Here is a 57671-nt window from a genome sequence, read left to right on the forward strand (position 1 = left end):
GCCGAGCAGGATCGGCCCGACGCTGATTCCCTGCCCAGCGACGATCTTGAGAGCGTTGAAGGTGGCATTTGCCGCATCCAGGTTCGGCATGATCAGGAGGTTCGCCTCGGCCGAAAGCCGTGCGTCCGGGAAGATGCGGTTGAGCAACGGCCGGCTGAGCGCCGCATCGGCATGCATCTCGCCTTCGACTTCAAGATCCGGGGTGCGGCGATTGATCAGTTCGAGCGCGTCCCGCATCTTGCGTGCCGACGGATCGCTGGCGGTCCCGAAGTTGGAGTGCGACACGAGGGCAATGCGTGGCGTCTGGCCAAACCGCCTCAGCTCGGCCGCGGCCAGGATAGCCATCTCGGCGATCTCCTCTGCCGTGGGGTCTAGGTGGATGTAAGGATCGCATATAAACAGTGTATGCCGCGGCAGCTGGAGCAGGCTCATTGCGGCGAAGCTGTGGGCTCCCTCGGCCAGTCCGATCACCTCCTCAACGTAGCGCAGATGATTGGTGTAGGCTCCGAATGTGCCGCACAGGAGCCCGTCCGCTTGGCCGCCACAGAGCAGCATTGCCCCGATCAGGGTGCTGTTGCGCCGCATCTCGGCCGCGGCGACATCACGGGACAGGCCGTGCCGCTTGCGGCGCTGATAATAGGCCTCTGCGGCGTCAGCCACAGCGTCATGATCATCGAAGCTGGCGATCTCGATGTCGCGGCCGGGTTGCAGGCGAAGTCCCAGTGCTGAGATTTTCTGGGCGATCACGTCCGGCCGACCCACCAGGATTGGCGTTGCAAGGCTTTCATCGACCGCCACTTGCGCTGCGCGAAGAACACGGTCGTCCTCGCCTTCCGCATATACGATACGCTTGCGGCCGGACTCGGCCGCCGCGGCAAAGACAGGCTGCATCACCGTTCCGGAGGTGTAGACAAACCGCTGGAGGGACCGCCGATACTCCTCAACGTTTGGCAATGGCCGGGTCGCCACGCCGCTGTCCATCGCCGCCTGGGCGACGGCCGGCGCGACCTTCGTGATCAGCCGTGGGTCGAACGGGCGCGGGATGAGATAATCAGGGCCGAAGCTGATGTCCTGAATGCCGTAGGCGGCCGTCACGACGTCCGACTGCTCGGCCTGCGCGAGCTCGGCGATCGCCCGGACTGCCGCGAGCTTCATCTCCTCATTGATCGTGCTGGCGCCAACGTCGAGGGCGCCACGGAAGATGAACGGGAAGCAGAGGACGTTGTTGACCTGGTTGGGATAGTCCGAGCGCCCGGTCGCGATGATGGCATCGGGCCGGACCTCTTTCGCAAGCTCCGGCCGGATCTCAGGGTCGGGATTGGCGAGTGCCAGGATCAGCGGCCTATCCGCCATGGTTTTCACCATTTCGGGCTTGAGGACACCGGCAGCCGAGAGACCGAGGAAAATATCGGCACCCTCAACGATCTCTCCGAGGGTCCGGGCCGACGTCGGACGGGCATACTGCGCCTTCTGCTCGTCCATGGCCTCGGTGCGACCTTGGTACACGACGCCCTTGGAGTCGGTGACGAGGATGTTCTCCTTCCGCACGCCCAGGCCGACCAAGATATTGAGACAAGCAATGGCGGCAGCGCCGGCTCCTGAGCAGACGAGCTTGACGTCGTCGATGCGCTTGTCGACCACCTTCAGGCCGTTCAGAACGGCGGCTGCGGCAACGATCGCAGTCCCGTGCTGATCGTCGTGGAAGACCGGGATCTTCATGCGCGCGCGCAGCTTCGTCTCGATCACGAAGCACTCTGGCGCTTTGATGTCCTCCAGGTTGATGCCGCCGAAGGTCGGCTCGAGCGAGGCGATAATGTCGACGAGTTTATCCGGGTCGGTCTCGTCGATCTCGATATCGAACACATCGATGCCGGCAAACTTGCGGAACAGGCAGCCCTTGCCTTCCATGACCGGCTTACCGGCCAGCGCCCCGATATTGCCCAATCCCAGCACAGCCGTGCCATTAGAGATCACGGCGACCAGGTTCCCGCGCGATGTCAGGTTTGCGGCCTCGAGCGGATCATCCTTGATGGCCAGGCATGCGGCCGCCACGCCAGGAGAGTAGGCCAGTGCAAGGTCCCGCTGGGTGGTCATGTCCTTGGTCGGCAGAACCATAATTTTCCCAGGGGTCGGGAAACGATGATAGTCGAGCGCTGCCTTGACGAGGAGCTCATCTGCGTTCGGCTCCGCTTGACTAACCTCGCCACCTGCTGCCTTGACGTTCACTTCCTGCTTCATGATCGCCTCTCTAAGTGCGAGATATCAAGGGGGGTGGCTGCGGTTTCAGGCCCGCAGGCCGCATCGGGCCGCCCTCGGCAGGCTAGCCCTTTGGACGTGCTCCAGCGCCCATGTCGGCTGCTGTGCGCGCGGCGGCGCCACCGACCTCCTGCATCTGGGTCTTCACTCGCTCGAACTGCTGTTGAAGAAACGTCTGCTGCAGAGCGGCCATCTCCTGCGGATCCTTGGCGCGCACGAGTTGCTGGGCAAACTCGAAGGTGGCATTGATGTTGGCCTCGGCCGCAGCCAGCACATTCCGGTTCATATCACGTGCGCCTGCCTGCGCCGCCTGCACGGAGGACTCGACCTTCTCCTGAAGGTTCGTGGCCTGCTGCAGGTACTGGTCTACCGCCTGCTTAGCTTGGGCGAGGGTGGTCTCAGCCGCCTGTCTCACTTGTTCAGGCACGCCGGCGGCATTGGTGTTTCCCGTCGTTGAACCCTGCTTTCCGGCCATGACTATCTCCTTCCGTTGGCATGTCGTTCTGTGTGCGTCCCCACGTTGGCTCAGTGCGCCGTCTTTGGCTGCTTCTTCGGCATGTAGAGGTCGGTGATCGTGCCCTCGAAGGCTTCGGCCGCCATGCCGATCGTTTCCGACAGGGTCGGGTGCGGGTGAATGGTTAGCCCAATATCCTGCGCATCCGCCCCCATCTCGATGGCAAGCGCCGCCTCGGCGATCAGGTCGCCCGCGGACGGCCCGACGATGCTGCAGCCGATGATCTGCTCGGTGGCCTCGTCGAACAGAACCTTGGTGAGACCCTCGTCACGACCGAGCGAGAGGGAGCGGCCGCTCGCGGCCCAAGGGAAAACCCCTTTGCCGTACTTGAGCCCCTTCGCCCTGGCCTCGTTCTCGGTCATCCCGACCCAAGCCACTTCCGGATCGGTGTAGGCCACCGATGGGATCACCTTGGCGTCGAAGAACGCGTTCTTGCCAGCTGTCGTCTCGGCCGCAACCTTGCCCTCGTGCACCGCCTTGTGGGCCAGCATCGGCTGGCCGACGATGTCGCCGACGGCAAAGATGTGCGGAACGTTGGTGCGCATCTGCCGGTCGACCGGGATGAAGCCGTGCGCGTCGACTGCAATGCCGGCGTTCTCCGCGCCAATGAGTTTGCCGTTCGGCTTGCGGCCGACCGCCACGAGGATCCTGTCGAACGTGTCGGTGGCCGGGGCGCTGCCGCCCTCGAAGTGCACGGTTAGTCCCTGCCCGTTGGCATCGACTTTGGTGACCTTGGCCTTCAGGTGAATGGCCTCATACTGCTTCGAGATCCGCTTCATCAGCGGCGTGACGATGTCCTTGTCGGCCCCTGGGATAATCTGGTCCATCAGCTCGACCACCGTCACCTTGGCGCCGAGCGCGTGATAGACGGTCGCCATTTCCAGACCGATGATACCGCCGCCAATGACCAGGAGCCGCTGCGGGATCCCGTCCAGCTCGAGCGCTCCCGTCGAGTCGATCACGCGCGGATCATCATGCGGAATGAAGGGAAGTATCACCGGCTCCGATCCGGCCGCGATGATCGCCTGTTCGAAGCTCACGATCTTTGTTGACCCCTCGTCCGACCTGACCTCCAACTGGTTCATGGACAAGAACTGCCCGACGCCTGGCACGACCGTCACCTTGCGCTGTTTGGCGAGACCGGCCAGGCCTCCCGTGAGCCGCTTCACCACGCCGTCCTTCCAGTCACGCAGCTTCTCGATGTCGATAGAAGGCTCAGCAAAGCTGATGCCGTGGGCGCCCATGCTCCTTGTCTCGTCAATGACCTTGGCGGCGTGCAGGAGCGCCTTGGAGGGAATGCAGCCCACGTTTAGGCAGACACCCCCAAGGCTCGGCCAGCGGTCCACCAGCACGACGTTCTTGCCCAGATCCGCAGCCCGGAAGGCAGCGGTATAGCCGCCCGGCCCGGCCCCGAGCACCACCACCTCCGCATGGAAGTCTCCTGCCGCTGCGACCGGTGGCTTTGGAGCGGGCGCGGGTGCCCGATGCCCGTCCCCTTGCGGTCCAACCCGGGCCTCAAGCGCTGACGATCCGTAGCCTGCCTGACCTTGCCCGGGGGCGTGATCGGCGAGCGGTGCAACGGACGCCCCTGCACTGGTCTCGATAATGGCGATCACGTCGTCCTGAGAGACGCGGTCCCCCACTTTGACCTTGACCTCCCTGATCGTGCCGCTCTGGGCCGCGGGCACTTCCATGGTCGCCTTGTCGGATTCCAGTGTAATCAACGGGTCGTCGACCTTGATCGTGGCTCCCGGCTGCACATGGACTTCAATGATCGGCACGTTCGTGTAGTCGCCGATATCCGGGATCCTGACCTCAATCGCCTCATACACCCCGCTGGGACTGCCGTAGCCGGCTTGGCCTGGGCCGGGGGACGGAGCGGCCTCCTCCTTGATCCGCTCCTTGGGCGGAATGGCGGAGGCTCCCTCCGCGTCCAGAGTGATGATCAGATCGCCTTGCGAGATCCGGTCGCCGGCCTTAACCCTGACCTCACGGACAGTCCCGGCCACCGTTGCCGGAATGTCCATGGTCGCCTTGTCGGACTCCAGCGTGATCAGGGTATCATCGACGTTGATCTTGCTGCCGGGCTGAACGTGCACCTCGATGATCGGGACCTGTTGGAAGTCGCCGATGTCGGGCAGGTGGATCTCGGTCGTCGTGCTCATCACATTGTCTCCCGTAGCGGTCAGGCATTGGGGCGATTTGGGTCACAGAACCAGCCGGCGCACGTCCTCCAGCACTTGAGCGAGATGGCGCGTGAACCGGGCCGCCAGCGCTCCATCAATCACGCGGTGATCGTACGACACCGAGAGCGGCAACATCAGCCGCGGCTGGAAGGTCTCGCCATTCCAGACCGGCGCCATCCGGGAGCGCACAACCCCAAGGATCGCGACCTCAGGAGCGTTGACGAGCGGCGTGAACGCCGTGCCGCCGATGCCTCCGAGGCTTGAGATCGTGAAGGAGGCGCCCTGCATGTCGGCTGCTCCGAGCTTACCGTCGCGGGCCTTCTTCGACACCGCCCCCAGTTCCTGGCTGATGGCGCCGATACCCCTGCGATCAACATCACGGATCACCGGCACGACCAAGCCTTCCGGCGTGTCAACCGCCACCCCGATATGATAGTACTGCTTCAGGATCAGGGCGTCCTTCTCGGGGCTCAGCGAAGCATTAAACTCCGGGAACTCCTTAAGCGCCGACACAGAGGCTTTCATCAGGAAGGCGAGCAGGGTGACGCGATAACCCTTGTCCTTGGCCGCAGCGTCGAGCTCCTTACGGTAGACGTCCGTCTCGGTGATATCCGCCTCGTCCTGATGCGTGACAAGGGGCACATTGAGCCAGGCGCGATGGAGGTGCGGGCCTGAGATCTTCTTGATGCGCGGCAGCGGGCGCGTCTCGGTTGGGCCGAATTTGGAGAAATCGACTGCTGGAATTTCCGGAATGCCCATCCCGCTCACCGGACCAGGCGCCGAGATCGGCGCAGCCGGGCCTCGGAGGGCAGCCTTCACATCGTCCTTGGTGATCCGGCCCTTCTCGCCGGTCCCGCGCATGGTTGTAAGATCGATGTCGAGCTCACGCGCCAGGCGCCGCACGCTTGGACTGGCATGCACCTGCCCGAAATGCGCCTGGGCTCCTGGACCGTTCGGCTTCGCGGGGGCTGTGGCCGGCGGCGATGGCGCACGGTCGGGCGGCGGGGCTGGCTCCTGCTGCTCGATCAGCGACGGTGGCTCGGGCATGGTGGCGTCGCCATCCTTCAGCAGCACGATGGCGTGGCCCTCGCTGACCTTGTCCCCCAGCTTGATTAGCAGTTTCTCGACAATCCCGGCGGAGGGCGCCGGCACCTCCATGGTGGCTTTGTCGGACTCAAGTGAGATGAGAGGGTCATCCGTATTGACGGGATCCCCCTCTTTGACGTGCACCTCGACGATCGGCACATCCTTGTAGTCGCCGATGTCAGGGATCTTCACCTCAGTTGCCACGGCGTTCCTCCTTCGATCAGGCGACCTCATTGGGCGGGTCTCCGTTTCGATGACTTCGCTACGCGATGCTCAGACTGTCCAAGGCGCGGGTTTCTCCGGATCGATGCCGAACCGGGCGATGGCCTCGGCCACGACGGTGGGCTTCACCGTCCCCTCGTCTGCAAGGGTTTTGAGCGCCGCCACCGCAATCCAATGCCGGTCGACCTCAAAGAAATCGCGCAGCCGCTTGCGATAGTCGGAGCGGCCGAAGCCATCTGTGCCGAGCACGCGGTAGCGGCGCGGCACGAACGGCCGGATCTGGTCGGCGAACAGGCGCATGTAATCAGTCGCGGCGACAACGGGTCCGTCGCGGCCCTCCAGGCAAGTCCCGACATGGGACTTGCGCGGCTCCTCTGTCGGATGAAGCAGGTTCCAGCGCTCGACCGCCATCGCCTCGCGGGCGAGTTCGGTAAAGCTCGGGCAACTCCACACATCCGCTGCAACGTTGAAGTCCTGAGCCAGCAGATCAGCAGCTGCGATCACCTCGCGCAGGATCGTGCCGCTGCCGAGGAGTTGCACCCGCGGGGCTTTCTTCGTCCCCTGCCCTTCCCGGAACAGGTACATGCCCTTCAGGATGCCGCCTTGAGCGCCCTCCGGCATCCCGGGATGCTCGTAGTTCTCGTTCATCACTGTGATGTAGTAGAAGACGTCCTCCTGCTCGGCATACATCCGGCGCAGGCCGTCTTGGACAATGACGGCAACCTCATACGAGAAGGTCGGGTCATAGGAGATGCAGTTGGGGATCGTGGCCGAGAACAGATGGCTGTGACCGTCCTCGTGCTGCAGGCCTTCCCCGTTGAGCGTGGTCCGCCCTGCCGTGCCGCCGATCAGGAAGCCGCGTGCCCTCAGGTCGCCGGCCGCCCAGGCGAGATCACCGACCCGTTGGAAGCCGAACATGGAGTAGTAGACGTAGAACGGGATCATTGGCGTGTTCGACGTGGAATACGCCGTCGCAGCTGCGATCCACGACGACATGGCACCAGCCTCATTGATGCCCTCCTGGAGCATCTGGCCGGACCTGTCCTCCTTGTAGTACATGAGCTGGTTGGCGTCCTCAGGCCGATAGAGCTGGCCTACCTGGGAGAAGATGCCGAACTGGCGGAACATCCCTTCCATGCCGAAGGTGCGGCTTTCGTCCGGCACGATCGGCACCACGTGCCTGCCGATGGTCTTGTCGCGCAGCAGCGTGTTGAGGACTCGCACGAACGCCATGGTGGTCGAGATCTCGCGTCCCTCCGTTGCCTTGAGCTGTGCTTCGAAGGCGGAGAGTGGGGGAACATTCAAAGGATCGGACTTGCGCCGGCGCAACGGCAGATAGCCGCCGAGTGCTTCGCGACGCGCATTTAGATAGCGCATCTCGGGGCTATCGTCGGCAAAGCGGATGAACGGCATCTCTTGGAGCTGCTCGTCCGTCAGGTCGATCTGGAAACGGTCGCGGAACTGGCGCAGCACTGCCTCGCCCATCTTCTTCTGCTGATGGGTGATGTTCTGGCCCTCGCCAGCCTCGCCCATGCCGTAGCCCTTGACAGTCTTGGCGAGGATGAGGGTGGGCTGGCCCTTGTGCTTTACGGCGGCTGCATAAGCCGCGTAGACTTTGCTCGGATCATGCCCGCCGCGGGTGAGCTTCCAGATCTCGTCGTCCGACATATTGGCGACCAGCGCTAGGGTCTCGGGATAGCGGCCAAAGAAATGCTCGCGGATGTAAGCGCCGTCCTTGGACTTGAAGTCCTGGTACTCGCCGTCGACACATTCCTCCATCAGCTTGACGAGCATGCCGCTCGTGTCCTTCGCAAACAGCGCATCCCAGCCCGAGCCCCACAGCACCTTGATGACGTTCCAGCCGGCCCCGCGGAAGTTGGCCTCGAGTTCCTGGACGATCTTGCCGTTGCCCCGCACTGGTCCGTCGAGGCGCTGCAGATTGCAGTTGATGACGAAGATGAGGTTGTCGAGCTTCTCGCGTCCGGCGAGCGAGATCGCGCCGAGGCTCTCCGGTTCGTCCATCTCGCCGTCGCCCATGAAGGCCCAGACGTTGCGTCCCTCGGTCTGGGCGAGGCCCCGGAAATGCAGGTACTTGAGGAAGCGGGCCTGGTAGATCGCCATCAGTGGGCCCAACCCCATTGAGACAGTCGGGAACTGCCAGAAGTCGGGCATCAGCCACGGATGCGGATACGACGATAGGCCCTTGCCGTCGACCTCCTGACGGAAGCTGAGGAGTTGCTCCTCCGTAAGGCGGCCTTCGAGGAAGGCACGAGCATAGACCCCCGGCGAGGAGTGGCCCTGTACGTAAACGAGATCACCGCCATGCTCATCGGAGGTTGCCCGCCAGAAATGCATGAAGCCGGTGTCGTAAAGGGTTGCAGCCGACTGGAAGCTCGCAATGTGGCCTCCGAGTTCGGAGGATTCCTTGTTGGCCTTGAGCACGATGGCCATAGCATTCCAGCGGATGGCCGACCGGATCCGGTGCTCGATGGCCCGGTCGCCGGGATGGGGCTCCTGCCGCTCGACGGGAATTGTGTTGATGTAGGGTGTCGTCGCCGAGTATGGGACAGGAGCGCCCTTCCGCCTTGCTCCGTCGATCACCTGCTCGAGGAGAAAGTGAGCTCTCTCAGGCCCCTCGACATCAAGAACACCATGCAACGAGTCGAGCCACTCCTGGGTCTCGACCGGGTCAAGGTCGCGATTGCGGTCCACCGTCACCTCCCGAGCGCCTCCCGTCAGATGCGGATGCGCTAATCGATAAGACGCGGGTACGCTGATTATTCGGATTCGACCGGAAAAATGTTCTGATTAACAGAGGTTACGCTGCTGGAGGGGGGAACTCAGCAGTAGAGCATTCGGTTCCGGTTGCGAAATCCCAAACGGGTAAGTTTCTCCAATCATTCAAGTCGTCCCTGAATATTTTCGTATCGTAGCCATTCAGGACGGTAAGCAGAGCCACCCAACAATATCCCCAGTCACGCATAAGCTAGGCTTTATAGCCACAGCGTGCCATGATGAACAGGCTGTCCGATACGAAGTCCGTGCTATTACCGCACAATGTCGCTTCACAATACCTATCGTTTCGGAGAGACTGTCTTCTGGTAATGCGAATTAACTTTGAACCGGTACTGCGTCATCGAAAGTGAGGAAAGTTCTCATGCTTCGCTTCGCTGCGAAAATCTTCGCGATGTTTCTGGTGCTGGTTGCGGTCCATCAGCCCGCGTCAGCAGTAGAGCCGCATTGGCCCCCATCGCTCACGATCGGCACAGCCTCACCGGGAGGCACATATCACTCCTATGGCGAAGGGCTCGCGCGCATTCTGACTCGTGCCCTCAGCCTTCCAGTCACAGCCCGAGCAACGGAAGGGCCAGGGCAGAACATCCTCTTACTGGAGACAGGCGAGATCCAGATAGGGTTCGTTACACTTGGTGTCGCTCTGCAAGGCTGGAACGGATCAGCTCCTTGGACCGGAGGCAAACAGCTGAGAACGATGCGTGCTCTGTTCCCCATGTACGACACGCCATTCCAGTTCATGGTCCGCGAGGAATCTGGGATCCGCTCAGTGGGCGAACTCAATGGCAAGCGCGTCGGGATCGGCCCGCAGGGGGGCACATCGGGAGCCTACATCCCCGAATTCTTCAAGGTTTTGAAAGTGGACGCCTCACTTGCTCATGGCGACTGGGCTGACGTGGCGAACCAGGTACAGGCTGGAACCCTTGATGCACTCGCAGTGGCAGCTGGCGTTCCATTCCCCTCCTTTATTGATCTCGAACGAGAGGGAAAGGTTCGTTACGTTTCGCTTACTCAGCAACAGATCCTCGATTTGCGCCTCGCCATGCCGGAACTCGGAGCTTCAGTGGTCGGAGCGGGCACCTACCCGTCACTGAGGAACAACTACGGGACGGTCGGGCTTTACAACTTCGCGGTCGCTCATCGTGATGTTCCGGTCGACCTCGTCGACGCGATCTTAGAGGCGGTCTTCGCGAACCATGACGAGTTGGTTGAAGTCCACTCGGCCGCGGCTGAGACGGTGCCGGGGAACTTCACCCGCAATACCTTTCTCCCGTTTCACGACGGAGCGAGCCGCTGGTATCAGAACAAAGGTGTTCTCGGCGTCATCCGAGGTGATTGAGCAGATTTGTGAGGAAGTGAAAGTACACTATGCGTCATGTGATAGCGCAAAGGCGTGTTCTATCGACTAGATTGATGCTGCTCTGTCCATCTCGAAAAAGATCCCGTGACGGGGCCTCCAGCCTGCAATCGGATTATTATTTGGTGAGTCAGAGCAACTTTTGCGAAAGCTCTTCGTGAGTGGCCCGCATTCTTTAGTACCTGTTGGCCCCAGCAGCTCAGGATATTCTACCCGCCGCCAATCCCCTCAGTCACCTTGCCCGTGCCTCCGCAGGTGGCGCAGGGCGCGGAGCCGATTTGGCCCGAGCCTTTGCATTCAGGGCAGACATCCTCACCCGTCCCTGGGGTACCGGGTTCAGCCACATCTCCGGGGCTCAGTTTTGGCTTATCTTGCGTGGTCGGCTGATCCTGAGGCTTGGCCATCACTGTGCTCCCGTTTGCTGTGAACTGTCGGACTAACGCGTCAGTATTGCACGAGTTCATCAACCTGAGGCCCTGCAGGAGCGGCACAAGGTGGCTTTTTCGCGTGAACTTAATAGGCTCAGCTCACATGAACCTGTCCAGCGCGCTGGTGCGTTGTCTAATAGTCGCGCATCCGTTGTTGATGCAGGGGAAACATCAATCGCGGAGTTCTCTTTCACCCACCTCGCTCTGTAACTGCGGGATGGCAGAGCAGGAATGGGCACCTCGAGGCCACCGCGGGAAAGACTGTTTCAAGACACAAAGACACTTTGGAGGAAGCTGATGGCCGGCGACGACACTCACGAGACACAAACGCAGATGAACAGCAACGTGCCCGGGCCCGATGTGATGCTGAGACTTTGGGCCTCGTGGATGGACCAGATGTCCACCTCGGTGCAGGCGCCTGCAGAGAAGGATCGGTCGTGGTGGGAGATGACGGTCGGCAACCCCGCTTCAGGAATCCTCACCGGTGCGGCCAAGCAGTTCCAGGAGAGTCTGTCGAAGAATCCGACACTGCGTTCCATCGATCAGGTGTGGAACGCCAATCCATTGCGAGAGGTCGTCCCTGTCGATTGGGCTGAAATTACCCGGGCGTTGCGGATTGTCTGGCTCCGCTCTCTCGGGAAACCCAGGGCGGCCCAGGCCGTGGTGGACTTCAACCAGGACCTGTGGCGCTCGGCGTTGCAGATCTGGCAGGAGGCCGGACAGCGCTGGCTGGGCCTGGCAGGCCTTTCGTCGGACGATGGGCAGTCTGCTCGCTCGCCGGACAAGCGATTCGCCGCACCCGAGTGGCACACGAACCCCGCTTATCGCACCCTCAAGGAGGTCTACCTTCTCGCGTCGGACTGGCTGCTGAAGCAGTCCGACGCGGACGACGACCTGGATGAGGCCGAGCGGCAGCGCATCAACTTCCATCTGCGCCAGTTCGTGGACGCCATGAGCCCGACCCTGATGCTGATGTCGAACCCGACCGCCCTTCACAAGGCGATTGAAACGGGCGGGGCCAGCGTGGTCGCCGGCGCCCGCAATCTGATGACCGACCTCAATGCGGGCCGTCTGACCATGGTCGACGCGGAGGCTTTCGCTCCCGGGCGCAACCTTGCCCTCACGCCCGGGAACGTGGTCTACCGCAATCGCCTGATCGAGCTGATCCAGTACGCGCCCACAACGGAGGAGGTTCACACGACCCCGCTGCTGATCCTGGGGCCCTGGATCAACAAGTACTACATCCTCGACATGCAACCCAAGAACAGCATGATGCGGTACCTGGTTGAGCAAGGATTCACCGTGTTCGTGGTGTCCTGGAAGAACCCGGATGCGTCGATGGATGAGATTGGCATCGAGGATTACATGGACCTCGGCCCCCTCGCGGCCAGCGACGTCATTCGCGAGATCACCGGAAGCCCCACCGTCAACGTGATGGGGTATTGCATCGGCGGAACTCTGCTGACCATGACGCTGGCCGCCCTCGCGGCCAAGGGTGACAAGCGCTTCAACGCGGCCAGCTTCATGGTCTCGCTGCAGGACTTCTCGCGGGTGGGTGACACGGCGGTCTTCATGGATGAGCCGGCGATCGACCTGATCGAGCAGCAGATGATGGAGCGCGGCTATCTCGATAGCCGCGAGATGTCCAACATGTTCAACCTGCTGCGCTCGAACGACCTGATCTGGGCCAACGTAGTCAACAACTACCTCTTGGGCAACAAGCCGCCCGCGTTTGATCTCCTGTACTGGAACAGCGACGGCACCCGCATGACCCGGGCGGCCCATGGCTGGTATCTGCGCAACACATATGTTGAAAACAATCTGATCGAGCCGGGTAAGATCACGCTCAAGGGCGAAGCGATCGATCTCGGCCGCATTCGTCAGGACACTTACGCGGTGGGCGCGGAGAAGGATCACATCGTGCCCTGGGACGCCGCCTGGCGCGTCACACAACTGTTTGGCGGTGACGTGCGGTTCGTGCGTGCCTCCAGCGGTCATATCGCAGGGATCGTCAATCCTCCCGGTGGTAAAGGCGCCTACTGGACCAACGAGGCCGGTGATGCGCCGACCACCACCCCCGAGCAGTGGCTGCAGAGTGCAACGCGCCACGAGGGCAGCTGGTGGCCGGATTGGGCGGCGTGGCTTTCGGCGCGCTCGGGCCCGAAAGGTGCGCCGCCCCGGATCGGCAGCTCAAAACATCCGCCATTGGAGGATGCACCTGGTACTTATGTCCTGGAAAAATAGGTTGGCTGAGATCAATCGGAATGTCGATCGCGCAGCGTGATCCTGCCCGATTGACTTCACTCGGGATCGGCAGCCAATCGGTCGATGCTGGAGCAAGATGTCAGATGAAGATCACTATGGATGTTGAGTGCACGCCGGAAGAGGCGCGGGCTTTTCTGGGGCTCCCGGACGTGAAGCCCATGCAAGAGCAGCTCATGCGAGAGGTGCAGGACCGCATGACCGCGAACATTCGAGCTATGGAGCCTGAAGCCATGTTGAGAACCTGGCTGCCGGCCACCCTCAAAGGGTTTGAGCAGATGCAGGAGATTTTTATGTCGCAAATGACCGGGACAAAGCGCGAGTAAGTGGAAGAGGATTGATCAACTGCTTACAGTCGACGCCTTCATTGGCTGACGATTCCATGATGGGACGAGACCGAAATGCCGCATGCAACCGCCCGGTGACTAGGATCTTAGCATAAAGGCTAGCGTAGCACCACATGAGGCCGGACTGCTCTCATGAGATGGTCGTGGCGCTCTCAGCCGCCACCGCGAGATCGCATGTCGCGACCAGCTGACAGCCTACCGCCATGCCATGCCATGCCATGCACACGGGCGATGACCGGCACCGGCAGATTGACGATGCTTTGCATGGCTCGGCTGCATCTCGAGAATAGGGCTTCATAGTAATCCTGGCGAGGATTGGCGCGCATCTGCTTGAGATCATGGCCAGCACAAAAGGCTTTGCCGGCCGTAGCGAGAACGACGCAGCGGACGCTTTCGTCGCTGGTGATGTTATCGAACGCCGATTGCAGCGCCGCCAGCATCTCCTCAGACGACGCATTGAAGTGGACTGGACGGTTAAGAGTCAGAGTACTCCGTCCAGATCTTCCTGCAACAGGATGTCCTCGTTGGCGGCGGCAGGGATCAAGCTCATAACAATCTCCTCCGGTTAGCCTGAGATGGATATTCGAGGCATTCGGTATCTGTCTCAAGAGAATGTCCGATAATCCCTACATACTTGTCCGACATTGGCAGGATGTTGACTTTCAAATCCCCCGACGAGAGCCGTCAGTAGCGGACGGCTTAAGCGGTTGCACATTCAGACGAGGCAACAGGAAGGTCCGCTGCTGGCGCCAATCCTCAGCCAAATCAGCAATGAGGTGAACGATGCGGAGCGATAGGGCGTCAGAGTACGAACCTAGGATGCCTGGCAAGGCCTGCCGCAAGGGCGCGAGCCCCTGCCGCACGGTGATGCCGCGCTCGAGAAGGAAGCCGCGGATCTGGTTGGTCACGCCCGTGCGCTGGCTGACCAGACGCGAGCGCACCCGATGCAAGGCCAAGAGGTCCATCTGCTCGGGCGTCTTGATCGCCAAGAACGACATGGTGGGCCGCTGCACCGCCTCCGCAATGGCTTCCGCGTCGCGATAATCGTTCTTGTGGCCCTTGAGGAAAGGCTTGACGTACTGAGCCGGGATCAGGCGAACGTCATGACCCAGCGCTTGCAGTTGTCGGCCGATATGGTGGGCGCCGGCGCAGGCCTCCATGCCGATCAGGCACGGCGGGATGTTGGCCAGCCGCTGGGTGAGCTGGGCGCGGGAGAGCTTGATCCGCAGCACGATGGCGCCGCGCTCGTCCTGCCCGATGAGATGAAACGTGTTCTTGCCCAGATCGATGCCCAGGGTGGCGATCGCAGCGAAAGAAGAAGACCGTGACATGAGACGTGCTCCTTGCGTGGCTCGAAGCCCCACAGCTTACGAACAAGCGGGGCAGGAGCACGGCCGGACCATCCCATTAGCAGACCTTCCGCATAGAGAGCACGGGGCCTTTGGGACCCAAACCCGCCACAGGACTTTCATCGGCCGGCAGAGACACCTAAGGAATGAGCCACAGGATAGAGAAGAGGATCGAGAGCCCGGCCGTCACCCACCCAATCCTAAGCCAGTACCTGAAGTCCCATTCCCTCAAGTAGGGCACGTCACCATTGTCGGGAGCCAGCGGGGTCTTCAGCGCGTCCTGGAACTGCCTCCATGCGTGCCACGCGATTGTCGTGGCCACAACGGACAACCCGCCAAAGGCAAGAGCAAGGTACCAGAGCCGATCATCGAGAGCGCTGAATGTCACGCGAAACTCCGTGGAAGCAAACTGAGTCATCAACCTATCAGATCGGGCTTAGGTGCGGCCTCGCCAGTGTCCAGTCGCGGCATTGGAAGAGGCCATATGGCTGATCGGTCCCGACGGTCCATCTGCGGCGAGAGCCTCGTGCAGAGGCCATCCGTTTCGCACCTGCTTGGGTGCGACCCTCGCGCTGCGGCACATCACTCATTTTCGTTGGGGATGTTCAGCACGTGGCCGCAGGCCTTGCAGTGGACGGCGTCAAGCTCGTGGCGTTGCAGCCCGCATTGGGGGCACGGGAAGAGCACCTTGCCGCCGGGACGGAACACAGCCTGCGCCAAGCGGAGAAACAGTGTGATCCCGACGAGCATCATGAGGATCGAGAGCACTTCACCGCTGGTGCTGCCCATCAGCGTGACATCCCCAAAGCCCGTGGTGGAGAGCGTCGCCATCGTGAAGTAGAGCGCATCAATATAGTCTTCGATCTTCGGATTGATCTCACGCTGGCTGACGTAGACCAGCGCGGAGATCATGAACACGAAGACAGCGAGGTTCAGGGCAGCGTGGATCACTTCCTCGTTCCGGCGCACGGCGGCAAAGCGCCTCTTGAGCTGGCCGAGCACGTTGTAGGACCGCACGAGCCGGACCGTACGGAGAATCCGCAGAAAGCCGAGGTTGACCCCAAGCGCCGAGACGAACAGTGAGGCGATCACCACAAGGTCGACCAGCGCAGCGCCATTGTCGAGGTAGGCCATGGGGTGGCGGTGAGCGAGCATCCGACCGAGAAACTCGAGGCCGAGAAGGACCCCGAGCAGCAGATCCACCACCCGCAGCCACGTCGCGTCGGCGACAAAGGTGGTGGCCACAAAGTAGGTGATCGCGGCGAGGTCAATGGCAAGGAGACCCGCTTGGAAGGCAACTGCCGCCGGACGGTGGCCATAGAACAGGCGCCGCAGTTGCACACGAAGCCGCCCCAGCGTACTCGACCGCGCCTGCATTGGCGCTAACGCTTGGCTGACCGTGCTGCGGGCGCGGAGCGCCTGGCATGAGTTGTAATGGAGATTGTCCCTACCAGCTTGGCCATGTCCTCCCCGTCTGCCGTGGCGGCTGTTCCCTGAACTGAGAAATCATAGAAGCGCCGACGGTCAAAGGGAATGGCGGTGTAACGGTTCCACGAAGGCTTCCACCTGTGTAGAGCATTATCGGTGAAACCGGGAATTCTCCGGCCCGTTAGGAATGTCTGGTGTTCCTGCCTTTCGCGGACATTTGGTCTACTTCCGCCTCGTGCCAGAGAACGAACCCGCTCGCGCGGGAGGGCGCGCGTTTGAAGGTTGAAGCTGAGCCTCTAGCGTCATTGAGGCTGTGATCGATCAGAGGTGACGGACGCTGCTCCGCCTCCGAGCATGAAGGGTCAACCTTCAGCTTGAGAGGAGCCTCCCATGACCGTCCACCCGTCGTCTCCGGCCGGCAGCGCCTTGCGCCAGCGCATGATCGAGGACATGACCGTGCGCGGCTTCACCGAGAAGACGCAGCACGACTACATCCGACATGTGAAGACCTTCGCCGCCTTCCTCGGTCGCTCTCCCGACAGGGCCACCGCCGAGGACCTGCGCCGGTTCCAGTTGCACCAGACCTGGGCGGGCATGCAGCCTCCAGCCATCAACAGCGCCGTCTCGGCGCTGCGCTTCCTCTTCACCGTGACGCTGGACCGACCCGATCTCGCCCGCCGTCTCACGCTCGTCCGCCAGCCGCGCACGCTGCCGCTGGTGCTGAGGATCGAGGAGGTCACGCGACTGCTCGAAGCGGCGCCGGGTCCGAAGTACAAGGCTGCGCTCGGCACAGCCTATGGCGCCGGACTGCGCGTCTCCGAGATCGTGTCGCTCAAGGTGAGCGACATCGACAGCACCCGCATGCTGATCCGGGTCGAGCAGGGCAAGGGCCGCAAGGACCGCCATGCCATGCTGTCGCCGCACCTGCTCGAGCTCCTGCGCGCCTGGTGGCGGGAGGGAAGCCGCCGCGGCCTGATGCTGCCGCAGGGCTGGCTGTTCCCGGGCCGCAATCCGGTCACGCCGCTGTCGACCCGCCAGATGAACCGCGCCGTCCACGCCGCGGCCCAAGCCGCCGGGATCCGCAAGCGGGTGACGCCGCACACGCTGCGCCACAGCTTCGCCACGCATCTGCTGGAGCAGGACATCGACATCCGCGTCATCCAGGTCCTGCTCGGCCATGCCAAGCTCGAGACCACCGCGCTCTATGCCCGCGTCGCCATCACGACGATCCGCACTGTCATGAGCCCCCTCGACCGGATCTGGTTTCACCACCGACGAGATGCCGTCACCGTTCCGGAACGGTCGAAGCGGCGCGATATTGCGGAGGAACACGTGATCGCTCGGGCAGGTCGAAGGGCGGCACGCGAGGTAGGCGGCGATCGCATCCCCAACGTCTTGCGGAAGCGGCAGTCGCACCTCGTAGCGCGACTTGCCCGAGACCCTCAGCGAGCCCGTTTCCCACTCGATGTCGTCGAGGCGGAGTTGCGCCACGTCGCCGGCCCGCAGCCCGAGGCGCACCAAGAGCAGGACGATCGCGCGATCACGCCGGCGCGCAACGACTTCGCCATCACATGCGGCGATCAACCGGTTCACCTGCTCCGCCGCCAGATATCGCGGCAAGTTAGCAAGCCGCCAATGGGCATAGCCAGGAATGACATCGGCGAGACCTGCTCGGCAGCGGCCTTCGACAGCAAGATACCGCAAGAACGCGCGCAGGCTGGTCGTCAACTTCGCGATGGTTCCATTGCCGCAATGGCTCGCGCGGTTCAGGACAAAGCTGCGAAGAGCGGCTGGTTCCCACCTTTCTGGATCGTCCCCGAGCGCCGCCATCAAGTGGGCGGCGTCGCGGGCGTAGAGCTTGATGGTGGGATCGGACGCCCCGCGGTGCTTGCGCAGCCAGACTTTGAAGTGAGCCACCGGGCGCGGCTCGACACGCCGCCCTGCGGCAGCAGCGGACTGGCAGATGCCAATTTCGACAAGGTGCTGGCGAAAGAGCCTGGCGCCAAAAATGGTGTGGTGGTTGTGGCGCCCTCCCATGGCACGCGGGCATCGACAAGTGCGCAAGTGCTCGCTGAACAGCGCCAGATCAATGTCGCTGGGCATTTGCCGAGCCACGACATGGCCGAGGTGAGCTGCCGCCCGCAAATATCGCACGGCCGTGCAGGCGCTATAGCCCTGCCGCACGAGCGCGGCTGCGAAACCGTCAAGGTGTGGTCCGCTTGGGCCGCTCCGCAGATGCCCCAGCAGCTTCGAGCCTGAGAAGTACGTCTCCAACATGGTCGTCTCCGTTTGTGACCGGCAATCGGTGGCCGAGCCGACGGAGGCGCAGGACTGCGCTGTTATGGAGACAAAAAGCGCTGCAATTCACCGACAAATGTCGATCTCGGCACGCCAGCTCCCCATTACTGGATCTGCCCATAAGGCAGGTAATGGGTGACGCCCATTACCTGCCGCAACCGGCACTGCCCCAAGATCCTATGGGCTGGTGGATAGCAACCTGCCGTCAGGCAGAATGGCGGTGCTAAACCCACCCATTCTGGAGACGACAATGCAACAGCTTGCAAATCAGCCGGAACAGGCCGCTATCCGCATTGATCTTGGCGCGATCTTTGTTTCGCTGGAGCTGTCTCGATCAAATTGGCTGATTACTTCACTGTCGCCGGGTGCCGGGGAGAAGATGTCCAAGCATTCTCTGCGAGGCGGGGACGTTGCAGGCCTCCTGAGGCTGTTTGCGACGCTCCAGGAAAAGACGCGAGCCCGAACCGGTGAGTGGTTCCGGATTATTGTCATCCAGGAAGCTGGATTAGACGGCTTTTGGATCCATCGGGTGCTTCAGGCCGAAGCAATCGAGAGCCACGTGGTCGACGCCGCCTCGATCCTGGTGTCACGGCGCCGCCGGCGGGCAAAGACCGATAAGATCGACGGCGAGACCCTGGTGCGGACCTTGCTGGCCTACAAGCGCGGCGAGCCGCGGGTCTGCTCCATGGTCAAGCCACCGAGCCCTGAGGAAGAGGATCGCCGCCGAATCTGTCGGGAGCGCAAAACGCTGATCGCCGAGCGGGTGGAGCACGTCAATCGGATCAAAGGGCTGCTGTTCGCCCAGGGTGTCGGTGACTACGAGCCGCTGCGTCGCGACCGACGCGCCAGCCTCGAGGATCTGCGGACGGGTGATGGTCGCGCCTTACCTTTCCACCTGAAGGCACAGATTGTGCGTGAGCTCGACCGGCTTGAGCTGATCTTGGAGCAGTTGCAAAAGGTCGAGGCGGCGCGCGACCAACTGCTGTTGGATCGGGCCGAGATGAACGACTTGGCGCCGGTGGTGCGATTACTGCAACTGAAAGGAGTGGGCGCGGAGTTCGCCAACGTACTCTGGTCTGAAGGTCTTTATCGTCACTTCGATAATCGAAGGCAGCTTGCGGCGTACGCCGGGCTTGCGCCGACGCCCTGGAAGAGCGGGTCTATCGATTCCGAGCAGGGCGTCTCAAAAGCGGGCAATCCGCGGCTGAGAGGAACGATGGTGCAGATGGCCTGGCTTCGGCTGCGGCACCAACCAAACTCGGCCCTCAGCCAGTGGTTCAAACAGCGGGTCGAGTGCAACGGCGGGCGCCTGCGGAAATCGCTGATCGTTGCCTTGGCCCGTAAACTGCTGGTCGCCCTGTGGCAGTATGCGACGGCCGGCGTGGTGATGGAGGGTGCCGCCCTGAAGCCAGCCTGACCTGAAGCTCACCAAACGTCTTTCGTCATCTGACGGGGCCTGATCAGCCCCGGCGGATCCAGGTGGACGAACCGGCCTGGCATATGGTCTCAACAACCGCCCCCAAGAATGGTCACGTCCTCCTGAGCCTAGCCGCCGTATGCGGGATAAGGGTGCAGCCGCCCCGGAGCGGCGACCGTATGTGAGTTTGAATCGAGCCAGAAAGGCTCGAATTGGAAATAGGCTCAGCCTCGGATCCATAACAACACGAGGAGATAATCCATGAACCCGTAAGCCGCACAATCCGGTTGACGCGAGTTCGCCCATGTGAGTGTCAGGGCGCCGCGGCCCGGGACTGGCTTGCCGCGCGCCAAGCCGATCTGCTGCCGGTCGGCTACTTCCACGTCGTGTTCACGCTGCCAGCCAGGATGGCCGACATCGCCTGGCAGAACAAGGCCGTGATCTATGATCTGCTCTTCCGCGCCGCCTCCGAGACGATGCTGACCATCGCCGCCGATCCAAGGCATCTTGGTGCCCGCATCGGCCTCACCGCCGTGCTCCATACGTGGGGCTCGGCCATGACCCACCACCCGCATGTCCACATGATCGTGCCCGGCGGCGGCATCTCGCTCGATGGCAAGCGGTGGGTGGCGTGCCGGCCCGGCTTCCTCCTGCCCGTGCGCGTTCTCTCGCGGCTGTTTCGGCGGCTGTTCCTGTCAAAGCTCGCCGACGCCCATGCGGCCGGGCATCTCCAGTTCTTCGGTGATCATGAGGGCCTCAGCGACCGCCGCGCCTTTGCCACCTTCCTGGCGCCCCTGCGCCGGAAGAACTGGTTCGTCTACGCCAAGCCTCCCTTCGCAGGACCTGAGGCTGTGCTGGCCTATCTGTCGCGCTACACCCACCGCGTCGCCATCTCCAACTCTCGGCTGATCTCGCTCGACGAGAGAGGTGTCACCTTCCGCTGCAAGGACTATCGCCGCAACGGCACTGAGCGCTACCAGGTCATGACGCTCGATGCGGGCGAGTTCATCCGGCGTTTTCTGCTCCACGTGCTGCCCAAGGGCTTCCATCGCATTCGCCATTACGGCCTTCTCGCCAGCGCCGGCCGCAAAGCGAATATCCTGCGCGCCCGCGCCTTGCTCGCCGCGCCGGAGCCTGAGGCGGACTGCGGTGGCACAGATAATGCGGGCACTGCTGCGCCGACGGACCCGAAGCCGCGATGCCCCTGCTGCGGCAGCCGCATGATCGTCCTTGAGACATTCGCGCGTGGCCCCCATGCCCGTGCGCCGCCTGGGACGCAAACGCCATGAGCTCGAACCCCTCACCGGATTGCACCGCTGCCGAGCAAGCTCACCATCGGCGGCCGGAGCGCTTCGTGCCGTTGAGGTCGCGGGCCTCAGCCGCACGACCCACAACACTGCAATCATCCGCTCTTCGACGGCCGCCTCGCACCCTCTGCAGGCCTCACGTGCCCTGTCCACCGGCCGAAGACTTGCGTCCACCTCGCCAAACGCGTTTATCCGGTCACAGCGGGCCAAGCGGAATCGTCAAATCCCCATAGACCCGGAACCTGCGATCGTCATCCCGCGGGTTCGTTCCCTGGAGGCTTTCGGACGCCGGCCCCGGTGCATCTGGCTGCGCCTGTGATGGCCGGCATCCGAAACCCTACACAAAAGGCGACATACGCGGTTCGGCACTAGGTACCTACGAGGTCAATGCCAGCTTAATCTTGTGAGCCGACGATCCGTGCACAATTGATGCCAAGTCAGTATCTTTAATTGCGAGGCTTACCACTATTCGGTCTCCTCAGACCAGCATCCCAGACTGGCTCACTCTCGAAGTCCCCGACAGGGGCGCCGATCAACACCGGTATCTTGCGCGGGCTATAGGAGCCCAGAGACCACACAACGTGAATACCGGTTCAGGCATCCCGTGGTTGTCTCACGCAGCATCGCGGAACGCGGCATTCGGGTGCTCGTGCAGGAAGTGCCGCAGCGTCGAGACAAGCTGCCGAGCATGAGGAACATCGTGCTGCCGAACGGCCGCGCGAATCTCATCCATCACCATGTCGCGGATCTGTTCGCACCCGCTCTGGCTCTGGAGCAGGAAATTGCCAAGCACAGCAGCCGCGGCCTGTGAGACATGCTCGTGCTCGGCCACGACCTGGACCTCCTCGGGCGTGAGATCACAGAAGCCGATCAAATCTTCAAGGGAGATCATGTGCGCCTCCGCTACCACCGAAGGATCACTCAGTTGTACCTGATTATCCGTGGTCTTCAATCTCTGGCCTGCGGCACAGCTGCATGTTTTGTGGCCTTCCTGCTGGTTCTCCAAGCCTCCGTCTGGCGTCCATCCGCGCGCAAAGTCGCAGACCAGCCCTCCGGCCGTGATGGGTTGCGCACCTGTGAGTCAGCCGCGGTTTGAGGCTCATCGCGGGTATCTGGGAGGCTGCTTGCGGCGGATGGCACTTTCACAAGTGCCTCGCCATCGAAGACGATCTCCTCATCCACGTGGCGCGTACCAGCATGGCGAGTGCGAAGCCGCTCAGGGATAATGCCGATGCCCTCCACCTGAACGTGCACCGGATCCCCTATCGTCACCGGAGCGCGGAAGGTCAGCGTCTGAAACGGGTCAACATAGGCGGTCATGCCTCATAGCCGTGGAGCGGTGCGCCAGGGGCACAAAGCTTGGCGGCATGGCCAAGCCCAAAGCAATTGATCATTGGGCCGGGATGAACTCGCTCGGACACGGTCCGTTAAGTCAAGTTTAATATTTTACAGCAGGACTCGTGGTATGATTGACTGGGATCTCGTCCTGCGGTGGGCAGTGACAGCCTGTACTTGAGGCTTCAGAATGGGCCAGGAACAATTTGAGGCAGCACGAACCCTCGGCTTCGAAATCAGGAACCCGCAGCGTTTTGCGCACAACATGGCACGGCTGAGTGAGGAAGCAGGCAAGGCCGCCGCAGTTTTTCTGCACCCCCATGCGATCAATCTGACGCATTTCACCCTGCACGATGATCTCGCTCCAGCTCTCAAGACACTGTCTCAACTCCAACAAGCCTGGCTGCAACAGCCCCACAAGGTATTGGAAGCCCAAGTTGTACTCTGGAATAACTGTTTGGAGTTGTGGCATTCCTCGATGTGCCGGCTCATGGGACTGGAGAACGGCGACGTAAGGCCCCTTGCCGTCTCGCTGCCCGAAGATCCCCGGTTCAAGCATCCGGCTTGGTCAGAAAACCCCTATTTCGATCTGCTGCGGCAATCGTACCTGATCACCTCGCACTGGGCCGAATCCCTGGTCGATACGGCCGAAGATCTCGAACCCCACACCCGGAACAAGGCTCGCTTCTACCTGACGCAGATCATTAATGCGATTGCGCCCTCAAACTGGGTGTTCACGAACCCGGAGCTGCTGCACGAGACCTTCGCGTCCGATGGTGAGAACCTGGTGCGGGGCATGCAGCTCCTGGCCGAAGACATCGAGCGCGGGAGCGGCCACCTCAAGATTCGGCAGACCGACACGACTAAGTTCGAAATCGGCAAGAACCTGGCGATCACCCCCGGCAAGGTCATTTTCCGTAACGAATTGATGGAGCTGATCCAGTACGCTCCGACGACCGAGAAAGTCCTGAAACGGCCCCTTCTGGTCGTGCCACCGTGGATTAACAAGTTCTACATCCTCGACCTCAGCCCGGAGAAGTCGTTTGTCAAATGGGCGGTGGACCAGGGCCAGACGGTGTTCATGATCTCCTGGGTCAACCCCACCAAGGAACTCGCCCACAAGTCCTTTGAGGACTACATGCATGATGGCATTCTGGAGGCGCTGGGCGCGGTCGAGCAGGCCACCGGCGAGCGGGCGATCCATGCGCTCGGCTACTGCGTCGGTGGAACCCTGCTTGCCGCCACGTTGGCCTATCTGGCAGCGACACGGGACACCCGCGTCCAGAGTGCCACCTTCCTCACCACTCAGGTCGACTTCAGCCAGGCCGGCGATTTAAGGATCTTCATGGACGAAGAACAGGTCGCCGCGATCGAGAGGGACATGGCCCGGCACGGGTATCTAGACGGTCACAAGATGGCGGCAGCCTTCAACCTGTTGCGCTCCAACGATCTGATCTGGCCCTACGTCGTCGACGTGTACCTGAAGGGTCAGACGCCGCTGCCTTTGGACCTGCTGTACTGGAACTCCGATTCGACCCGCATTCCCGCAGCGAACCACCGCTTTTATCTGCGGCGTTGCTACATCAACAATGATCTCTCGCAGGGACGCATGAAGATCGGCGGCGTCACCCTCGCCCTCTCGAAGGTGAAGATCCCGATCTTCCACTTGGCGGCGCGGGAGGACCATATCGCACCGGCGCGGTCGGTGTTCTTAGGGGCACGGTTCCTTGGTGGTTCCGTCCGATTTGTCGTTACCGGCTCGGGCCATATTGCCGGGGTTGTGAACCCGCCGACACGGAACCGGTACCAATACTGGACCGACGGGCCGCCCGTGGGAGAGCTCGAGACTTGGCTCGAAGCCGCAGAGGAGCATCCGGGCTCGTGGTGGCCGGACTGGCAGGCCTGGAGCGAGGCACAGGACAGGAGGCAGGTCCTGGCCCGGGAGATCGGCGGCGGTAAGCTCACGCCCATCGAGGATGCGCCCGGCAGTTATGTTCGGGTGAAGAGCTGAGCACCGAGGCACCTGCCGTTGCCACTCATACGATCAGCTTCGTCGTTCAGACGGCTGTCGGCCCGTCTCGATCGCCACAGCTTCCTTCAAACACTCGATCCGCATGCCCCTGGGGCGTCGTCCAAGAGCTTCAAATGGGCGATGCCATAGGGTCGAACGCCCGTGAAGAAGCGAAACGACGACCAGAGAATGTCGTATGGCCAACCCAGCCGCTCCATCACCGGGTGGGTGTCGATCACACGCCAGTGCGGCTCGCCGAGCGACAGCTCCTCCGGGCCCGCCAGACCCCATTTGAACTCGGCCCCGAGCCGGCGCATGGACGAGTTCAGCCACGCCTGTCCCACCATCTGGGCACAGTAGTAGTCGTAGGCGAACTCCACCGGGCCGCCATTTTGTACCTCGGCGAGGTCTCGCGCCAACTGAAAAACCTGCGCGCGCTCAAGATACATCAAGAGACCTTCGGCCACCACGAAAGTCGGGCCTTGCAGATCTCCGAGGATGGAGGTCCAGCCTGCCTCTGCGACTGAGGCGCTCACGAGGCGCCTGCGCGGGTGGGGCGGGAACAGGGTGCGTCGCAACTCCGCGACCGCGGGGAGATCGACATCCAGCCACTGGAGCTGGCCGTTATCAAGGCGCTCGAACTGGGTCGATAGGCCGGACCCGAGGCTGAGCACTTGAGCGTCAGGGTGGTGGTTGAGGAAGTCGCGTAAGAGCTGATCCAAGATCAGACTGCGCTCGACCAAGCCCCGCAGCATCTCGCGATCGGCTTCGAACGGGGTGAGGTCGCAAGCAAGGCGCGCGGCGATCGCTTCGGCAGCCGGGTCAGCAAAGCCCTGGTTGGGAAAAAGGCGGCGAGCGAGCACGCGTGCGGCCAGGGGAATGAGTAAGGTCTGCTCGACGCAGTCCAGATCCGCAGTAGAGCGGCCGGTTTTCGGGCGGATGGTCAACGCCGTGCTCGCTCTCTCGATGGCGGTAGGGGCCGCCTCGGAGAGAACCTTGCTGCCCTGGCGAGCTGCCGCCGGGCATTCGCGCGATCCTGGATATTTAGATCCTGCACTGGCATAGCTTTAGCCTCTGCGGAGGCGAGGCGGGCACGCGTATCGTCCTGTCCCCTTGAAGGTGAGTTCCTGGACCATCAGGGACGAGGGCCACCAGGCTGAGAGTGCGGCCCGCCCGGTTCGGAGATGCCTCTCAGAGCAGTCTCGGCATAATGGCCGTCCTATATCACCGCGACGTCACCCAGCGAGATGATGCCAACGGGGCGCTTGTCCCTGTTCAGGACCGGCAAGCGCCGATCGGAATATATCGCGCCGACGCGGATGCACGGCCGCATGCTCATGGGTCATAGTACGCCTATCGCCCTGCCCCTACAATCTGCCGATGACTGCCCACTGGTCTGCCCCCTGGAGAGTGGTCCTCCATGACGTATGGCTTTTAAGCCGATGGTCCAATCCCCCGATGTAGTGGAAAGAAGACGGTGGTTCTGACCGAGTGGAGGCTGGACGACGAGGATGCGCCAGGGACTTGCCGATTGAGCTGACCCATTCCTGAATCTAGACCTCGGAAGGTCTGTAACGGGTCAGGTACTGCCGCTCAGCTTAAACGTGCCAAGGTCCGCTTCACTCTCCTCTTGCAGAAATTCGGCTAAGGTCAGCCTCGGTAGAGTCGAGGATGGGCGCGGTAGCTTGGGCCATTCGGCAACGCCCCGTTTCCCATCCCCTCTCATCGAACCGGACGTGCGGCGCTACCGCATCCGGCTCTCCGACTGGCTTCACTGCAAGACCCACGGCGGGGCAGTTCGGGGCAAGCGTTCCAGAGCCAGCACACCGCGCTCACCATGGATGACGTCGTAGGTGAACTGTCGGTTGCCGCGCCCCTGCACCTTATGCCGTCTGGCGAGGAAAGCGCGCACGCGCTCGGTGACGTACTGGTCCATCCCGCGGAAGGCCGGACGAGATGTCCCATAGGCGAAGTCGTTCGACCAGCCGCGCAGGGACCTGTTCAGCCTATCGCGCACTTCTTCCCATGGTTCAGTGTGGCCGGGCGTCAGCAGGTTGGCGACCTTCGTCTTGAGCCGTTGCACACTCTTCTTGGACGGGCTCGCACCCAGATACCGTCGGCCGTTCGCCTTGTAATAGTGAGGCCCGAACGAGTAGCCGAGGAAGTCGAAGCGCTCCTGGCGGGCATCCTTCAGCGAGGTCTTGGCCTCGTTGATGCTCAACCCAAGCCGTGTCATCACGGCCTTCGTCCACGTCAGCGCCTCAGCCGCACGACCGCGGCTGAGGATGACGAAGTCGTCGGCATACGAGACGACATGGGCTCGGAACGTTTCGCCGCATCCGGTCAACCGCCAATGCTTCAGGAACCGGTTCATGTAGATGTTGGCCAGCAGCGGGCTCGCGACGCCGCCCTGGGGCGTGCCTCGTGAACTGCTCTTGCCACCACTCATGCGTCGGGTTCCGTCAGCATCCCGCTCTTCGATCGGTGCCTTCAGCCACAGCCTGATCAGCCGCAGCACGGAACCGTCTGCAACCCGCCGCGCCACCGATTGAAGGAGCTCGCGGTGCGGGATCGTATCGAAGTAGCGGGACAGGTCAGCATCAACCACATCGGTGTAGCCCCGGCAGATCAGCCGGTGCACTTCCTTGACCGCATCCACCGCCCCACGTGCAGGGCGATAGCCGTAGGCATTGTCCTCGAAGTCGGCCTCGAAGATCGGCTCCAGCACGAGCTTTGCGGCGGTTTTGCACGACCCGATCCCGAACGGTGGGAATGCCGAGCGCTCGCTCGCCGCCATCCGGCTTCGGGATCGTCACCCGCCGCACCGGATCGGGCCGATACGTCTTCGAGACCAGTTCCTCGCGCACCCCCGCCAGCCAGGCCTCTAGGCCCTGCGCCTCGATCTGTTCGAAACTCATCCCGTCCACCCCTGAAGCACCCGCATTGGCGCGGGCCAGCCCGTAGGCGTGACGCAGGAGGTCGTCGCGACAGATCTTGTCGTAGAGCCCATAGAAGCGGAAGGCGGGCTGCGCCTTCGCCTTGCAATAGAGCTTTCTCTGAAGGATCCGGATCTTCTCAGGTGTTGCTAGACTCATCGCCAATCACCCTCACCTCACCATCGTCGAAAGCGCACCAGAAGTCAGGGTCCTTTGCTCCGCCAGCGTTACCCGGCCTCAGCGCTCGTATGACCCTGTCCGACTCCCGCCCTGGCCGGCGTCTTACAACACCGTTGAGGCCGCTACCCTCGCGTAGGACGGGTCTCCCCCGATTACCCGCATCACCCTTCCGACGTGCCGTGCCCACTACCCCGGCGGATCGAGCGGGTGCGTGTGTCGATTGCTTCCCCGCTCGCACGGCCTTCCCCAAATGGCAGGAGGGTCGGCATCCGCATTGTCACTTTCGAGGCCTGCTCAGGCTTCACTCACGTTACGGCCCACCGGATTGCTCAGCCGCCTTACAGCGACCTTTGTCACGAGGCTCCGGCCCGTCCGGTCGCCCGGCCGAACCGCTCGTCAGCTACCAGATCAATCGACAACTCTCTGGGTGGAATCTTCCTCCACTGGTGATCCGCGCCTTCGGGGCGCACTGCCATTTCCAGACCTTCCGCTATGGTGCAGTCCGAGATGGCGTAGCCCCTTGAGTTGGACGAACGAAACTCATGAGGTCCAATCTGGGCCCACCCGTATGGTCGCTCTCAAATCAAAGCCCGCCAGATCACAACGAGGATTGGCGGGCTCTTTGTGCTTACACGGGAGATGGAGCTTTCGGCTTTGGGTGCTCAAGGAAGAAGCGCATCATCTCGCGGCTGGCCTCGGGCCCGTGTGGCTCAGTGTAGGAACCAGTCGCACTTCCACCAGACCAAGCATGACCCGCCCCGTGGAGCACCCAATGCTCAAGCATTGGGTGTCCGCTGTCATCGCACCCGACTGTACGGGTGTAGCCTACTCCCCCTGGAGACTGCCCGCGGCTGACCGTCGTGCGGAGATCCGAGCTCGCCTTCGACTGAGCAATGACCTGATCGCCATTGACGGGGTTAACAGTCGTGTCGCGATCGCCATGGAACACGATGGTCGGCACGAGCTGATTGGTTCCACTATGATGAAGCGTTCCGCCCTGTCGCATGGCAGCGAACGCGGACGGCATGTCACGAGCCGCCCCACACGCTAGCCCGGAGTGCACCCCAACCGCCGCATAGAGGTCTGGGTAAGCCGAGCCCATGATTGCCGCGGCGGCCCCGCCGGCTGAGAGCCCAGCGACATAGATCCGTCCTGGTTCGACCGAGAAGTCGCGCATGATCTGACGCGTGATGCCGGCGATCAGCGAGGGCTCGCCCCGATCCCGCTGCTGATCGCCTGCGTTGAACCAGTTCCAGCACTTGGACACGTTGGCCGACTGGGCCTGTGCCGGATAGGCAACCAGAAACGTCTGCTCCTCGGCCAATTCGTTCATCTGCGTCCCAGCGGCAAAATCGTCCGGCGACTGGGTGCAGCCGTGCAGCATCACCACGAGCGGCACAGGCTGACCCGAGTAGCTGCTTGGGATGTAGACCTTGTAGGCACGGCTTCCCGCCTCATTGGCAAAGGACTTCTCTTCAAACCGGGCTCCCTCCGGCAGCGGGGCCGGCGCGCGGGTCGGGTCAAGCCCGACCAATCCATCGAGACCAAGCGTGGAGCCGGATTGGCCCACACGGTCGAGGAAGCCGCGTAGCGCCTCCGGCACCTGCGGATGGGCCAAGCCTCCGGCAAGACTGTCAAACGCGTTAGAAGGAGGATGCGAGGAGTCGAATTTTGGCGGGGTCCACGCCCCTCCTCCGGAGGATGGGGGCACCATATTGATGATCCGCGAGAAATGCCCCGGTGGGCGCTTGCTTGCATCTCCTGCGGCATCGCTCGGGGCGGTTGACGGATTGGCGCCCGGAAGTTCGCCCCGAAGGACCGCCATGGCTTCGGCGAGCCGGCCTTCGCGGGTGAGGCGGGTTGCCTCGAGCATATCGATATTCGCTTTTGCGTTCATGGTTTCGGTCCTGTGGTTGGGCAAAGCGGGGCCTGCCCCTTCCGTCGGGAAGGGTTGGGCAGGTTCGAAAGTCGGGGAGACGGAGCTACCCGGTGGTCAGCGCATGCGGTCCTTCAGCGCCTCTTTCACGGCCGGACTGGCGTGCAAGGCGCCAAGGACGTGAAGGGAGGCAATCGTCTGCCGCGCCAGCTCGGGCGTGACATCGTTGGCGATGCTGGCAAGACCCAGAACCTGGATGTGCAGCATTTCTCCGGCTGCCTGCACGGCCTCGAGGTCCTGGCGACCGTAGTGGCGCAGGCCGAGGTCGAGCTGGTGCCGGTCCACTGATTTCTTGACGGCGTCGGTATGACGATCAAGCTGGTTTCGAATAGCGGTCCGGATGAAGTCGGTCCGGTTGGAGTAGAAACCCTCCTGCACGAGCAGATCGATGTGGCCAAGGTCGACATAGCCCAGGTTGATCGTAATCTTCTCGCTATCGGAAGCCTTAGGTCGAAGTTCGTGCACGTTGGCCGCCATAGCCGCCCTCTTTTCACCATCTATATGGATGGTATCTGGATGGCGGGCGTCGCAAGTTCAAGACCCAGTATCGTCTTTCCCTGATTTCAGCCTGCTGCTTCGCGTCTATGTCACAGGACAGCTATCCGGATTGGGAGCACGGGCCTCAAAGGAGCCCGGAGACCAGTCTCGGGGTTAATGTGGAAAGGCCTGGAAACGTCCCTTCACACAGCAAGAACCTGCCGACCTGATACCCTTCTGGACCTCAACGGTGCCCCATGAACGAACACGGCGAAGATTGGCGCTCCAAGCTCGAAGAGGAGGCCGCTCCCGGTGTGCAACCGGACGATCTCAACCGCGCCCATGAGCCCGGTCGGGGACGGGAGGCGAATACCCCCGGGGAGATCCCGGCCCGCGGGTGGAAGGACATTCTCTGGCGTGTGCTCTGGGGGATCTCGGAAGATCGTATCCTGTCGACCTCGGGCGGGGTTGCTTTCTTTGCCCTGCTGGCGGTCTTCCCGGCGATTGCCACCATCGTGTCACTCTACGGGCTCTTTGCCGACACCAGCACGATCAGGGGCCACCTGTCCCTACTGGCGGGCATTTTGCCCGGCGGGGTGCTGGAGCTCATCGGGGAGCAGATCTCCCTGATCGCCACCCAGGGCAATGATACGCTCAGCGTCGCCTTCATTATCGGCTTTCTAGTGGCACTCTGGAGCGCGAACTCGGGGGTTGCGGCCCTTTTCGATGCCCTCAACGTGGTCTACGGCGAGAAGGAGAAGCGGAGCCTGTTGCGCTTTTACGCGACCACATTCCTGCTCACCCTGGGCATGATCGGCTTCATCATCCTGGCCATCAGTGTGGTGGTGGTCGCACCTGTCGCTCTCACCTTTGTAGGCTTCGTGACGCCGGCCGAACGGCTCCTGGCCATCCTGCGCTGGCCGCTTCTTCTCGCGGTGGTGGGCGTGTGGCTGGCCGTCATCTATCGCTACGGCCCGAGCCGCCGTGATCCGAAGTGGCGCTGGGTGACCTGGGGCAGTGTCACGGCGGCCGTGCTCTGGCTCGCCGCTTCGATGCTGTTTTCCTGGTACGTGGCCAACTTCGACAGCTATAACAAGACCTACGGTTCGCTGGGTGCCGGCGTTGGCTTCATGGTGTGGATCTGGCTGTCGGTGGTGATCGTCCTGCTTGGGGCCGACCTCAATGCCGAGATGGAGCACCAGACGGCTCGCGACAGCACTGAAGGGACGCCGAGGCCGCTAGGTACCCGCGGCGCCAACATGGCGGATCATGTTGGTGCGTCGCACGTCTGACGCGGGAGGAAACGCCGTTGCCAGAGACGCCCCCAAGCCGTTGCCGCGCCCCTGGTCAAGACGCCTGATAAAGCCAGAGCTTGTGCTGAACAAACCCTAAGCAGCGATTCGGTGGTTGGCCAACGGATGGCGACTTCGCTCGCAATTGAGCATCGCGACCGCCTCGTGGATGGCATCATCGAGGGTCTCTGGACCCGCGAAAGTCTGGTGAGCAAGATGATGCTGCTTCAGATCGCGCCAGAGCTCTTCGATGGCGTTGAGTTCGGGAGCGTACTTTGGCAGCCATTCGACCGTGAGCCAGGGCGCCCGCTCGGCGAGGGCGGCGCGCGTCGCCTTGCTGGTGTGGATCGGGCCATTATCGAGGACGAGCACGATCGGCTTCGTCGCACGAGCGGACGTTGGGCCATACTGCGTGTCGATCTGGTCCAGCAGCGCGATGAAATCGGCACTGCGCTTGCTCCGGCTGGTGCGCACGATCAGGTCCCGCGGGGCCCAGTCGAGCAGACCGAGCATCGCCACCTTGGCGGCTTGGCCGGGCGCTGGAATGCGCAGATCCGCGCCCTTCTTGGCCCAAGCATGGGCGAGATAGGGGTGGGTGAGCGCTTCGGATTCATCCCCGAACAAGAGCACGATATCGCCCGCCTCGGCCTGCGCCTTCAGGAGCTTGCGGCGCAGGCCAGCGCGGTCCACGGCGTCTGCATCCTGGCGGCCCTTCAGGGTATGGCGCGGCCGGCGCCAGCGGAAATCCCCTTTTGGCGCAACACGACCGAGAGCCGTGAGCGCGAGATGCGCACGCCGGAGCGCTTCTCGATCTCGTCGGCCAGCCGCGGCAAGGTCCAATTGGGGCGATTTGCGACCGATCCCGCCAGAACCGCCTCGGCCACCGCGAGCGCCCGCTCGGCCTTGACCGGTGCCGGTCCCGGGGCAACGGATCGCCGCAGCGCGTCGACCCCACCCGTCATGAAAGCGCTGCGCCAGAGCCGCACGGTATCCTCGCGCACGCCGAAGGCCTCGGCGATCCGCGGGCTCGTCCAGCCCGCCAGGGTCAGCAGGAGCGCCCGCGCCCGATCCGCCTCGCCCCGATCGCGCGAGTGGCTGAGAGCCATGAGCTCACGCCGCTGCGCGGCGCTTGCGACAACAGGGGATTTGCCCGCCATGATCCGCATCCCGAACCAAACTATGAGATGGAATCACAGACAGCATCCGTTGGCCACCCCGCTGAAACCTGCTTAGCACGCAAGTTCCAAGGAGTTTGGAGAACGGAACGTTATGGAGTGCAGCGTCACCGAATCTTCCGCTGCGGGTCAAACTGAGTAGTAGCGGATGTCGGTGCGAAGGTCCGCTCATCCCAGTAGTGCGGAAGTACGGCTAAGGTCAGCCTCGTGCAGCTTCTGGACCTTTGAAGCGATAAGCATGGTATGGAGGAGGCAGAGTGACTGCAGTCGACTGGCCATGTTCCGGGACTTAGCCAAGTGATGACGCAAGTCACGGTTTTCGGCGGATCGGGCTTTATCGGTCGGCATCTGGTCGAGCATCTCGCCAGGGCGGGAGCATCCGTACGGGTCGCGACGCGTCATCCTTCCCCAACAGGAGAGCCTCCAAGGTTGGCACGGATCCAACAGGTCGAGGCCGACATTCTCGATGATGTAGCTGTTCAGGCTGCGGTCCACGGGGCTGACACGGTCATCAATCTGGTCGGCATTCTCTCGCCGGCGCAACGGCACACCTTCACGGCCATCCATGAAGACGGGGCTCGCCGGGTGGCCGCCAGCGCCAAGCACTTGGGTGTCAGGCACCTCGTTCATGTGTCGGCGCTTGGGGCCAGCCGCACCGCACCAGCGCTAGCGGACCGCTCCAAGGCAGCCGGCGAAGAGGCGGTGCGCGCCGCGTTCCCCGAGGCGGCAATCGTTCGGCCCAGCCTGGTCTTCGGGTCAGACGACCACTTCTTCAACGGCTTTGCCGCACGGGCGCGACGGCTGCCGGCCTTGCCGCTGATTGGCGGGGGCCAAACCAGGTTTCAGCCCGTTTATGTCGAAGATGTCGTGGCGGGCTTCGCGGCCATTCTGGCGAACCCGGCGAGCCGAGGGAAGATCTATGAGTTCGGAGGTCCCCGGATCTATACCTTCAAAGAGCTGCTTGAGTTTGTCTGTGCCACGATCAGGGCCCGACCGTTGCTGGTGCCCGTGCCGTTCTGGGCGGCTGAGCTGCTCAGCGGGCTGCTGCAAGTGTTTCCCGGTGCACCGCTCACCCACGATCAGGTCCGGCTGCTGAGAACGGACAAGGTGGTCAGCGGCTCCGAGCCAACATTGGGCGATGTGGGGATTGAACCAAAAGCACTCGAGACCATCGTGCCTGAGTATCTCTCGGCCTACCGAAGGTAGAAAGGGGCCGACGCCTGCGCTCCGGCTATGGCAGACCCTGACGAATACGTACATCGCGGCTGACGAGTACGCTGGAGTGCCGTTCTGGCTGTCATAGGGACACGATTCGCGGTAAGCTGTTGGCGATGAGAAGTCATGGAGCAGTCTATGCCGGAGCCCACCACATCTTCGGGGCAGGTGTCATCCTCCCTGCCGGACGACGATCTCGCAATCAGGCAGCGGGTTCGAGACCTGACCAGCCAGGTTCTCGAGCAGGGCCGGGTGGACACCGGGGCCGTCGCAGACATCGTTCGAGCAGTGACTGGTCAAAGGGATGCCCCACCTCACGCGAGCGATGCCGAGGCCCGGGAGGTGTTTGCCGACGCCGTGCGGGAGCTTGACGAGGCACTGCTGAACTCGGCGAACGCGACGCACGCCACGCTCCAGCAACTCGCTGCGCGGGGGAAAGACTTCACCACCAACGATCTGAAGGAAGCACTGGCCAGTCTGAGGAAACTTGAAGAAGATTATGTGGCGGCCGCGGACTGCATTGCCGAGGCGATGAGTGGCAATCTGCGCCGCGAGATGACAGAGCTTGCAGGTCACGCTCAAGCGGTCGGCGCGGAGGCGAGCGCCCGAGCCGCGGGCATCATGGGGGAATTTGCCGGCCGCATGGGGGAAAGCGCGACCTCCGGTCTGCAAACGGTGCGCGGCACGAGCATCCGCATGGCGTTGCTCGCCAGTGGCGTGCTGGCCGGTGTCGCCGACGCGCTGCGCGATCGCGCAGAGACGCGAAAGGGGTAATAGGTTAGTCCGTGTTCACCGCCGTCCGCGATCTGCCGCGCCTGCGCGAGATCAGCTCGGTCCTCATTCGCCACGGACTCGGCGATCTCGTGCGTCGTACCGGCACGGCCACGCTGCTGGAGCGCGCCGGACAAATCCTGCAATGGCGAGAAGCCGGTGACGCCGCCGATCTCGAACCACAGCAGCGGGTGAGACTCGCGTTCGAGGAACTTGGGCCGACCTTCGTCAAACTCGGTCAGATGCTCTCTACCCGAGAGGACCTCCTACCGCCGGCCTGGACGGCTGAACTCGCCCGATTGCACAGCGACGTGCCGCCGGCCCCTTTCGACGAGCTCTTGCCGCAGGTCGAGCAGGCGCTCGGGTCCTCTCCGTTTGAGGTGTTTGCCGACCTGGAGCGCGCTCCCTACGCTGCAGCCTCGATCGCACAGGTGCATCGGGCCAAGCTGGCAAGTGGCACCCCGGTGATCTTGAAGATCCGCCGCCCGGGCATCGTGGCAAAAATCAACGCCGATCTCAGGATCCTCGGGTACCTTGCTCGTCTGGTCGAGCGCGAAATGCCAGAGGCGCGGTGCTACCGACCCATCCAAGTGGTGGACCAATTGCGCCGCTCGCTGGGGCGCGAACTCGATCTGGCGGTCGAGGCCCGCAACATGGAGCGTTTCGGGCGCAACTTCGCCGACGATCCCAACATCCTCGTGCCCCAAGTGTATGGGGCCTGGACGAGCACCGTGATGAATGTGCAGGAGCAAATCGTGGGCATTCGCGGCAACGATCTGGTGGCGATCGAGGCTGCCGGTCTCGATCGAACGGCACTCGCCGCGCGCGGGGCCGACGCCGTGCTCAAAATGATTCTGGTCGATGGGTTCTTCCACGCCGATCCGCATCCGGGCAACGTGATGTTTCTGCCTGGCAACCGCATTGCGCTGATCGACTTTGGCATGGTGGGACGCCTGTCGCCGACGCGCCGAAGCCAAATCGTCGATCTGCTGGCGGGGCTCGCACATCATGACGAGCAGGCCATGCTCGAGGTATTGCTCGACTGGCGCGGCGGTGCCACGGTGGACGAGGTCCGTCTCGCGGCCGATCTCGGCGAGCTCGCCTTCGATTTCGCCGACGTGCCGTTGAAGGATCTCAGGATCGGTGTGTTGCTGCACAGGGTTTCGGCCGTCCTGCGCGAGCACACGATCATGATGCCGGCCGATCTTGCCCTCCTGTTCAAGGCACTCATCAGCCTTGAAGGACTCGGGCGCCAGTACGATCCGGAGTTCCGGTTGATCGAACGCGTCAAGCCGTTCCTCGACCGGGCCCTGCAGGAACGCTATCGGCCAGCGGAGGCCGTGCGACGGGGCAGGGCCACGTTCAGCGACCTTCTTGGCCTTGTCACGTCGATGCCGCGCGACATTGCGCGACTGATCAAAGACGCACGGCAGGGCCGCCTGCGGGTCGAGCTTGACCTCAAGCGTCTTGACAGCTTCGGTGACCGGCTCGACAGCGCAATCGACCGCGTCACGGTCGGCGTCATGACGGCCTCGCTGGTGATCGGTTCCTCGATCGTGATGACAGTCCCAGGCGGGCCAACCCTGTTCGGCCAGCCTCTGCTCACTCTGGTGGGGCTGGTTGGCTATCTGATTGCATTCGTCAATAGCCTCTGGATCATCCTGTCGATCTGGCGATCCGGTCGGCGCTGATAACCGAGGCTTGCATGGGGCCGGACATCGTAAATTCTCGAACTGATAACAAGCCGCACGGCTAGCGCATCGTGCGGAACCGAGGGTCCGGGTCAGCGAATAAGGGGATCGGTTTCCCCGTTCAAAACGATGCGCCATCAGACGCTCTAATGAGTAGCCGCTATGTGGCGACCGTTCTTCCCACCCTCGCTTCACTTGGCGCTACGTTCCTAACAAGGTCCGCTCCGGGTCTTGGTCGTCGTCTAATCGCTCATTTGAACGCAAGCCCTTTTTGGTGCCGAGGCTGTGGTTTGCCGGGAGCAGTGTCGTCTTCGCGGTCGACAGTAGTCGGCGCATGATGGGCTTCGCAGGAGGAACCTTCCAAGGTGTAAAACGCACGCTTCAGGCCTATAGGCTTGCCGGTGCACCAACCAAGGCGGAATGGTTCGTCCACGTTCCGGCAGGGACGCCTCAGCACGCCTCAGAACAGGCGCATCGGAGTTTTGGGTGGGTCAGGCGATAGCATTGCCTGCCCGAGTGAACGGCTCGCCGGATTTGAGCATCGCGTGCATGACGACGGCGAGCTTCCTCGCCACCGCAACGGCTACCCGTTTGAAGCCGATTCTCTCCCGCACCTGCAACCCCCATTGGCGCAGATAACTGTCGGCATGTGTGCGCGTCAGGATCACGGTTGCGGCTTCATGGAGCAGCCCTCTCAGGTGACCATCGCCGCGCCGGGAGATGTGGCCGTCATAGTCGACTTCCCCGGACTGGTAGCGACGGGTCGTCAGGCCCAGCCAGGCCCCGACCGAGCACGACTTCTTGAAGTTCTCCGGATCCTCAATGGCGGCCGTAAACGAGGTGGCGGTGATCGCCCCCACCCCGGGGATCGCCATCAGCCGCTGACAGGCCGCACTCTGCCGGGCGCTGGCGAGAAGCTGGCGCCCCAGGGCTGATGCCCGGCTGCGCACGCTGCGCCAGGCCTCCAGCATCGGCAGGATGATCCAGGCAAGCTCCTCCTGACTTCCGGTTTCCTCTGAGCCTGCGGCTGGTTGAGGAGATCAACGGGTCACGTAAGTCCTGACGGTAAGCGCTTGCCATGCCGTGCCTCCATATCTGGAGACAAGCAGGCCACATCAGCGCTCAGGGTGGAATCCCCGCTGACTCGGAATAACGGGAAGTGGCTCTAGCCTCCTATATCGTGCCGTCGATGAAGTGCATCATCTCAAGCCCCGATCATTAGGGACGACGGTTGCGTTCCGCTAACGGAGACTCACGGCGGCCCATTCCGCGAGGAGCGGCAAGACGCCTGTTGCGGTGCGCAGCGCGGCGCCCTAGATCGCATTCCGTCGTCGAGCCCGTCCGGCCACGATCAGTCCAGCCTTGTCCCGTCTCCATCCGGAATCCCGATGCACGATAGAAACCCACGCCCAGCCGCGACCGACTGCGACTTCCTCTCGGGCGGCTGGGGGATGGGTGCCCGCATGCGCTCGCACGACTGGTCGGGATCGCCTCTGGGAGAGCCCGAGACGTGGCCCCGGCCATTGCGGATGCTCGTGCGGATGATCCTCAATGCCAAGCAGCCAATGTTCATTGCGTGGGGTCCGGATCTCGCCTTCCTCTACAACGACGAATACATCCCGATCCTCGGCGCCAAGCATCCCAACGCGCTCGGGCGCCCCTTCGCCGTGGTCTGGTCCGACATCTGGGAACAAATCAGACCGCTGGTCGACCAGACCCTCTCCGGGCAGGCGAGTTGGCACGAGGATCTGCTGATCCCAATGCAGCGGAACGGCTACCGCGAGGATGCTTGGTTCAGCTTCTCCTACAATCCCATCTGGGACGACGTCGGAGCGGTTGCCGGCCTGTTCTGTGCCGCGACGGAGACAACCGGCAAGGTCCTCGGCCAGCGTGCGCTGCGGGAGAGCGAGGAGCGCGCCCGAGGCGTGCTCGACGGCATGGACGAGGCCTTCATCCTGCTCGATCGGGAGTTCCGCATTCTGCGAATCAACCCGGCCGGGTTGCGGCTGGACATGCGGCCCGAGGCGGAGATCATCGGACGCACCCATTGGGAGGTCTGGCCGAACACCGAGAACTCGCCGTTGGGTAAGTTCTACAAACGGGCCATGGCCGAGCGCGTGCCGGCCACGTTTGAGAACAGGTACACGTGGCCTGACGGGCGGGAGGCCTGGACCGAGATCCGTGCCTATCCGGCTCCTGATGGCCTGGCGGTCTTCTACCGTGACATCACCGAGCGCAAGCATGCGGACGCCCAGCTTCGCGAGGCAGAGGACCACTATCGCCATACGGTCGAGCTGAATCCGCAGGTCACGTGGACTGCCCGCCCTGACGGCCAACTCGATCGTGTCGCCCAGCGTTGGCAGGACTGGACCGGCACCACGGGATTGGGGGAGACCTGGGCGCAGGCGATGCACCCGGACGATCTAGAGCCGTCCCTGATGGCGTGGGCCCACTCTGTCTCGACCGGTGAGCCCTACAATATCGAGCATCGCGCACGCATGCGCGACGGCACCTACCGCTGGATGCACTCGCGCGCCCTTCCCCGGCGCAGTCCGGACGGGGAGATCGTCGAATGGTACGGCAGCACCGAGGATATCTCAGAGCGTCGGTCCAGCCAGGATGCTTTGCGGGAGGAAACCCGCGCTCTGGAGATCCTCAACACGGCCTTGGCCGCCGCAGCGTCGGAGCACGATCTCGAGCGGCTTGTCCAGCGTGTGACGGACGCGGGCGTGGAGCTCACCGGAGCCCAGTTCGGCGCATTCTTCTATAACGTGCAGAACGAAGCCGGTGAGAGCTACATGCTCTACGCCATCTCAGGCGTTCCGCGCGAGTCGTTCTCGAAGTTCCCGATGCCCCGCAACACGAAGGTGTTCGCCCCGACCTTCAACGGTGAGCGCATTGTTCGCTCGGACGACATCACCCAGGATCCGGCCTACGGACACTCGAAACCGCATCGAGGCATGCCAGAAGGGCACCTACCGGTCCGCAGTTACTTGGCTGTGCCTGTGACGTCCCGGTCCGGTGAGGTGATCGGCGGCCTGTTCTTTGGACATGCGGAGGCGGGCGTCTTCCACAAGCGCTCGGAGCGGCTCATATCGGGGCTTGCCGCAGGGGGTGCCGTAGCCATCGACAACGCTCGCCTGTTCCAGAAAGCCCAACGCGAGATCGAGGAACGTCGGCGCGCTGAGGAAGCGCTGCGGCGCCTGAATGGGACCCTGGAGGCCGAGGTCGAGGAGCGCACCAAGGAAAGGGATCAGATCTGGCAGCTCAGCACGGACCTGATGGACGTATGCCGCTCGGACGGAACGTTGGTTGCCGTCAACCCGGCCTGGACGACGATCCTCGGCTGGTCCGAGGCGGAGCTGCTCGCCAGTAACTTTCTTGGGCTCATCCATCCGGACGATGTCGAGAGCACACTCGCGGAGCTTGCCGGTCTTGACCAGGGTGCCCAGACCTTCCGGTTCGAGAACCGCTTCCGCGCCAGGGACGGTGGCTACCGGCTGATCTCGTGGACGGCAGTGCCTAAGGAGGGACTGTTCTACGCCATCGGCCGCGACATCACTGCGGAGCGGGCAGCGGCGGAGGCGCTGCGTCAGACCGAGGAGGCTCTGCGGCAGTCACAGAAGATGGAGGCAGTGGGCCAGCTCACGGGCGGCATCGCGCACGACTTCAACAACCTGCTGACCGGGATCGTGGGTTCCCTCGACATGCTGCGTACGCGCGTCTCGCAGGGGCGCCTCGAGACCGTCGATCGCTACATCACGGCGGCAACGACGTCCGCCAACCGCGCCGCGGCCCTGACGCACCGTCTGCTCGCCTTTGCCCGCCGCCAGCCGCTCGATCCCAGGCCTGTGCAGGCAAACGCACTCGTCGCTTCCCTTGAGGATCTATTCCGGCGCACCGTCGGTGAGGCGGTGACATTGGAGGTCGTGCTGGCGGGAGGCCTCTGGCCGACGCTCTGCGATCCCAATCAACTGGAGAGCGCGCTTCTCAACCTCGTCATCAACGCCCGCGACGCGATGCCGGACGGCGGCAAGCTCACGATCGAGACCTGCAACGCTCACCTGGACGAGGCCTACATCGCGGCGCAGCGGGACGTGAGACCCGGCCAGTACGTCTGCATCTGCGTGACGGACACGGGAACGGGCATGCCGCAGGACGTGATAGAGCGCGCGTTCGATCCGTTCTTCACGACGAAGCCCATTGGTCAGGGAACCGGGCTGGGGCTGTCGATGGTCTACGGGTTCGCCCGCCAGTCGGAGGGCCACGCGAAGATCTACAGCGAGGTGGGTCAAGGCACCACGATCAAGATCTACCTCCCGCGCTACCGCGGCGAAACAGACGCGGAAATCGAGGCGTCGACGCTTGCCGAGGCGCCCCGCGCCGAGTCAGGCGAGACCGTGCTGGTGGTCGAGGACGAGCCGGTGGTGCGCAGCCTGATCATCGAGGTGCTGGAGGACCTCGGCTACCGGACGCTGGAGGCGGCGGACGGACCAGAGGGGCTGAAGATCCTTCAGTCCCGGCGGCGCATCGACCTCCTGATTACTGACGTGGGTCTGCCAGGCCTGAACGGGCGCCAGCTCGCCGACGCCGCCCGGGAACGCCGCCGTGACCTCAAGGTGCTGTTCATTACGGGCTATGCCGAGAATGCCACCCTGGCGGCGGGCTTTTTGGAGCCCGGCATGCAGATGATCACGAAGCCGTTCGCCGTCGATGCGCTTGCGCAAAGGATCCGGTCGATCATCCGGGATGATTGATCCGGATGGAGGAGGGCGGCGCAGTCGGGCGGCGTCGGCCTTCAGCCGAGATATAGGCGTTGAACTTCCGCTGAGGGTCAAGGAGTAACGAACAACAAATGAAATGAAGGTCCGCTCGACTTCTCATGAGCAGACCCAAGCGCTTCTTCCGCCTCGTGCCAGTAGCAGGAAGTCAAACGTGTGTTCTGGAAAGACTGCGATTGGCGCGACCGCGCCCGTTGAACGCGCTGCCCCTTCCCCCAACAAACGGCCAAGGCTATTCCCGCCGAGCCGAGGGCGTGTCATATAGCGTAGCACGCTCCAGCTCGCTGAGCAGGGCCTCGGCCTCTCTAACGTCGGCAGTTTCGAAACCCTCGGTGAACCAGTCGCGAACGTGTGTCAGAAAACCGTGGGCTTTCTCCCCGGCGCCTCGCTCTGCCCACAGGCGTGCGAGCCGCGACGCAGCTCGCAACTCCCACCATTTGGCGGCCTGCGCCCCGGCAATCTCTACCGATTTGCCGAAAGATTCCGCCGCCAAGTCGCCGTCGCGACCAGGCTCTTGCAAAGCAAACTCCCCTTTCAGTCGGTACAGCTCGGCATCAAACCAACGCTCGCCGGTCGAAGTTGCACGCTCGAACGAGTCGTCGAGCACGCGTCGCGCATCTTCAACGTTGCCACTACTAAGGTAAGCCTCAGCCAGAATGGACTCGTAGTACGGCATCATCACCAGGTAACCGGCGTTCACGTCGTGCTCGTAGCAGGATTTGAGGGTCTCGAGGCCTTCGGTTGCATTTCCTTCCGCGATGAGTGCGGCAGCTCGAAAGCCCCGTCCCTTGTTCAACATTGCAGGCATGGCCTTCTCGGACGCGAGAGCAATCAGGCGCTCGCTGTCGCGCCGAAGGGCGAGCCAGTCTTTGCACAAGTGGTAGTAGACGCACGTGTTGACGAGAGCCAACACGATGGCGAAGGGCTGGCGCGTTTTCTCCGCAGTTTCCAGACCCTGCCGGCACTGCCGGTACCCCTGCTCGGGGTAGCCCAGAATGAGCAGCGTCCGGGCAAGGTAGAGGTTCGGTCCGGCGTCGGCGATGTCCGCACCGAGCAGAGGGTCCAGGTCAGGTGCCCTTGTCGAGACCCGCTGCGCCAGGAAAGAGCGTGCGGTGGCAAAATCGCCCATCCAAAGGGCAACGAATCCGGCTGCGTCCGCTCCGATTGGGCCACCCTCGCCGTATGCGCGCGCCGCCGCGCGCATCAGCTCGTTGGCGACTTCGCGCGCGATCGAGCTCCGCGCGATTGTAGTAAAAGAGAAACTCGCCATAGCCGGCCCGGAGGTTCTCGTGCTCCGCTCCCGTTTGCCCTGCCAGGAATCGGGCGCGAGCATAAGCCGTGCCCGTTTCGACCGCCGCCGTGCCCCTAGCCGCCCGGAGCGCATCCCCGAGCGCAAGGCGGAGCCCGAGTTCAAATCGGTTGCGCTCCAAGCCTTCCGGCAGCGTTTCGAGAAGCGAGAGACCGTTATCGAGCTGGCTCAACGCTTCCCTTGTCGCCGAGCGCATGATCGCCGTGCGTGCCGCAGCCTGATAATATGGCACTGCTTGCTCGACGAGCCCGGCCCTGCCGTAGTGGCCGGCGACGAGTTCGGGATGAGCTGTGGCCGTGTCCATGAATCTGTTGACCAGCGCGTCGGCAATCGCGCCGTGCAGTTCCCGGCGGCGCCTTTTGAGGAGCGATTCGTAGGCCGCGTCCTGAATGAGAGCGTGCTTGAAGATGTGTGCCGGGCTGGCCGCGGTGCCGCCGCTCAAGATTAGCTCGGCTCCGATCAGTTCCGAGAGCGCCGTCTCCAGTTCACCGGCAGGCATGTCGCTCACGCTCGCCAGCAGCGCACGATCGAACTCCCGCCCAATCACGGCACCGACTTGCGCGGCATGCCTTGTGGAGGGCGGCAGGCGGTCGAGCCGAGCCATCAGCGCGTCCTGAAGTGTCACGGGAACCGTGACTGCAGGCAGAGATCCCAAAAGGTCGAAGTGATCTCCTGCGTCGACAAGGACGTTGAGATCGCGCATCGCCTTGGTCAATTCCTCGATGAACAGCGGAATGCCGTCGGTGTGCGCGACGATCTCGTTCAAGACTTCCTGCGGAAGACGCTTGCCCGCAACGGCCTCGGCCACTGCGGCCGCCTCAATCGGATCGAGCCGTTCGAGCACGATCCAGTCAACGTGTGCGCCGCTCCAGGCCGGCTTGAACTCCGGCCGGAAAGTGACGAGCAGCAGCACTGGCAATTGGGCGATCCGATCGTTGATCCGATCGACCAGTTCCAGCGTCGTCGGGTCGAGCCATTGTGCGTCCTCGATGACCATGAGCAGCGGATGCCGCGTCGCGAGCCCCTCAACCCAGTTCAGCAGCGCTGCAAATGTCATGGCCTTCCTCTGCTGAGGGGTCAGATCACGTAACGAATGCTGCTCGCCGGTTCGAACGCCGAGCAGATCGGCGATGACAGGGATGGCGCCGCTGGTATCGGACAAAGCCCTTCCCAGAAGAAGCTCGAGCTTCCTGAACTGTGTTTCGTCCGGGTCAATGCGTGCAAACTCCGCGGAGCGCCGGATTTCCGAGATGACGGGCCGTAGCGCCGAGTTCGCGTAGTACGGCGAGGCGTCGAAATGGATTTCCTGGAGCCGGTCCCCTCTCAGTCGATCCCCGAGAAAGCGCACCAGTCTCGATTTTCCGATCCCGGGCTCCCCGGTTACGAGGACAACCTGGCCCATCGTTCGCCTGACCCGCCCCCAGCGCTCGAGCAGCAGATCGATCTCGCGGCCTCGGCCGACGAACGGCGTGAGCATCGTGCCGTGAAGTCCCTCGAACCGACTTTCACTGCGCCCGATGCCGTGGACCCGCCAGAGGGCTACCGAGGAGCCGATCCCCTTGATCGGCTGCCTTCCCATGTCCTCCAGGTCGAAAATCCCTCCGACGAGATGCCGGGTGGTTTCGGAAATCACAACCTGGTCCGGCCCTGCCGCCTGCTGTAGCCGTGCTGCGAGGTTCGGCGTCGCCCCGACGATCTCGTCCGGGCGCTCTGCCTCCCCTTCCCCGAGGCTTCCGATGACCACCAACCCTGTGGCAATGCCGATGCGTGCACGAAGGTGAGGAACCTCTTGCGTCTTGATTCCACCGGCTGCTGCCACAATGCGAAGGGCAGCCTTGACCGCCCGTTCAGCCGCGTCCTCCTGTGCCTTCGGCCAGCCGAAATATGCAAGAATGCCATCGCCCAAGAACTTGGCAACGTGCCCCCCGAAACGGTCCACTTCTTCGGTTACCGCGCTTCGGTAACGCCGCATCACCGCCCGCAGCTCTTCGGGGTCGAGCTGATGGCTTAGCTCGGTCGACCCGACGAGGTCGACGAACATCACCGTGAGCTGCCGCCGCTCTGCCTCTGTCGGGGCGGATAAAGGCAGCGCCGTCTTCAGCGATGCGGATGCGCCAATGGGCGCCGATCTCGAAACCAGGGCCAGTGAGGCAATCGCATCAAGCAGCTTGCGCCGGTGACCGACGGAGGTCACGCCGATTCCCGTCAAATCCTCGGCCGTCAGGTGGGCAAGAACCTCTTCACTAATATCGTTGTCGCGGAAGGCCTTCTCGTATTGTCCCAGGCCGATACCGCGAAGCCAGGTGGCGACGTCCAGGTCCCCCTCCTGTATGAAAGTACAATAATACACCAAAAGCCCATCATGGACACGTGAAAACGGGTCCGACAAGAGTCGATTCGGCCTCAGCCTGAAGGTCCACTTAATAGGACCAGAAATGTCGGGAAATGGCGGCGCAAGAATGTCCTTTCGGAACCGGAACTGATGACCCAAGTCGGCCATCCGCTGCGCAGCGGAAACGTCGCGAGAGGGTCAATGAATGCCGGAGAGCAGGCTCAGTGAAGGTCAGCTTTTCGGCCGGACACAGAAGTCAGGGTAAGGGCTGCCCCGTGCCAATTGGAGACATTCCGGTTACATGAAACGCAAATTCGCAGAAGCGCCTTTATGGAACAGGAGAGGGGCGATCCGCCGCTGCCACCGCCCGAAAGGGTTGTTGCGGGTCCCATGAAACCAACTAGGCTGATCATTATCAGGCAAGGATCTGTCGCCATGGAACGGATTGTGGTGACCCACATACGAGACGACCTCTGCCTGGTCTCGCATCAGGACCAGACCCTGTCGGCCTATACCACCGAGCACGAGGCGCTCTCGGCGGCGTTCGCTTTCGCCTCGCGCTGCATCCAGAACGGCGACAAGACAGTGGTTGTTCTCACGAAAGAGCAAGGCCCCGGACGAGCGTCGCGCAGGCGCGCCGTCGCCGGATGCTTGCTCGATGGTAACTGGTGGCACCACAGCCATCGTTAGAGGAACACGATGATGCAAAGCATGGGGCACAAGTCCAAGGCAAAGCATCGGTGGGATACCCCAAGCCTGATCCTCCTCGGGGGACTCGTGGGCCTGTTCGCCGCCATCATGCATAACTTCTACGCTGCCTTCCGGGACGCAATTCCCGAGGGCAATCCGTTCGTTGACGCAATTCCCGAGGGCAACCCATTCGTTCATGTCGTGTCAGGGGTGGTGATTTACGTACTCGCCGGCGCCCTGGTGCTCGGTGTGATTTCCGCCATCCGTAACTGGCTCATGCAGGATAGGTAAGGTCGCATAATGCCCAGTATGGAAAGATGAGCAGACGGTGCTCAGACGCGGCCGAAGAGTAGGTAGGCCAGCAGGGCGACGATCACGACATTCAGGAGGACGACCACGAGCAGAGTGACACGGATTTTCCGTTCATGTTGGGTCAGTCGGGCGTTGATCGCCTTGAGCTCCCGCTGCTTGGCGAGTTCATCGCGTTCTCGGGGCTTCACCGGTTCTCCTCCAACAGCACAGCCTCATCGACCGGATATAGGAAGATAAACGCAGGCCAAATGTTCCACGCTGCTGCGTCTACACGCGCGCATGAGGCAGCTCAATTTCGCATAATCCCTCGTGTGGAACGCGTTTTGAAGGTTTCAGGAAGTCCTCGCGGCGCCTTATGGACCGACGCACCGGATACTCAGAAAAACCGCTCCGCAGCAGGGCCTCAGTCAGCACGCGAATACTGGCGAATGCTTGGTAAGGAAGGGGCCGGGATGAGCACGTTTTCCCGGCCTCTCCCCCGCCTGGCCGAGGCACGGGTCACCACGAAGGCTGCATCATCCTGCCGGCCGTCAGCCCTGGGAGGCCCGTGCAAGGTTTGGCAGGCTGGCGGCCAGCTCATTCTGCCGGATCGGCTTAGTCAGCCGAGGCAGGTCAGGGGCAGGCCTGCGTCCCCCGCGTAGGTGAAAACATCAGGATCGGCATGCCGGCCGCATCAGGGCTCCACGACCCTGGTGCGGACTGCATAGCGCACGAGGTGCGCCGTCGAATTCACCTTGGCCTTGCGCATGGCCGCGGCGCGGTGGCCCTCCACGGTCTTTTGGCTGACGCCCAGGATCTGGGCCGCCGCCCTGTTGCTGTGGCCCTCCGCGATGAGCTGGACGACGCTGCGTTCCCGCGCCGTCAGCGCGCCGTCACCGGCAGGCCCCCTGGACAGATATGCCGTCAGCAGGGTCTCCGAGACGCCACCGGTGAAGAATGGCTTGTGCTGCGCCAGCGCCGCCACCGCCGCGATCAGGAACTGCCTGGCATCGGACTTGAGCAGATAGCCGCGTGCCCCAGCCTCGAGCAGCTCGCGCAGCAGGGGCTCGCTCTCCTGCATGGTGAAGATCAGCACCTCCGTCCGGGGCTGGCACGACCGGATCTCGCGGGTCGCGTCGACGCCGTTCAAGACGGGAAGCTGACAGTCGAGGATGGCGACGTCCGGCTGCGTCTCGACGGCGAGGTCGACTGCCTGCCGACCGTCCTCGGCCTCGGCGACGACCACCCATCCGGATTGACCGCTCAGGATGGCGCGCAGCCCGGTGCGGACCACGTCATAGTCGTCGGCGATCAGGATGCGCGTCATCGTCCCGTGCCTCCCGCAACGTCTCTCTATGATCGCCCGTACAATGGTGCCAACAGCCGCTTTGACTGGTTTGTCCTCCTGGACCGCTGTGACTTGCGTCCGGCGAGACGCATGGACGGGAGTTGTGGCAGGCTAAAGCCGCGTCAGGCGGCGGACGTCGGGAGCGCCGCCAAGGGAGGCGCCGATGACCCGGCAGACGCGTCATCCGCTCCTGCAGGTGCAGGAGTCCTTCGAGATCACGCGGTTCAGCCCCGAATGCCTGATCGAGGCCTACCGCCGCGTCGTACCCATCCAAACCAAAGCCATCCGGAGAGCCGCCGAACACCGCCGATCCCAAACTCCCGTCCACACCACCCGAAGTCAGGGAGGTAAGCATGTCTGATCGCCGCATTGCCCTTTACGCGCGGGTCTCCACCGAACAGCAGGCCCGGGATCACACCATCGCCAGCCAAGTCGCCGCCCTGCACGAGCGGATCACCGCCGACGAACAATCCCTCGCGCCGGAGGATGCCTACGTGGATGAGGGCTACAGCGGGTCCGTCCTGGTCCGTCCGGCATTGGAGCGCTTGCGGGATGCGGTCGCGACCGGAGAGATCGAGCGGGTTTATGTTCTCGCGCCGGATCGGCTCGCCCGCCGCTATGCCCATCAGGTGCTTCTGATGGAGGAGTTCCGCCGGGCCGGAGCGGAGGTGATCTTTCTGAACCATGCCATTGGCGGCACCGCCGAGGACGACTTGCTGCTGCAGATCCAGGGCGTCATCGCCGAATACGAGCGCTCCAAAATCCTCGAGCGCAGCCGCCGTGGACGGCGCCACGCGGCGCAATCTGGCCTGGTCAGCGCCTTCACCACCGGCCCTTATGGCTACCGCTACGTGCCCAAGGCTCTCGGTGGGGGTGTGGCACGCTTTGAAGTGGTGCCGGAGGAAGCCCGCGTGGTTCGGTTGATCTTTGCCTGGGTCGGGCTGGAGCGGATCAGCCTGCGGGAGGTCTGCCGCCGGTTGCAGCAGGCGGGTGTCGTCACCCGTCGCGGATCGACCCGCTGGTATGCCTCGACGCTTGGCGGGATGCTGACGAACACGACCTACATTGGGCGCGCCATCTACGGGCATGCCCGCTATGTGTTCGGGCCACCCAAGCTCCTGCGGCCCCTACGGGGGCATCCTCACCCATGCCGCCGGCCGAGTGTGCGGGTGAAGGTGCCGCGCGAGGAGTGGATCGAGGTTCCGGTGCCGGCCATGGTTGACCCAGCGGTGTTTGAGGCCGCTCAGATGCAGTTGCAGGAGAACCGCCAGCGCAAGCGGGAATCCCGGGCAGGACCGCGTTGGCTGCTGCAGGGTCTGACGGTGTGCCGCCGCTGCGGCTATGCTTATTATGGCAAGACGGCTCCGCAGTCGAAGCGGGATCCGGCGAAGGGCGTGTACTGCTATTATCGCTGCATCGGAACGGACGGGTATCGGTTCGATGACCATGCGGTGTGTGACAATCCCCAGATCCGAGGCGATTATCTGGAGCAGGCGGTCTGGGACCGGGTGCGTGCGCTGCTGGAGGACCCGGATCGGATGGCGGGTGAATATCACCGGCGCTTGACGCAAACCCAAGACCGCACAGGCAGTTCTGACTACGTACTGCAACTTGAACGCCAAATCGCGCGTCTCCAGCGTGGAATCGGGCGATTGATTGACAGTTACGCCGAGGGGGTAATCGAACCTGCCGAATTCCAGCCGCGCATCGCGGGCCTGAAGACGCGGCGAGCCCGCCTCGAAGAGCAGCGTCGGGTGGCGGTGGAGGAAGCCCAAGCCGAGCGTGAATTGACCCTGATGATTGGGCGCCTCGAAGAGTTTGCCACCCGGGTGAGTGACGGACTGGACGAGTTGGACTTTGCTGGCAAGCAAGCCCTGATCCGAACCTTGGTGCGACGGATCGAGATCGACCGCAACCACGTTGAAGTCATCTTCCGAGTGCCACCTCCGACGCCTGAGGGCTCAAGCCCGTCGGAACCTCACCCGCATTCGGAAACTTGGCACCATTGTACGAGCGATAATACAGCAACAGCTCGGCTCTGGAACTGAGAGGAAACCCCGAAATTCACCGGGGGAAGACCTCAGCGAGGGGCAGTTCGGCCTCGTCAGACCCTGAAATCCATTATCTTCTGTCCATCTGCCTCCACCAGGTCGGCAGCCGACAGCCTGCGGCTCCTGGTCAACCGCCGCCAGCCGGCCGCAACCCGAGCGGCAGGTTGGCCACAACCATCGTTCCCCGGGCGCCACTCAGGAACCGCAGGCTGCCGCCGAACCGCAGCATGCGGGCCCGCATGCCGGTGACACCCACCCCATGCAGTGCCGCGCGCCCAGCCGCCTTCCGGACCCCACCGGACAACCCGCAGCCATCATCGAGCACGCGCAGCTTCAGGGCATTGGCCCCGACCCGCAGGTCGATGGTGATCCGGGAGGCGGCGGCATGGCGATGGGTGTTGGTCAGCGCCTCCTGGATGATCCGAAGAAGCGAGCGCTGGACATCGAACGGAAGGTCGTTGGCCCTTTCCGGCATCCGGACGGATGCGTCCAAGCCGGTCCGGCGCGCGAAGCCGTCCACGAAGGTCCGCACAGTTCCGGCAAGACCGCCATTCTCCAAGGCTGGTGGATGCAGCAGGTAGGTGAAGACGCGAAGCTCCCTGGCGGCTTCGTCCACCGCGTCCGCCGCCTCGTCGAGCACCTTCTGGCCCTCACCGGGGATGACGAACTGCTTCAGCCGCATGAGGTTCAGGCCGACCGCCACCAGATGTTGGGCCGTCGAGTCGTGCAACTCCTCGGCGATGCGTTGCCGTTCCTCGTCCTGCAAGATCAGGACGCGTCCGGCGAGTTCGTCCAGGGCCGCCGCGGCTGCATGGCGCTCCGTGACGTCGGTGAAGAACACGCTCAGGCCATCCGTCGCGGGGCGGACCTGGAGATCGAGCCAGTGGCCCGGCCGCAGGCCGGACATCACCTCGCGCCGAATGCGGCACCGCCGCTCCATGCCCTCCCGGATGAGGAGACTGCACTCAGCATCGGGACTGCACAGATCCCACAGACAGGCCCCGAGGATCCGGTTCGGATCGGACCCCGTCCAGTCCACAGTCGCCTCGTTGAGATCGGTGATGCGATAGGCGCCATTCAGCGTGAAGTAACAATCGCTGACGCTGGCCAGGATGGACCGGAGCCGGGCGTTCGCGTCCTCGACCTCTCCCGGAGCCACCCTCGGGCGGCCCCGCAAGCCATGCCACAACCATCTCTCCAGGGCCTTCCGCGGCGAGGACAGGTCATCCATGACTCAACTCCAGGACGAACGGACAACCGAATGGCGGGAATTTTCCCGCCATGCCGTCCGCCAGGTATGGTGTGATGATCGGTATCCGATCGGCCCGAAAGCCTAACATAGAGCAATGGTGATCGGGGTCGATGAGATCTTTAGCCAACCTGTTCGTGCCGGCTCCAATGGCTGATCGTGCATTGACTGTCTCGGTGAGGTGCGCCGCGATGCCGGCAGGAAACCTCCAACCGGGTCCGCGATCGTCAGAAAACTCGCCTGCCCTATAAAGTCACACCTCATATACGGCGGCGGGAGCGGATCGGCTCTATAGGATACTTCGACTCGGCTACGGTTTGGAAAGGTCTGGAACGGGTCAGGCAGGGAAATTCGCGTACCTTGAGGAATGTCTGGTTACGCGAGGATTGCTGCCCTCAGGCTCTGGTCTCAAGAGTGCCAGGAACCGACAGTCATCTCATATGACGGCCTCTCACTATTCCCGCTAGCCGTGCAACTGCTCTCAGCGCCGAGGAACTCTGCTGCCATGGGTGTGCAAGGGCAACAGGCGCTTGAGCAGGGCTTTCGACCTGCGCAGCTCGGGAATATCGAAGCCTTCGCCGAACCAGCCATGGATCGGCGCAAGGAGATCACGTGCTTCTGCCTCTCGTCCCCACTCACACAGCATCTCGGCCAGATCACAGGCGGCTCGTAACTCCCACATCCGAGCCATCTGGTCCCGCGCGACTTCAAGGGCATCCCGGTAACGGCATTCGGCCTCGTCCGTGCACCGCATGAGCAGGAGTAGACCGGCCCGTATACGAAGCAATTCGGCGTTGAAGAACCGACTGCCGGTCTCTTCCGTCCAACGTTTGAGAGCCGGAATCTCACGTTAACTGCCCAAAGCCAACGAGAATCTCAGGTTAAGTGCCCAAACTTTCGTCTCAGCACCCAAGCTAAGTCACTGAAATGGTTAGATCGCCTGTCTCACGCCAAAGTGCCCAGTGACAAAGGTCAGGTCAGATTGTCACGCGGCTGCCGTCGAAGCGCGTAAAGGAGAAGCCGTCGAAGGGTTCGCGCAGGGTCATGCGCTCGTCCCGCAGCATGCCGATAGCCACTTCCTCGCCGAGCGCCATTGAGGCGGAAGCGTCAGAACGCCAGTGGATGCCCGCCCAATTCCGTCCGAACCCGAAATTCACCGCGAGCTTGTTCAACTCTCCACCAACCGTGAGCGGCGGGCCGCTATAGGGTACGAGCCTCGTCGGGTCAACCGGATCAGGCTGTACCGGGTTGGCGATGACGCGGCTCTCGTCGAAAAACGCCTTCAATATGGTAGCCGTGACGGCACCAACGCTCGTGGCACCGCCGGGATAGGTAGAGTGGAGGGGCGCGGCCTCTGGATAAGTTTGTGACAAAAGATAGGTGCCGTATTTGGCTTTACTGCGATTGAGGGCTTCCGATTTCAGGAAGTTATCATGCAACGGGTAGTCGCTCACGCCATTGGCGAGGCGATGGTGCGCCAGACCGCCGTAGGCTTCTGGTCGCACAGCCCGGTGCACGAAATACTTCTGCCAGTAGGACGCGCGGACGGAGTTACTGATCCCCGTGGCGAGTAGTGCCTGCACATAGCCCAACCCGAAGGTGGCACCCGCAGGGGTTTGGGTTTTCGATTTCCGATACGGGTTCGATGGGTAGGACACGGCCTCTGCCGGCGGATACATTCCGGAGTAGTGTTGGTCCGTCCCGCCACTGGGGGTCGCAAGGATCAGTGCTGCCGCCCACCCGAGGGCAGGACCACTGTGGATGTACTCCGCGAGATCTCTTCCTGTCGTTATGTATCGCGGTGTCGCGTCGAACTGCAACTGGCGTTTCGGTGCGGCGCCGTTCTGGATCGCCAGCCAATCCTCGTATTCGGTCAGGAATTCGTTGGCGGGCACCGCGGTGCGGATTTGAGCACTCATCCACTGTGCGGCATAGGGCACGTCCCGGAGCAGGAATTGCGAGATCAGCGGGCCGTCCAAAACGCCTGGAGGCGTGACGGAGCGGCCCTTCGGGTCAGCCGGGTCGAAATAAAGCACATTGGCACGGAACAGCGTCCCGGGCGTAACCCGCCCACCAGACTTCGGCCCCCGGAAATCGGCAAGCTTGTTGAGTTCTTCGGTTGCCGCAAGCACGTCGCGATTGGAGGTGTCGTCGCGCAATTCGTTAAGCGGAACATCACGAAGCAGGGATTGCCAATATACCTCGACCGCCTCGCCGCCGCGCTCCGCACTTGCAAGGGCTGGTGCCGGCGGTATCGCAATCTGAGTAGGATTTATGCCGCTAAGACTAACGGCCAGTGTGCCTATGGGGTTGACCAGTTTGCGAGTGCCGCCAAGCGGGATTTTCTCGAAATCAGCGGAATCGCCCGACTGGCAAGCGGTATAGAGGGCCTGCCATGCCGCTTGCTCCACTTCGCCGCGTTTGTCGTGCGGCAGGCCCCGTGAATCGGAACCGATCTTGTTGGGGTAGCGCGCCTCATCGCCATTCGTCGGATGGGGTGCGATGGGAATTTTCTCGGTGTTGCTCGCGCAGACCTCTCGGACTTCGAAGGCGCGGCGCTTGAACACCGCATCGAGCGGTCGCGGGTCCGCGCTCACAGGCTGCGCCGCGGCCGGGGCGATTCCGGGCATGCTCGGCGGAGACGCAAGCACGGCGACGCCAACCGCGATGCTTGCCCCGCCGAGCAGCGAGCGGCGAGTGACCGCGGTGTGCGGCAGGGCCGGCGATGCCAGATCGGATTCAGTCGAAATGGTGGGGTGGTCAGCCATGGAGATCTCCTCCCTCGCAGGCACCGCTCTGGGACCCGCGTTTTTCCCGTTTCGGGATTCCAACCGGTATTCCCCCGATAGACGGGCAACCAACCAGAGCGTCAAATCGCTCGTGGGGTGAGAAGGCTATCGGCGCGGCGGGGCGACACTACCCACGCTGCGGCGTCGGGAAGTCCACTCACACGAGGAGCGACCACCATCATTAAACGCCTCTTCGCTCCCGTAGGGAACTGCGAATCTGTCCGGGATGTGTGCTGAGACACATCTGTATTACGCGGGAGAGAAATCGCCCGCGCGATGTCAGAACTCGTTAGACAAGTCGCTGATTGTCCTCATTAGAGATGTCACCTCCGGGGAGTGACTGCTGAGAGCTCAACCCACCTTGAACAGGCTCTTGCCTTGGCCGCGCCGCCGCGGGGCGCTGTTGCTCCGGCTCATGTCGAGCTCCTTCTGCCGCTCGGCAATGTAGGCCAGAACCGGACCCAGCCGCTTGTTCTCGACGACCGCCGCCTGATCCACCTGCTGGCGTCGGTCAAAGGGCCTGTAGGGCAGCTCCAGGCCCTTGTGCTTGATGGCAAAGCGCCCATCCGGATAGTCGTAGACGGTCACCCGCTGGCGGGCGAGGGACAGCGTGATCGCGTTCGGCTCGAGGATGAACAGCACCTGGTCGTACTGCAGGGTCAGATTGCGCGAGACCGTCCGCTCCTCCCGCCAGGCGAACACGTCATCCAGCTCATCGTCCTCGCTGAGCGGGCGATGCAGGTCCTTGTCGCTGTAGGGCGCCTTGGCAAAGCGGCGGTTGAAGTCCGCCATGAATGCCGGCAGGAAGGCATTGCCCGCCTCAAGGGTCGAGATCCCAGCCAGTCGCATCTCCTTGACCAGGCGGTCCTGCAAGGTGCCGTTGGCGCGCTCGACGCGGCCTTTGGCTTGGGGCGAGTTGGCGCAGATGATGTCGATGTTGAGCTGATGCAGGGCTCGCCCGAACTGGGTCATGCCGTCACCGCCCACCGCTCCTTTGCCGTTGACGCGGAAGACGGCATGCTTGTCGGAGTAGAACGCCACCGGCTTGCCGTAGGCCTCCAGGTACTCCCGGGTCGATCGGAAATAATCAAAGGTCGACTCGGTCTCGACGAACTTCAGGTGCATCAGCCGGCTGGTGGCATCGTCAATGTAGACCAGAAGCGTGCAGGGTGGGCCGCGATCCTCGAACCAGTAGTGCTCGGAGCCGTCGATCTGGACGAGTTCGCCGACGCAGTCGCGCCGATAGCGCGGCTGGTGCACCCCTTTGAGCTTCTGCCGGCGCTCCTGCCAGAGACCCGCCGCGATCATCCAGCGCCGGATCGTCTCGACACCCAGATCGATGCCGTGCCGCTCGGCGAGCTTCTCGCAGGCGAGCGTCGGGCCGAAATCGGCATAGTTGGCTGTGATCAGCGCCAGCACCTCGGTCCGCAGCGCCGCCGGGTAGGAGCGGTTGCTGGGCTTGCCGCGCCGGCGCGACACCAAGGCCGTGGGACCACCGGTCTGATAGGCCTTGAGTAATCGGAACACTTGGCGCCGTGTGATCCGCAGCAGTTGGGCAGCTTCGCGCACCGTAATTCGCTCCGCCACGACGTCCCGCAGAATGTGAACCCGATCGATCTCCGGCCGGCTCATCCCGATCACCGTCATCAGACCCAATCTCCCCAGCACCATCACCCAGGGAGAGTGACATTTGTAACGGGGAGAGGAGTGACCTTTCTAACGGGGTTCTACACGCGAACTTCCGATAAGCCCATTTACGGAACCATGGCAGACGAGAACTATGTTGGAACAGCTAGAGCAACGGCGGTTCAGACGAATCCATAACCTGCGTTGGTGAAGTAGTTTCGGCATTCCTCGGCCTCGATCCCATCGCAGATGTCCCCAATGGTCCGCCAGAGCGCGTCAAAGGTGCGGGCTTCGGCTTTGCGCAGGTGCGCCTTGATCTTGGCGAAGAGTTGCTCAATTGGGTTCAAATCCGGACTGTACGGCGGCAGGAACAGAAACCAGGCGCCGCGTTGCTTCAGGCAGTCCGCCGCCCTCTCACTCTTGTGCACCGGCAGGTTGTCAAGGATCACCACGTCGCCCGTGGACAGCCTCGGAGCAAGCTGGGTCTCCACATAAGTCTCGAAGATCTGCCGGGTCATCGGGCCGTCGATCACCCAAGGGGCCGTCAGACCACAGTAGCGCAGCCCCGCCACAAAGGTCTGGGTCAACCAGTGGCCGAACGGCGCCTTGGCATGCAGACGCTGCCCTTTGAGGCAGCGGCCGCGCAGGCGCGTCATCTTGGTCGAGGTGCCGGTCTCATCGAGAAACACGAGCCGCTGCGGCTCGTGGCGCATGCGCGGCTGGCGCTTGGTGTGCCAGTGCTCGCGGGCCTGACGCACGTCGGAGCGTTCTTGTTCGCTGGCCCACAGCGTTTTTTTTGAAGCGGTAGCCTTGGCGGCGGAACCAGTGCGAGATCGAAGCGGGCGTGACCTTGGTGCCGCGGGCCAGGAGTTCGGCGGCCAGTTGGGGCATGGTGATGTCGCCCTTCTCGGCGACACGCTGGAGCAGGAACTCCCGGTGCGGGTCGAGCTTGGAGTAGCGCCAGCCGCCCTCCGGCTTGGCGGCCAGGCTGCCGGTGGCCCGATACGCCGCCATCAGCCGCACCACGAACGCGACCGAGACCTCGAAGTGGCGGGCGGCTTCATGGCAGGAATGCCCGGCCTCAACAAAGCGCGCTACCCGGCGGCGCAGATCCAGCGAGTAGGACTTGGTCATCGCTCATCTCCTCCCAGAAAGAAGGGTGAGAGGAGTGAATCACGAAGCCGCCACGCCGCATAGCCCCAACGACTCCGTCAGAACTGCCGTTGCTCTAGAGTCAGCTCTGGGTCAGGAACCGAGATTCCCTGCGCTTTCGGAACGTCCGGTTCGATGAGGATTGCTGCCTTTGCGCTCAGGTCTCAGGCGTGCCAAATCGAGACCTTCGAGCATATGAAGGCAAGGGGCATCTCGACGGCAGTCAGATCTGACTGCGCAACCCTCGCGATGCATCAGGTCTCAGCGTCATCGATGTCCGCGTTCTGTTCGGCAGGCGCGCCGGGAAAGACAGATTCGTCCTTCAGGAGAACCTCTGCGGTCGCTGCGAAGTGGGAGCTCAGGAGGTCCGCTGCTTTATCGGCATCCCCACTGAGAACCGCACTGAGAATGGCTTGATGCTCATCGGCCACATGCCGGGTTGGGAAGGCTTTCCTGATCGACAATCGCCTGTAGCGGTAGAGCTGGTCTGCGAGTTGATCGCAAAATCCAACCAAGGACCTCGATCCGCACTGACTGATCAGGGTTCGATGGAATGTCCGATGGAGCCGCTCCCACTCCGGATTGTCCTCGAACCGCTCGGCGCTGAGAGACCGCGGAGCTCGGCTGAGCCTGTGATGGGCCACGATGAGGCCTTCCTCCCATTCGGGGGTCGCGGCTACCATGGCCTTGCGCAACGCCAAGCTTTCGACCCAGCATCGTGTCTGGGTCAGCTCTGCAAGTTCCGCCTGGCTGATACCCCTGACATAGAAGCCGCGCTGCTCCCGCGACTCCACCAGCCCCTCGGCCGTGAGCCGGTTGAGAGCCTCCCGAAGCGGGGTCTGGCCGGCTTGGTAGGCATCCATCAGGAACCGCATCTGGAGCTTCCGCCCAGGCTTAAGGTGCCCCGACAGCAGATCTTCCCGCAGCCTGTCGTACAGGTTAGCGGTCTGCGTGGAAGGTGGGGACGCCACAAGCCGGACCGACGACACTCTGCTCATGCTCTTGTCCCTGCCGGGCCGATCACAAGAGGGCCCATCTCCATGCTGCATGTTTATACTAATGTTCACCCAAAAGCAAAAATTTATAAATTTGTCTTGCAAGGAGAAAAATTTGTATTGATAGTCCCTGTCAGATCTGAATCTGTAGCCGAGAGCGCCGATCTAAGGGGGCTAATCGCGGCAGGAGAGAACAACGCCCGATGCCGAAATCCGTAACATGCAGTCTTCCAGGAAACATTCCGCAATGACGCGCTTTCCCGTGACTGCTTTGCGCAGCGTCGACATTGGCACGCCGGATCTGGCGCTGTCGGAGCACTTCTATACATCGATCTGGGGACTCGACGTGGTCGCCAGGAATGAAGAAGCTGTCTACCTTCGCGCGAGCGGGACGGATCACCACGTCCTCGCGCTCCACAGCAGCGGCAGGCCCGAGATCCTCTCGGTGACCTTCCGAGCCGCGTCGGCCGACGATCTCGTGATGATCGCCAACAACGTCGTTCAGCACGGAGCGCGGGTCCTGTCCGGCCCCTGCCCGAACGAGGGCCCCGACGGCGGCACGATCCTGACGATCCGCGAGCCGCAGGGCGGGATTTTGCGCTTCGTTCATGGCGACCGGCAGCATGAGACCGGTGCGGAAGTGGCCGACCGGCCGTTCCGGCTCGCCCATGTCAATCTCAACAGCACCGACGTGGATGCGGAAGCGGCGTTCTATGAGAAGGCTCTCGGCTTTCGCCTCACCGACCGCTCCAAGATGATGGCTTTCGTGCGCTGCAACAGCGATCATCA

The 57671-nt window shown here is 62.8% G+C and carries 39 protein-coding genes and 7 pseudogenes (2 of these 46 only partly in view); 18 read left to right on the forward strand and 28 right to left on the reverse strand.

What is annotated here, in order from left to right; all coding sequences use genetic code 11:
• The 5 genes from BB934_RS34050 to aceE all read right to left on the reverse strand — a co-directional run.
• A protein-coding gene (locus BB934_RS34050) for an NADP-dependent malic enzyme (protein WP_099514188.1) crosses the window boundary here: on the reverse strand, positions 1 to 2238 show its 5' portion. Its footprint begins 108 nt before the window's first position; 2238 of the gene's 2346 nt are visible here — the first part of the coding sequence; it begins with the start codon at positions 2236 to 2238; the stop codon falls past the left edge of the window.
• A gap of 82 nt (positions 2239 to 2320) precedes the next feature.
• A complete protein-coding gene (locus BB934_RS34055) occupies positions 2321 to 2731 on the reverse strand; it encodes a phasin family protein (RefSeq protein ID WP_099514189.1) in 411 nt (136 codons plus the stop codon).
• A 50-nt stretch (positions 2732 to 2781) separates the two neighbouring features.
• Complete coding sequence (lpdA, locus tag BB934_RS34060; protein ID WP_099514190.1) at positions 2782 to 4935, reverse strand: dihydrolipoyl dehydrogenase; 2154 nt, start codon at positions 4933 to 4935, stop codon at positions 2782 to 2784.
• Positions 4936 to 4977: 42 nt separating this feature from the next.
• Positions 4978 to 6246, reverse strand: coding sequence for a dihydrolipoyllysine-residue acetyltransferase (aceF, locus tag BB934_RS34065; RefSeq protein ID WP_237050440.1), 1269 nt, complete (start codon positions 6244 to 6246; stop codon positions 4978 to 4980).
• A gap of 69 nt (positions 6247 to 6315) precedes the next feature.
• On the reverse strand, positions 6316 to 8976 hold the full coding sequence (gene aceE, locus BB934_RS34070) for a pyruvate dehydrogenase (acetyl-transferring), homodimeric type (protein ID WP_099514192.1): 2661 nt from the start codon (positions 8974 to 8976) through the stop codon (positions 6316 to 6318).
• 445 nt (positions 8977 to 9421) lie between these two features.
• On the opposite strand from aceE, the gene BB934_RS34075 reads away from it, so the two are divergent.
• From BB934_RS34075 to BB934_RS34090, 3 genes are all read left to right on the forward strand, one after another.
• Positions 9422 to 10396, forward strand: a complete 975-nt coding sequence (locus BB934_RS34075) for a TAXI family TRAP transporter solute-binding subunit (RefSeq protein ID WP_099514193.1) — start codon at positions 9422 to 9424, stop codon at positions 10394 to 10396.
• A gap of 743 nt (positions 10397 to 11139) precedes the next feature.
• Positions 11140 to 13086 carry a PHA/PHB synthase family protein gene (locus BB934_RS34085; RefSeq protein ID WP_099514195.1) on the forward strand — a complete coding sequence of 649 codons (1947 nt, stop codon included), beginning with the start codon at positions 11140 to 11142 and terminating at the stop codon, positions 13084 to 13086.
• A gap of 104 nt (positions 13087 to 13190) precedes the next feature.
• Positions 13191 to 13430, forward strand: a complete 240-nt coding sequence (locus BB934_RS34090; RefSeq protein ID WP_036359725.1) for a DUF6489 family protein — start codon at positions 13191 to 13193, stop codon at positions 13428 to 13430.
• 166 nt (positions 13431 to 13596) lie between these two features.
• Here BB934_RS34090 and BB934_RS34095 read toward each other — a convergent pair.
• The 4 genes and pseudogenes from BB934_RS34095 to BB934_RS34110 all read right to left on the reverse strand — a co-directional run.
• A pseudogene (locus BB934_RS34095) lies at positions 13597 to 13936 on the reverse strand (enoyl-CoA hydratase-related protein); the annotation flags it as partial.
• A gap of 258 nt (positions 13937 to 14194) precedes the next feature.
• Positions 14195 to 14782: pseudogene (locus BB934_RS34100) on the reverse strand (IS110 family RNA-guided transposase); the annotation flags it as partial.
• A 157-nt stretch (positions 14783 to 14939) separates the two neighbouring features.
• Positions 14940 to 15188 carry a hypothetical protein gene (locus tag BB934_RS34105; protein ID WP_157934485.1) on the reverse strand — a complete coding sequence of 83 codons (249 nt, stop codon included), beginning with the start codon at positions 15186 to 15188 and terminating at the stop codon, positions 14940 to 14942.
• Positions 15189 to 15382: 194 nt separating this feature from the next.
• Positions 15383 to 16141 (reverse strand): potassium channel family protein, encoded by a 759-nt coding sequence (locus BB934_RS34110; RefSeq protein ID WP_237050441.1) that lies wholly within the window; start codon positions 16139 to 16141, stop codon positions 15383 to 15385.
• Positions 16142 to 16618: 477 nt separating this feature from the next.
• Here BB934_RS34110 and BB934_RS34115 point away from each other — a divergent pair.
• Positions 16619 to 17488: pseudogene (locus BB934_RS34115) on the forward strand (tyrosine-type recombinase/integrase); the annotation flags it as partial.
• A 117-nt stretch (positions 17489 to 17605) separates the two neighbouring features.
• Here BB934_RS34115 and BB934_RS50705 read toward each other — a convergent pair.
• Positions 17606 to 18505 (reverse strand): annotated as a pseudogene (locus BB934_RS50705) (tyrosine-type recombinase/integrase); the annotation flags it as partial.
• A 271-nt stretch (positions 18506 to 18776) separates the two neighbouring features.
• Between BB934_RS50705 and BB934_RS34125 the strand changes: the two are divergent.
• Complete coding sequence (locus BB934_RS34125; RefSeq protein ID WP_099514198.1) at positions 18777 to 19943, forward strand: IS110 family RNA-guided transposase; 1167 nt, start codon at positions 18777 to 18779, stop codon at positions 19941 to 19943.
• Positions 19944 to 20236: 293 nt separating this feature from the next.
• Positions 20237 to 21232 (forward strand): annotated as a pseudogene (locus tag BB934_RS34130) (IS91 family transposase); the annotation flags it as partial.
• A gap of 631 nt (positions 21233 to 21863) precedes the next feature.
• Here BB934_RS34130 and BB934_RS34135 read toward each other — a convergent pair.
• Complete coding sequence (locus BB934_RS34135; RefSeq protein ID WP_157934486.1) at positions 21864 to 22256, reverse strand: hypothetical protein; 393 nt, start codon at positions 22254 to 22256, stop codon at positions 21864 to 21866.
• Between the two features lie 594 nt (positions 22257 to 22850).
• Between BB934_RS34135 and BB934_RS34145 the strand changes: the two genes are divergently transcribed.
• Positions 22851 to 24596: a PHA/PHB synthase family protein gene (locus BB934_RS34145; protein ID WP_237050539.1), complete on the forward strand. Its 1746-nt coding sequence runs from the start codon at positions 22851 to 22853 to the stop codon at positions 24594 to 24596.
• Positions 24597 to 24682: 86 nt separating this feature from the next.
• Here BB934_RS34145 and BB934_RS34150 read toward each other — a convergent pair whose 3' ends face one another.
• From BB934_RS34150 to BB934_RS34165, 5 genes are all read right to left on the reverse strand, one after another.
• A complete protein-coding gene (locus BB934_RS34150; protein WP_157934487.1) occupies positions 24683 to 25543 on the reverse strand; it encodes a class I SAM-dependent methyltransferase in 861 nt (286 codons plus the stop codon).
• An 824-nt stretch (positions 25544 to 26367) separates the two neighbouring features.
• A complete protein-coding gene (locus BB934_RS34155) occupies positions 26368 to 27312 on the reverse strand; it encodes a reverse transcriptase domain-containing protein (RefSeq protein ID WP_237050540.1) in 945 nt (314 codons plus the stop codon).
• Entirely contained in the window at positions 27197 to 27691 is a 495-nt protein-coding gene (locus BB934_RS49600) for a reverse transcriptase family protein (RefSeq protein ID WP_237050442.1), read from the reverse strand. The genes BB934_RS34155 and BB934_RS49600 overlap by 116 nt, the downstream gene beginning before the upstream one ends.
• 649 nt (positions 27692 to 28340) lie before the next feature.
• Entirely contained in the window at positions 28341 to 29609 is a 1269-nt protein-coding gene (locus BB934_RS34160) for an extracellular catalytic domain type 1 short-chain-length polyhydroxyalkanoate depolymerase (protein ID WP_099514203.1), read from the reverse strand.
• A gap of 96 nt (positions 29610 to 29705) precedes the next feature.
• Positions 29706 to 30125, reverse strand: a complete 420-nt coding sequence (locus BB934_RS34165; RefSeq protein ID WP_099514204.1) for a CopG family transcriptional regulator — start codon at positions 30123 to 30125, stop codon at positions 29706 to 29708.
• Positions 30126 to 30382: 257 nt separating this feature from the next.
• Between BB934_RS34165 and BB934_RS34170 the strand changes: the two genes are divergently transcribed.
• A complete protein-coding gene (locus tag BB934_RS34170) occupies positions 30383 to 31417 on the forward strand; it encodes a YihY/virulence factor BrkB family protein (RefSeq protein ID WP_099514205.1) in 1035 nt (344 codons plus the stop codon).
• A 96-nt stretch (positions 31418 to 31513) separates the two neighbouring features.
• Here the strand turns inward: BB934_RS34170 and BB934_RS34175 are convergent, their stop codons facing one another.
• The gene (locus tag BB934_RS34175) at positions 31514 to 32257 is read right to left on the reverse strand and encodes an IS630 family transposase (protein WP_237050034.1); all 744 of its coding nucleotides are present in this window, start codon (positions 32255 to 32257) and stop codon (positions 31514 to 31516) included.
• A 134-nt stretch (positions 32258 to 32391) separates the two neighbouring features.
• Positions 32392 to 32583: pseudogene (locus BB934_RS51185) on the reverse strand (helix-turn-helix domain-containing protein); the annotation flags it as partial.
• 309 nt (positions 32584 to 32892) lie between these two features.
• Here BB934_RS51185 and BB934_RS34185 point away from each other — a divergent pair.
• The 3 genes from BB934_RS34185 to BB934_RS34195 all read left to right on the forward strand — a co-directional run bounded on the left by BB934_RS34185 (position 32893) and on the right by BB934_RS34195 (position 36269).
• Positions 32893 to 33798 carry a complex I NDUFA9 subunit family protein gene (locus BB934_RS34185; protein ID WP_099514206.1) on the forward strand — a complete coding sequence of 302 codons (906 nt, stop codon included), beginning with the start codon at positions 32893 to 32895 and terminating at the stop codon, positions 33796 to 33798.
• 147 nt (positions 33799 to 33945) lie between these two features.
• Positions 33946 to 34581 carry a DUF6781 family protein gene (locus tag BB934_RS34190; protein ID WP_157934488.1) on the forward strand — a complete coding sequence of 212 codons (636 nt, stop codon included), beginning with the start codon at positions 33946 to 33948 and terminating at the stop codon, positions 34579 to 34581.
• An 11-nt stretch (positions 34582 to 34592) separates the two neighbouring features.
• Positions 34593 to 36269 (forward strand): ABC1 kinase family protein, encoded by a 1677-nt coding sequence (locus tag BB934_RS34195; protein ID WP_099514208.1) that lies wholly within the window; start codon positions 34593 to 34595, stop codon positions 36267 to 36269.
• 491 nt (positions 36270 to 36760) lie between these two features.
• On the opposite strand, the pseudogene BB934_RS34200 reads toward BB934_RS34195, so the two are convergent.
• Positions 36761 to 37261: pseudogene (locus BB934_RS34200) on the reverse strand (transposase); the annotation flags it as partial.
• A 396-nt stretch (positions 37262 to 37657) separates the two neighbouring features.
• Here BB934_RS34200 and BB934_RS34205 point away from each other — a divergent pair.
• A complete protein-coding gene (locus BB934_RS34205) occupies positions 37658 to 41026 on the forward strand; it encodes a PAS domain S-box protein (RefSeq protein ID WP_099514209.1) in 3369 nt (1122 codons plus the stop codon).
• Between the two features lie 256 nt (positions 41027 to 41282).
• Here BB934_RS34205 and BB934_RS34210 read toward each other — a convergent pair whose 3' ends face one another.
• Entirely contained in the window at positions 41283 to 42179 is an 897-nt protein-coding gene (locus BB934_RS34210; protein WP_099514210.1) for a hypothetical protein, read from the reverse strand.
• The gene (locus BB934_RS34215; RefSeq protein WP_162299252.1) at positions 42118 to 44709 is read right to left on the reverse strand and encodes an AAA family ATPase; all 2592 of its coding nucleotides are present in this window, start codon (positions 44707 to 44709) and stop codon (positions 42118 to 42120) included. The genes BB934_RS34210 and BB934_RS34215 overlap by 62 nt, the downstream gene beginning before the upstream one ends.
• A 417-nt stretch (positions 44710 to 45126) precedes the next feature.
• Between BB934_RS34215 and BB934_RS34220 the strand changes: the two genes are divergently transcribed.
• Together BB934_RS34220 and BB934_RS34225 are read left to right on the forward strand one after the other, a co-directional pair.
• Complete coding sequence (locus tag BB934_RS34220; protein WP_099514212.1) at positions 45127 to 45381, forward strand: hypothetical protein; 255 nt, start codon at positions 45127 to 45129, stop codon at positions 45379 to 45381.
• Positions 45382 to 45390: 9 nt separating this feature from the next.
• On the forward strand, positions 45391 to 45672 hold the full coding sequence (locus BB934_RS34225; RefSeq protein WP_157934489.1) for a hypothetical protein: 282 nt from the start codon (positions 45391 to 45393) through the stop codon (positions 45670 to 45672).
• Between the two features lie 41 nt (positions 45673 to 45713).
• On the opposite strand, the gene BB934_RS47735 is transcribed toward BB934_RS34225, so the two are convergent.
• Positions 45714 to 45881, reverse strand: coding sequence for a hypothetical protein (locus BB934_RS47735; protein WP_157934490.1), 168 nt, complete (start codon positions 45879 to 45881; stop codon positions 45714 to 45716).
• 485 nt (positions 45882 to 46366) lie between these two features.
• Positions 46367 to 46999 carry a response regulator gene (locus BB934_RS34230; RefSeq protein ID WP_099514214.1) on the reverse strand — a complete coding sequence of 211 codons (633 nt, stop codon included), beginning with the start codon at positions 46997 to 46999 and terminating at the stop codon, positions 46367 to 46369.
• 184 nt (positions 47000 to 47183) lie between these two features.
• Between BB934_RS34230 and BB934_RS34235 the strand changes: the two genes are divergently transcribed.
• A complete protein-coding gene (locus BB934_RS34235) occupies positions 47184 to 47381 on the forward strand; it encodes a hypothetical protein (RefSeq protein WP_099514215.1) in 198 nt (65 codons plus the stop codon).
• Positions 47374 to 49068 carry a recombinase family protein gene (locus BB934_RS34240; protein WP_099514216.1) on the forward strand — a complete coding sequence of 565 codons (1695 nt, stop codon included), beginning with the start codon at positions 47374 to 47376 and terminating at the stop codon, positions 49066 to 49068. The genes BB934_RS34235 and BB934_RS34240 overlap by 8 nt, the downstream gene beginning before the upstream one ends.
• Before the next feature lie 130 nt (positions 49069 to 49198).
• On the opposite strand, the gene BB934_RS34245 is transcribed toward BB934_RS34240, so the two are convergent.
• Positions 49199 to 50302 carry a sensor histidine kinase gene (locus tag BB934_RS34245; RefSeq protein ID WP_099514217.1) on the reverse strand — a complete coding sequence of 368 codons (1104 nt, stop codon included), beginning with the start codon at positions 50300 to 50302 and terminating at the stop codon, positions 49199 to 49201.
• Between the two features lie 523 nt (positions 50303 to 50825).
• On the opposite strand from BB934_RS34245, the gene BB934_RS47740 reads away from it, so the two are divergent.
• Positions 50826 to 50993, forward strand: coding sequence for a hypothetical protein (locus BB934_RS47740; RefSeq protein ID WP_157934491.1), 168 nt, complete (start codon positions 50826 to 50828; stop codon positions 50991 to 50993).
• A 304-nt stretch (positions 50994 to 51297) separates the two neighbouring features.
• On the opposite strand, the gene BB934_RS34255 is transcribed toward BB934_RS47740, so the two are convergent.
• From BB934_RS34255 to BB934_RS34270, 4 genes are all read right to left on the reverse strand, one after another.
• Positions 51298 to 53088 carry a vanadium-dependent haloperoxidase gene (locus BB934_RS34255; protein WP_099514219.1) on the reverse strand — a complete coding sequence of 597 codons (1791 nt, stop codon included), beginning with the start codon at positions 53086 to 53088 and terminating at the stop codon, positions 51298 to 51300.
• Positions 53089 to 53460: 372 nt separating this feature from the next.
• Positions 53461 to 54756, reverse strand: a complete 1296-nt coding sequence (locus BB934_RS34260; protein ID WP_099513308.1) for an ISNCY family transposase — start codon at positions 54754 to 54756, stop codon at positions 53461 to 53463.
• Between the two features lie 161 nt (positions 54757 to 54917).
• A protein-coding gene (locus tag BB934_RS34265; protein WP_418294775.1) for an IS630 family transposase occupies positions 54918 to 55869 on the reverse strand; the annotation gives its coding sequence in 2 pieces (ribosomal slippage) (positions 54918 to 55532 and positions 55534 to 55869; 951 coding nt in all).
• A gap of 272 nt (positions 55870 to 56141) precedes the next feature.
• Positions 56142 to 56885: a GntR family transcriptional regulator gene (locus tag BB934_RS34270; protein WP_099514221.1), complete on the reverse strand. Its 744-nt coding sequence runs from the start codon at positions 56883 to 56885 to the stop codon at positions 56142 to 56144.
• 244 nt (positions 56886 to 57129) lie between these two features.
• On the opposite strand from BB934_RS34270, the gene BB934_RS34275 reads away from it, so the two are divergent.
• Positions 57130 to 57671: the 5' portion of a VOC family protein gene (locus BB934_RS34275; protein ID WP_099514222.1), read on the forward strand. Its footprint extends 376 nt past the window's final position; the window shows 542 of its 918 coding nt (coding positions 1-542); its start codon is at positions 57130 to 57132; its stop codon lies off the right edge, out of view.

It is taken from the genome of Microvirga ossetica, assembly GCF_002741015.1.
In the GTDB taxonomy this organism is placed as follows: Bacteria; Pseudomonadota; Alphaproteobacteria; order Rhizobiales; family Beijerinckiaceae; genus Microvirga; species Microvirga ossetica.

Bases quoted from the DNA above. Each gene is read 5' to 3' on its own strand.
- BB934_RS34055 (WP_099514189.1), bottom strand. From the start codon at position 2,731: ATGGCCGGAAAGCAGGGTTCAACGACGGGAAACACCAATGCCGCCGGC.
- lpdA (WP_099514190.1), bottom strand. From the start codon at position 4,935: ATGAGCACGACGACCGAGATCCACCTGCCCGACATCGGCGACTTCCAA.
- BB934_RS34075 (WP_099514193.1), top strand. From the start codon at position 9,422: ATGCTTCGCTTCGCTGCGAAAATCTTCGCGATGTTTCTGGTGCTGGTT.
- BB934_RS34085 (WP_099514195.1), top strand. From the start codon at position 11,140: ATGGCCGGCGACGACACTCACGAGACACAAACGCAGATGAACAGCAAC.
- BB934_RS34090 (WP_036359725.1), top strand. From the start codon at position 13,191: ATGAAGATCACTATGGATGTTGAGTGCACGCCGGAAGAGGCGCGGGCT.
- BB934_RS34125 (WP_099514198.1), top strand. From the start codon at position 18,777: ATGCAACAGCTTGCAAATCAGCCGGAACAGGCCGCTATCCGCATTGAT.
- BB934_RS34145 (WP_237050539.1), top strand. From the start codon at position 22,851: ATGGCACGGCTGAGTGAGGAAGCAGGCAAGGCCGCCGCAGTTTTTCTG.
- BB934_RS49600 (WP_237050442.1), bottom strand. From the start codon at position 27,691: ATGAGTCTAGCAACACCTGAGAAGATCCGGATCCTTCAGAGAAAGCTC.
- BB934_RS34160 (WP_099514203.1), bottom strand. From the start codon at position 29,609: ATGAACGCAAAAGCGAATATCGATATGCTCGAGGCAACCCGCCTCACC.
- BB934_RS34165 (WP_099514204.1), bottom strand. From the start codon at position 30,125: ATGGCGGCCAACGTGCACGAACTTCGACCTAAGGCTTCCGATAGCGAG.
- BB934_RS34170 (WP_099514205.1), top strand. From the start codon at position 30,383: ATGAACGAACACGGCGAAGATTGGCGCTCCAAGCTCGAAGAGGAGGCC.
- BB934_RS34185 (WP_099514206.1), top strand. From the start codon at position 32,893: ATGACGCAAGTCACGGTTTTCGGCGGATCGGGCTTTATCGGTCGGCAT.
- BB934_RS34190 (WP_157934488.1), top strand. From the start codon at position 33,946: ATGCCGGAGCCCACCACATCTTCGGGGCAGGTGTCATCCTCCCTGCCG.
- BB934_RS34205 (WP_099514209.1), top strand. From the start codon at position 37,658: ATGCACGATAGAAACCCACGCCCAGCCGCGACCGACTGCGACTTCCTC.
- BB934_RS34210 (WP_099514210.1), bottom strand. From the start codon at position 42,179: ATGGGCGATTTTGCCACCGCACGCTCTTTCCTGGCGCAGCGGGTCTCG.
- BB934_RS34220 (WP_099514212.1), top strand. From the start codon at position 45,127: ATGGAACGGATTGTGGTGACCCACATACGAGACGACCTCTGCCTGGTC.
- BB934_RS34225 (WP_157934489.1), top strand. From the start codon at position 45,391: ATGATGCAAAGCATGGGGCACAAGTCCAAGGCAAAGCATCGGTGGGAT.
- BB934_RS34230 (WP_099514214.1), bottom strand. From the start codon at position 46,999: ATGACGCGCATCCTGATCGCCGACGACTATGACGTGGTCCGCACCGGG.
- BB934_RS34235 (WP_099514215.1), top strand. From the start codon at position 47,184: ATGACCCGGCAGACGCGTCATCCGCTCCTGCAGGTGCAGGAGTCCTTC.
- BB934_RS34240 (WP_099514216.1), top strand. From the start codon at position 47,374: ATGTCTGATCGCCGCATTGCCCTTTACGCGCGGGTCTCCACCGAACAG.
- BB934_RS34245 (WP_099514217.1), bottom strand. From the start codon at position 50,302: ATGGATGACCTGTCCTCGCCGCGGAAGGCCCTGGAGAGATGGTTGTGG.
- BB934_RS47740 (WP_157934491.1), top strand. From the start codon at position 50,826: ATGGGTGTGCAAGGGCAACAGGCGCTTGAGCAGGGCTTTCGACCTGCG.
- BB934_RS34255 (WP_099514219.1), bottom strand. From the start codon at position 53,088: ATGGCTGACCACCCCACCATTTCGACTGAATCCGATCTGGCATCGCCG.
- BB934_RS34260 (WP_099513308.1), bottom strand. From the start codon at position 54,756: ATGACGGTGATCGGGATGAGCCGGCCGGAGATCGATCGGGTTCACATT.
- BB934_RS34270 (WP_099514221.1), bottom strand. From the start codon at position 56,885: ATGAGCAGAGTGTCGTCGGTCCGGCTTGTGGCGTCCCCACCTTCCACG.